The sequence below is a fragment of the Providencia sp. PROV004 genome, assembly GCF_011045615.1.
In the GTDB taxonomy this organism is placed as follows: Bacteria; Pseudomonadota; Gammaproteobacteria; order Enterobacterales; family Enterobacteriaceae; genus Providencia; species Providencia rettgeri.
In genome coordinates, this window is the sequence record NZ_CP042859.1 from 2,878,323 (window position 1) to 2,935,993 (window position 57,671).

Annotated in this window: 49 protein-coding genes and 4 tRNA genes (1 of these 53 only partly in view); 18 read left to right on the top strand and 35 right to left on the bottom strand. The window is 38.6% G+C overall.

The features are described 5' to 3' along the window. The first annotated feature begins 235 nt into the window (after positions 1–235). Both FVA69_RS13005 and FVA69_RS13010 read left to right on the top strand, forming a co-directional pair. Positions 236–661: a universal stress protein gene (locus FVA69_RS13005; protein ID WP_004910195.1), complete on the top strand. Its 426-nt coding sequence runs from the start codon at positions 236–238 to the stop codon at positions 659–661. Between the two features lie 132 nt (positions 662–793). Beyond that, complete coding sequence (locus FVA69_RS13010; protein ID WP_164528926.1) at positions 794–1,225, top strand: hypothetical protein; 432 nt, start codon at positions 794–796, stop codon at positions 1,223–1,225. Positions 1,226–1,230: 5 nt separating this feature from the next. On the opposite strand, the gene FVA69_RS13015 is transcribed toward FVA69_RS13010, so the two are convergent. From FVA69_RS13015 to FVA69_RS13030, 4 genes are all read right to left on the bottom strand, one after another. Further along, the gene (locus tag FVA69_RS13015) at positions 1,231–2,004 is read right to left on the bottom strand and encodes a nucleotidyltransferase domain-containing protein (protein WP_109911216.1); all 774 of its coding nucleotides are present in this window, start codon (positions 2,002–2,004) and stop codon (positions 1,231–1,233) included. Positions 2,005–2,010: 6 nt separating this feature from the next. Continuing rightward, on the bottom strand, positions 2,011–3,216 hold the full coding sequence (locus tag FVA69_RS13020; RefSeq protein ID WP_164528927.1) for a nicotinamide mononucleotide deamidase-related protein YfaY: 1,206 nt from the start codon (positions 3,214–3,216) through the stop codon (positions 2,011–2,013). 797 nt (positions 3,217–4,013) lie between these two features. Beyond that, positions 4,014–5,213: an enoyl-ACP reductase FabV gene (gene fabV, locus FVA69_RS13025; RefSeq protein WP_109911334.1), complete on the bottom strand. Its 1,200-nt coding sequence runs from the start codon at positions 5,211–5,213 to the stop codon at positions 4,014–4,016. Between the two features lie 125 nt (positions 5,214–5,338). Further along, positions 5,339–5,653 carry a DUF1090 family protein gene (locus FVA69_RS13030; protein WP_115167415.1) on the bottom strand — a complete coding sequence of 105 codons (315 nt, stop codon included), beginning with the start codon at positions 5,651–5,653 and terminating at the stop codon, positions 5,339–5,341. Between the two features lie 168 nt (positions 5,654–5,821). Here FVA69_RS13030 and FVA69_RS13035 point away from each other — a divergent pair, with 168 nt between their 5' ends. Next, complete coding sequence (locus tag FVA69_RS13035) at positions 5,822–6,382, top strand: SMI1/KNR4 family protein (RefSeq protein WP_109911213.1); 561 nt, start codon at positions 5,822–5,824, stop codon at positions 6,380–6,382. A gap of 26 nt (positions 6,383–6,408) precedes the next feature. Here FVA69_RS13035 and FVA69_RS13040 read toward each other — a convergent pair whose 3' ends face one another. The 16 genes from FVA69_RS13040 to FVA69_RS13115 form a co-directional block, all read right to left on the bottom strand. After that, positions 6,409–6,969, bottom strand: a complete 561-nt coding sequence (locus FVA69_RS13040; RefSeq protein WP_117162027.1) for a hypothetical protein — start codon at positions 6,967–6,969, stop codon at positions 6,409–6,411. 124 nt (positions 6,970–7,093) lie between these two features. Then, positions 7,094–7,246 carry a hypothetical protein gene (locus tag FVA69_RS13045; RefSeq protein ID WP_042851570.1) on the bottom strand — a complete coding sequence of 51 codons (153 nt, stop codon included), beginning with the start codon at positions 7,244–7,246 and terminating at the stop codon, positions 7,094–7,096. 272 nt (positions 7,247–7,518) lie between these two features. Continuing rightward, positions 7,519–7,605 (bottom strand) — tRNA-Leu (locus FVA69_RS13050). A 126-nt stretch (positions 7,606–7,731) separates the two neighbouring features. Then, positions 7,732–7,818 (bottom strand) — tRNA-Leu (locus tag FVA69_RS13055). A gap of 7 nt (positions 7,819–7,825) precedes the next feature. Continuing rightward, positions 7,826–7,899: transfer RNA gene (locus tag FVA69_RS13060), tRNA-Cys, on the bottom strand. A 23-nt stretch (positions 7,900–7,922) separates the two neighbouring features. Further along, positions 7,923–7,998: transfer RNA gene (locus FVA69_RS13065), tRNA-Gly, on the bottom strand. Between the two features lie 166 nt (positions 7,999–8,164). Beyond that, positions 8,165–8,713, bottom strand: coding sequence for a CDP-diacylglycerol--glycerol-3-phosphate 3-phosphatidyltransferase (gene pgsA, locus FVA69_RS13070; protein ID WP_004263394.1), 549 nt, complete (start codon positions 8,711–8,713; stop codon positions 8,165–8,167). Between the two features lie 57 nt (positions 8,714–8,770). Continuing rightward, a complete protein-coding gene (gene uvrC, locus FVA69_RS13075; RefSeq protein ID WP_164528928.1) occupies positions 8,771–10,603 on the bottom strand; it encodes an excinuclease ABC subunit UvrC in 1,833 nt (610 codons plus the stop codon). Then, positions 10,570–11,256 (bottom strand): LuxR C-terminal-related transcriptional regulator, encoded by a 687-nt coding sequence (locus FVA69_RS13080; RefSeq protein ID WP_004910157.1) that lies wholly within the window; start codon positions 11,254–11,256, stop codon positions 10,570–10,572. Before FVA69_RS13080 ends, uvrC begins: the two co-directional genes overlap by 34 nt. Before the next feature lie 196 nt (positions 11,257–11,452). Further along, positions 11,453–12,685, bottom strand: coding sequence for a peptidase T (pepT, locus tag FVA69_RS13085; RefSeq protein WP_164528929.1), 1,233 nt, complete (start codon positions 12,683–12,685; stop codon positions 11,453–11,455). Positions 12,686–12,752: 67 nt separating this feature from the next. Beyond that, positions 12,753–14,306, bottom strand: a complete 1,554-nt coding sequence (locus tag FVA69_RS13090; protein WP_109911208.1) for an AbgT family transporter — start codon at positions 14,304–14,306, stop codon at positions 12,753–12,755. Between the two features lie 295 nt (positions 14,307–14,601). Then, the gene (gene psiE, locus FVA69_RS13095; RefSeq protein WP_371021253.1) at positions 14,602–15,009 is read right to left on the bottom strand and encodes a phosphate-starvation-inducible protein PsiE; all 408 of its coding nucleotides are present in this window, start codon (positions 15,007–15,009) and stop codon (positions 14,602–14,604) included. 183 nt (positions 15,010–15,192) lie between these two features. After that, complete coding sequence (locus FVA69_RS13100) at positions 15,193–15,606, bottom strand: GFA family protein (protein WP_109911206.1); 414 nt, start codon at positions 15,604–15,606, stop codon at positions 15,193–15,195. Positions 15,607–15,679: 73 nt separating this feature from the next. Further along, the gene (locus FVA69_RS13105; protein WP_109911205.1) at positions 15,680–15,949 is read right to left on the bottom strand and encodes a hypothetical protein; all 270 of its coding nucleotides are present in this window, start codon (positions 15,947–15,949) and stop codon (positions 15,680–15,682) included. A gap of 165 nt (positions 15,950–16,114) precedes the next feature. Continuing rightward, positions 16,115–17,602 carry a DUF3999 family protein gene (locus FVA69_RS13110; protein ID WP_123382047.1) on the bottom strand — a complete coding sequence of 496 codons (1,488 nt, stop codon included), beginning with the start codon at positions 17,600–17,602 and terminating at the stop codon, positions 16,115–16,117. Beyond that, complete coding sequence (locus tag FVA69_RS13115) at positions 17,599–20,463, bottom strand: DUF2339 domain-containing protein (protein WP_164528930.1); 2,865 nt, start codon at positions 20,461–20,463, stop codon at positions 17,599–17,601. The genes FVA69_RS13110 and FVA69_RS13115 overlap by 4 nt, the downstream gene beginning before the upstream one ends. Positions 20,464–21,054: 591 nt before the next feature. Between FVA69_RS13115 and FVA69_RS13120 the strand changes: the two genes are divergently transcribed. Continuing rightward, the gene (locus FVA69_RS13120; protein ID WP_004910140.1) at positions 21,055–21,978 is read left to right on the top strand and encodes an AEC family transporter; all 924 of its coding nucleotides are present in this window, start codon (positions 21,055–21,057) and stop codon (positions 21,976–21,978) included. Positions 21,979–22,140: 162 nt separating this feature from the next. Next, positions 22,141–23,118, top strand: a complete 978-nt coding sequence (gene glpX / locus FVA69_RS13125) for a class II fructose-bisphosphatase (protein ID WP_196723497.1) — start codon at positions 22,141–22,143, stop codon at positions 23,116–23,118. A 74-nt stretch (positions 23,119–23,192) separates the two neighbouring features. Here glpX and dtpA read toward each other — a convergent pair whose 3' ends face one another. Continuing rightward, positions 23,193–24,659, bottom strand: coding sequence for a dipeptide/tripeptide permease DtpA (gene dtpA / locus FVA69_RS13130; protein WP_109911202.1), 1,467 nt, complete (start codon positions 24,657–24,659; stop codon positions 23,193–23,195). Positions 24,660–25,616: 957 nt separating this feature from the next. Here dtpA and FVA69_RS13135 point away from each other — a divergent pair. Beyond that, positions 25,617–26,645, top strand: a complete 1,029-nt coding sequence (locus FVA69_RS13135; protein WP_117162033.1) for an SEL1-like repeat protein — start codon at positions 25,617–25,619, stop codon at positions 26,643–26,645. Between the two features lie 114 nt (positions 26,646–26,759). Here FVA69_RS13135 and dpiA read toward each other — a convergent pair whose 3' ends face one another. Next, the gene (gene dpiA / locus FVA69_RS13140) at positions 26,760–27,440 is read right to left on the bottom strand and encodes a two-component response regulator DpiA (protein ID WP_164528932.1); all 681 of its coding nucleotides are present in this window, start codon (positions 27,438–27,440) and stop codon (positions 26,760–26,762) included. A gap of 1 nt (position 27,441) precedes the next feature. Beyond that, positions 27,442–29,070: a sensor histidine kinase DpiB gene (gene dpiB, locus FVA69_RS13145; RefSeq protein WP_164528933.1), complete on the bottom strand. Its 1,629-nt coding sequence runs from the start codon at positions 29,068–29,070 to the stop codon at positions 27,442–27,444. A gap of 367 nt (positions 29,071–29,437) precedes the next feature. Here dpiB and citC point away from each other — a divergent pair, with 367 nt between their 5' ends. The 9 genes from citC to FVA69_RS13190 all read left to right on the top strand — a co-directional run bounded on the left by citC (position 29,438) and on the right by FVA69_RS13190 (position 37,733). Next, positions 29,438–30,514, top strand: a complete 1,077-nt coding sequence (citC, locus tag FVA69_RS13150) for a [citrate (pro-3S)-lyase] ligase (RefSeq protein ID WP_238789237.1) — start codon at positions 29,438–29,440, stop codon at positions 30,512–30,514. Then, the gene (gene citD, locus FVA69_RS13155; protein ID WP_004910070.1) at positions 30,511–30,807 is read left to right on the top strand and encodes a citrate lyase acyl carrier protein; all 297 of its coding nucleotides are present in this window, start codon (positions 30,511–30,513) and stop codon (positions 30,805–30,807) included. Before citC ends, citD begins: the two co-directional genes overlap by 4 nt. Then, positions 30,807–31,703 carry a citrate (pro-3S)-lyase subunit beta gene (citE, locus tag FVA69_RS13160; RefSeq protein ID WP_004910068.1) on the top strand — a complete coding sequence of 299 codons (897 nt, stop codon included), beginning with the start codon at positions 30,807–30,809 and terminating at the stop codon, positions 31,701–31,703. The genes citD and citE overlap by 1 nt, the downstream gene beginning before the upstream one ends. A gap of 10 nt (positions 31,704–31,713) precedes the next feature. Next, on the top strand, positions 31,714–33,240 hold the full coding sequence (gene citF / locus FVA69_RS13165) for a citrate lyase subunit alpha (protein ID WP_004910067.1): 1,527 nt from the start codon (positions 31,714–31,716) through the stop codon (positions 33,238–33,240). A 2-nt stretch (positions 33,241–33,242) separates the two neighbouring features. Then, entirely contained in the window at positions 33,243–33,782 is a 540-nt protein-coding gene (gene citX, locus FVA69_RS13170) for a citrate lyase holo-[acyl-carrier protein] synthase (RefSeq protein ID WP_117162035.1), read from the top strand. Continuing rightward, on the top strand, positions 33,769–34,650 hold the full coding sequence (gene citG, locus FVA69_RS13175) for a triphosphoribosyl-dephospho-CoA synthase CitG (protein ID WP_164528935.1): 882 nt from the start codon (positions 33,769–33,771) through the stop codon (positions 34,648–34,650). Before citX ends, citG begins: the two co-directional genes overlap by 14 nt. A 254-nt stretch (positions 34,651–34,904) precedes the next feature. Beyond that, the gene (locus FVA69_RS13180) at positions 34,905–36,338 is read left to right on the top strand and encodes an anion permease (protein ID WP_109911196.1); all 1,434 of its coding nucleotides are present in this window, start codon (positions 34,905–34,907) and stop codon (positions 36,336–36,338) included. Positions 36,339–36,496: 158 nt separating this feature from the next. After that, positions 36,497–36,676: a hypothetical protein gene (locus FVA69_RS13185; protein WP_162598824.1), complete on the top strand. Its 180-nt coding sequence runs from the start codon at positions 36,497–36,499 to the stop codon at positions 36,674–36,676. Positions 36,677–36,680: 4 nt separating this feature from the next. Continuing rightward, positions 36,681–37,733 (top strand): 4-oxalomesaconate tautomerase, encoded by a 1,053-nt coding sequence (locus tag FVA69_RS13190; RefSeq protein WP_109911195.1) that lies wholly within the window; start codon positions 36,681–36,683, stop codon positions 37,731–37,733. A 46-nt stretch (positions 37,734–37,779) separates the two neighbouring features. On the opposite strand, the gene FVA69_RS13195 is transcribed toward FVA69_RS13190, so the two are convergent. The 4 genes from FVA69_RS13195 to FVA69_RS13210 all read right to left on the bottom strand — a co-directional run bounded on the left by FVA69_RS13195 (position 37,780) and on the right by FVA69_RS13210 (position 42,304). Next, a complete protein-coding gene (locus tag FVA69_RS13195; protein WP_164528936.1) occupies positions 37,780–38,919 on the bottom strand; it encodes an AAA family ATPase in 1,140 nt (379 codons plus the stop codon). Then, positions 38,916–39,626: an RNA ligase family protein gene (locus tag FVA69_RS13200; protein WP_123382178.1), complete on the bottom strand. Its 711-nt coding sequence runs from the start codon at positions 39,624–39,626 to the stop codon at positions 38,916–38,918. The genes FVA69_RS13195 and FVA69_RS13200 overlap by 4 nt, the downstream gene beginning before the upstream one ends. A 227-nt stretch (positions 39,627–39,853) precedes the next feature. After that, complete coding sequence (locus tag FVA69_RS13205; RefSeq protein ID WP_164528937.1) at positions 39,854–40,672, bottom strand: VanW family protein; 819 nt, start codon at positions 40,670–40,672, stop codon at positions 39,854–39,856. Between the two features lie 315 nt (positions 40,673–40,987). Then, a complete protein-coding gene (locus tag FVA69_RS13210; RefSeq protein WP_109911191.1) occupies positions 40,988–42,304 on the bottom strand; it encodes a CitMHS family transporter in 1,317 nt (438 codons plus the stop codon). 540 nt (positions 42,305–42,844) lie between these two features. On the opposite strand from FVA69_RS13210, the gene FVA69_RS13215 reads away from it, so the two are divergent. Further along, complete coding sequence (locus tag FVA69_RS13215) at positions 42,845–43,936, top strand: NADH:flavin oxidoreductase/NADH oxidase (protein WP_123382052.1); 1,092 nt, start codon at positions 42,845–42,847, stop codon at positions 43,934–43,936. A 58-nt stretch (positions 43,937–43,994) separates the two neighbouring features. Here FVA69_RS13215 and FVA69_RS13220 read toward each other — a convergent pair whose 3' ends face one another. The 3 genes from FVA69_RS13220 to FVA69_RS13230 all read right to left on the bottom strand — a co-directional run bounded on the left by FVA69_RS13220 (position 43,995) and on the right by FVA69_RS13230 (position 47,531). Further along, complete coding sequence (locus FVA69_RS13220; protein WP_004910043.1) at positions 43,995–44,315, bottom strand: hypothetical protein; 321 nt, start codon at positions 44,313–44,315, stop codon at positions 43,995–43,997. A gap of 230 nt (positions 44,316–44,545) precedes the next feature. Next, complete coding sequence (locus tag FVA69_RS13225) at positions 44,546–45,418, bottom strand: DMT family transporter (RefSeq protein WP_164528938.1); 873 nt, start codon at positions 45,416–45,418, stop codon at positions 44,546–44,548. Positions 45,419–46,058: 640 nt separating this feature from the next. Then, on the bottom strand, positions 46,059–47,531 hold the full coding sequence (locus tag FVA69_RS13230) for an anion permease (RefSeq protein WP_004910038.1): 1,473 nt from the start codon (positions 47,529–47,531) through the stop codon (positions 46,059–46,061). Between the two features lie 638 nt (positions 47,532–48,169). Here FVA69_RS13230 and cutA point away from each other — a divergent pair. Continuing rightward, positions 48,170–48,517: a divalent-cation tolerance protein CutA gene (gene cutA / locus FVA69_RS13235; protein WP_004910033.1), complete on the top strand. Its 348-nt coding sequence runs from the start codon at positions 48,170–48,172 to the stop codon at positions 48,515–48,517. A 352-nt stretch (positions 48,518–48,869) separates the two neighbouring features. On the opposite strand, the gene FVA69_RS13240 is transcribed toward cutA, so the two are convergent. The 4 genes from FVA69_RS13240 to betI form a co-directional block, all read right to left on the bottom strand. Next, positions 48,870–51,125 (bottom strand): TonB-dependent receptor domain-containing protein, encoded by a 2,256-nt coding sequence (locus FVA69_RS13240; protein WP_164528939.1) that lies wholly within the window; start codon positions 51,123–51,125, stop codon positions 48,870–48,872. A 368-nt stretch (positions 51,126–51,493) separates the two neighbouring features. After that, positions 51,494–53,173 (bottom strand): choline dehydrogenase, encoded by a 1,680-nt coding sequence (gene betA, locus FVA69_RS13245; RefSeq protein ID WP_123382056.1) that lies wholly within the window; start codon positions 53,171–53,173, stop codon positions 51,494–51,496. A 39-nt stretch (positions 53,174–53,212) separates the two neighbouring features. Beyond that, a complete protein-coding gene (gene betB, locus FVA69_RS13250) occupies positions 53,213–54,691 on the bottom strand; it encodes a betaine-aldehyde dehydrogenase (protein WP_117162041.1) in 1,479 nt (492 codons plus the stop codon). A gap of 22 nt (positions 54,692–54,713) precedes the next feature. Beyond that, positions 54,714–55,316 (bottom strand): transcriptional regulator BetI, encoded by a 603-nt coding sequence (betI, locus tag FVA69_RS13255; protein ID WP_164528940.1) that lies wholly within the window; start codon positions 55,314–55,316, stop codon positions 54,714–54,716. A 209-nt stretch (positions 55,317–55,525) separates the two neighbouring features. On the opposite strand from betI, the gene FVA69_RS13260 reads away from it, so the two are divergent. Next, positions 55,526–57,568: a choline transporter gene (locus FVA69_RS13260; RefSeq protein WP_109911184.1), complete on the top strand. Its 2,043-nt coding sequence runs from the start codon at positions 55,526–55,528 to the stop codon at positions 57,566–57,568. A gap of 52 nt (positions 57,569–57,620) precedes the next feature. Here FVA69_RS13260 and FVA69_RS13265 read toward each other — a convergent pair whose 3' ends face one another. Next, positions 57,621–57,671 carry the final stretch of a hypothetical protein gene (locus tag FVA69_RS13265; protein ID WP_004910017.1) on the bottom strand. 309 nt of this gene lie beyond the right edge of the window, so only the last 51 of its 360 coding nucleotides appear in the window; its start codon lies off the right edge, out of view — the gene reads right to left on this strand; the stop codon is at positions 57,621–57,623.

Here is a 57,671-nt window from a genome sequence, read left to right on the forward strand (position 1 = left end):
CAAAGCGCATGAAAAACAGCCTATAAATATCACCATTAAGTTTCTTAAGTTAAATCCGCCATCAAAGTATTTATTTTGTTGATCCGCTATGATGGAGCCCGAGGTATGTAATTCCTATGTGTAAATTAACATTATTTTGATTGACTCGGCCATTTACTAATTTAACAGCTCTACTCTTTATAAACTAACGACCCGATTACTGCATGAACTCAATAAATAAAAGCTGGAGAAAAATATGTATAATAAGATTTTGGTTCCGATTGATATAACAGAAAAAAGCTTAGCACATTTAGTTATGGCACATATTCAATACCTTGCTGAATATGAAAAAGCACACATTCATTTTTTAGCGATTATTCCTACTATCCCTTTCTATACCACGATGGGATTTGGTTTTGCTGAAAAAGCGGATAGTGAACAAGATAATGTAACAAGACAACTCACTGAGATTATTAAAGAATTTAATCTTTCAAGTGATAAGTACAGCGCGCAAGTTTTAATGGGAACACCAAGAGATGAGATTTTACGCGTTGCTGAAGAAATTTCTGCTGATTTAATTGTAATTGGCTCAAAGCGTCCCGGTATGTCCACATATTTTTTAGGTTCGACAGCATCAATGGTTATTCAAAATTCAAAAATTTCTGTTTTAACGGTTCGATAACCACTATCAATTATAATAACCTAGGTAACCTATTATTGGGTTACCTTGTTTTTTCGTGTTAAGCTTACATATCGACATTATTCACTCTACTAGGCTATATATTACAGGTTTATTTTTCACTCAAGGAATGTAATGAAAAGATACTTTCTCTGGATCAGTATAAGCATCAACATTATTCTTGCTATCGCCTTAATTACATCTATTACCTTGTTTTTTAACATGAAAAATCAGGTAATGACTATCGTTGAGCAAGTAAAAACAGGAAAGTATATCGAGCAGGTACAACAGCAAACCAAGCAACTGATTCCAAATACGCTAAATGAATTAAAAACCTTAGAAATTGATGGTGACTCCTGTGGCCAATTTTATCAAAAAGTTCATGAAGTTATTGAATACTTAAATAATAATCCAGAGATTATTGGGGCACAAACCTACACAGATCAACTGTCTTCAGTAAAAATGGCTATTGATAAAACTCCGACTATATTAAAAGACAAGGCCTGCAAAAAGGGTGTTTCAAGTATTAATTATATCGTTAATGCACTGCAGCCTGATGAGCTATAACGGGTTTATTTATTAATACTATTAGAGCGCTCACAATCTAACCAATTGATAAACTGGATTAATTTCCCCACGAATTGCTCATCAGCAAACGGAACAGTTCCTTGATATAAAAAATAATTTATCTCAAATTGCCGTTCAGGATAACGTTGGACTAATTTCTGTGTATATTCAGATAATGTTTCTGGCCAGTCATTATCTTTTTTCCAACGTAAAATGTTGGTCGAACGAATGAGTTTTCTCGATGCCGCTCGATATAATAACTTTAGTTCAGCGTCATCATTACAATGATTAATTTGGTCAATATAATCATTGAGTACATTAACAAAATCACCATTAACTGCTTCTGCTATTTCCCGCGAAGGGATAAGTTGGCTAAAATATGTAGCTAAATCATGCCCATAAATGCAACGGCAATGATGCTTAATCCAATATCCCCAACTATATAAATTAGCCTCACTCATCACATCCGTAAGTATACCAATATCAAAATCAATTTTGCTTATCTCGGTGTGACTAATCGTTAGTTGTAGTTGTATTTCATTAAGTCTGGTTGTCTCAAATTGGGTAAGATCGTCACGTAATATGATGCACAGATCTAAATCTGATTGTTGAGGTTTTGCACAGCCCTTTGCAACACTGCCATAAACATATAGGCTATGGAGCTTTTCTTTTAGTATGTGACTCAGCCAGTAAATAGATTCTGTTATTACTAACTGAAATTCCGATTGAAAAGGCCTTTCCTCAAGAACAGGGATATACGCATAATCTTTTAATTTCATAACCCACTAACTCTCTAAGATAAGTGTTTCTGTTTGTACTAACCATTCATAATAGCCAATAACCTCACGACCATTTAACCAGCGAGACAGCATATCTAGTACTAACATTACACTGACTTCTTGCTTTTCTTTCTGCGAATGATTATTTGGTAAATAGTGAATTCTTTGCACATAACACTTATCTGGGGTTGATAATGCAACGTTTAGATACTGCTCCTGATATTCACCAATCACTAAACCAATAGATAAGGGGTGGTTAATCGTTATATTCTGAGCTCTTTGCGCTAGAGTTTCTAATGTTTGCTCCACATCAAGTGGTAAAAATTGACTGTCAGAAATAACGATTCCTGCTGAATCCAATGTCCAATTTAATAACCCAGCACTATATTGTTCACTAGCTATTACGTTTAATTTCTTTTCTTTTAATAAGTTACCAATTTTTTGTGCTAAACCTTCAGTACCTTCAAATATCAGATTATCCCCTACTCCTTGCTTCACGAGTTGCCAATCTCTCTCCATCAATTCTTTTTGTGATGCAGGCCCCGTCAGTTTTAATTCAATAATAGGCATTGAGGAGCGGTAGCCTAAAACACAATTTTCAGGTAAAGGTAAGCTATCAAATTGCTTCGCAAGACTACTTTCACTACGACCAAAACTGGTTAGACGTAAACAAATTGGTGGCTCTGGCAATGTAAACCGTTCACGTAACCTCGGCAAAATTTGCTCATTCACCATAACTTTAAACTCTGAAGGAACCCCCGGTGTAAAAAAAATTAGACAATCATTCAAAACTAATGAAAAGCCACAAGCTGTTCCGACTGGGTTATCAATTAATTCCGCATTGGCAGGAAGTAGCGCTTGCTTACGATTTGTCTCAGGCATAACTCGCCCTCTGGCAATAAAATAGCGCTCCATAACCTCAATCCACTGTGAATGCTCAACTAATGGAACTCCCGCAGCTTTAGCCGCTGCCAAAGCACTTAAGTCATCACTTGTTGGCCCAAGCCCACCATTAACAATCAGAACATCTGCAGATAAACTACGTTCAAGGAAAGTAGCGACTAAACTATCTAAATCATCACCAACAGTTGTTCGGCTACTCAAAGGGAGACCTTGTTGAAAAAAACAGTCTGCTAACCAAGCGGCATTTGTATCAATTATTTGTCCGTGTAAAACCTCATCGCCAGTACTCAACATTTCAACAACTAACATCCATAACTCCCTTATTATGCAAATTACATTAACTTGCTAAATTACCTTATTATTAAGCTGACTAACATTAATATTTATTCAGCAAAACTGCTCTTCAAAAGTCACCTATAATCTATTAGAAACAAATAGTTTAGGATAACTATCACAATATGTGAGTCATAAAAAGGCTATAGTTTTATATGCAATTGAATCCATTATTTTTTATCGTAATAATAGAGGCTACATTTTCAAGCTAAAACTAATTAAGTCTATCGCACTACTTTCTTTATTTTTATTTCCGGATGTCAACTTGGGGGCTCTACAAATTCCAATTCAAACTCAGATTCAAAATTTGGGGAATTAAATGAGTTAAAAACGATAGAGTTTCCTTCCACAGAAACACCTAAAGATCTTGCTGAAGGCGCATTTGAAACTGAGTACGATAATGGCCAGCCAAAATTCAAAACTTGGGTATCTAAAGGATGTCTGGATAAATACATCAAAACCTACTATGAGAATGGCCGTATCGATATCGAATTAACCGCGCTATAAGGCACCATTTAAAATCTACCATAACACTCCAAGTAAAAACCAAGCATTACTGGTACTTTTAAAAATGGAGAACTTGTTGGCACAGTAACTGAATTTGATGAAAATGGAGCGATTATTTCTAAAACACTGATCCGTGATGGTGAGGCCATCGTAGTAGAATAATTTAATGAACAAAATAAAGCAGAAGCATATGATTTACAAGATAGCTAAAAAAGAAACCCGCAATTAGCGGGTTTCTAAGATATTAACAATCAAGGACAAAGCGACTAAATCAGCTCTTTTACTTCAAAATTCACTTCACCGCTAAGGTCAGCATCATAATCAACACCGTTTAGACCGAAGCCAAACAAACGGAGAAACTCAGCTTTATAACCTTGGTAATCTGTTAGCTCATTGATGTTATTATCATTCAACTGCTGCCAAATTTCACGACATGTATTTTGAACATCATCACGCAATTCCCAATCATCTAAACGTAGACGATGCTTTTCATCGGTATCTGGCACTGCGTCATTGAATAATTTAGTGGCAAATAAGCGTTGAATTTGTTCAATACAACCTTCATGGATCCCTTTCTCTTTCATGATTTTAAAGACAATAGAGATATATAAAGGCATTACAGGAATTGCAGAAGAGGCTTGTGTTACGACAGATTTTAATACAGCAACATACGCTGCCCCACCCTTAGCTTGCAATTTTTGGTTAATTGCATGAGCCGCACGGTCTAAATCTTCTTTTGCTTTACCTAATGTACCATGCCAATAAATTGGCCATGTTAAATCTGTACCAATATAAGAATAAGCCACAGATTGTGCATTATCAGCTAAAACACCTGCTTCATCTAATGCATTCATCCACAGTTCCCAATCTTGGCCGCCCATGACTTTTACTGTATCTGCAATTTCTTGTTCATTTGCGGGCTCAACAACGGCTTCAATTAGCACATCTTTGTTGGTATCCAGAGCAACAGATTTGTACGGTTCGCCAATAGGTTTCAAGGCCGAACGTACGATTTCACCTGTTTCAGGCATTTTACGCACAGGTGAGGCCAGTGAATAAACTACTAAATCAATTTGGCCTAAATCTTGTTTAATTAAATCAATAACGGTTTGACGGCATTCATCAGAAAAAGCATCACCATTAATGCTTTTCGCATACAAGCCTTCTTCTTTCGCTGCTTTGTCAAAACCTGCAGAATTGTACCAGCCCGCAGAGCCTGTTTTACCTTCACTGCCTGGCTTTTCAAAAAATACACCGATGGTAGCCGCACCGCTGCCAAATGCAGCATTGATACGAGAGGCCAGGCCATAACCGGTAGATGCACCAATAACTAAAACTTTCTTAGGGCCATTTTTCAGTTCACCACGTGATTTCACGTAGGCAATTTGCTCACGCACATTGGCTTCACAGCCTGCCGGATGAGCTGTAGTGCAGATAAAACCACGAATTTTAGGTTTGATAATCATAGTCATTTTTTCTTGGTAGCTAACAATCAGGGTCTAATATACCTGATATTATCCATTTACTTAAGACAGAGTGAAAATAAATAGGGAGAACAGACCAGTTTATGGCTTATTTTCTCATTAATTATCTATTTTAAATCGTTAAGCGCTTCAATAACACGACGTAATGAATCTAATTCCCGCTCAAGGCTAGTTTCTTTTCCTCTAGAATAATGGTCATATATTCTAGTAGCGCCAGAGTGGCTATCATAACACTTATTACTAATTTTATGGATTTTCTTCCTGATTTTGGACACTTTGTTTTTATTACCATGGTATGAAGCGTGACGCAGTTGCTGCTCTAAACTCATGAGCGTTTTTCCGCAATCATAGTATTTTGAGCCTGCTTGCGAAGAAAATGGGATAAATAGCGCCAAGAGAGCGACTAATAACGTTTTTCTCATGATAATTTCCTGATATAACTCATAAAATAATTTCTACTAGTCCAACATTTATGAGTATTTTCATCTACGAGATTTATCTTAGTTAAATAATCATCGCACTTATGTATAAAATATTGAAAGATAGGTGTTCTTGAAACATACACTGTTGAGATGAAGGAATTTATAATCATGTCCCCAGATCAATTCCATGACCGCATGTGGGAAATACTGCAAGATATTAACAAAAATGAATTTCATGCTGTTGCAGCTAAACCTCCTACGGATAAAGCAATTGCCAATTTAGCTACATCCACAGGAATAGCATTACCCAAAGATTTTTTAGCCTTTTCGCAAAAAACTAATGCACTTTGCATCATGGCCCGAGAAGAATTATGGCCTGAAGCTAAATTATTCGATGTTGGCCCAGCGTGGACATTTCATCGAGGTTTAGTCATTTTAGGAATCGAAGCAGAAGATCTTCCTGAATGGGCTAATATACAAAATGCCTATGAAAGTTTAGTTGAACTTTATGAGCTAACCGATGTTTTGCCACTATTAAAAATCATGGGTGACGGTAACCATTATTGGGGCGTAAAACAGGATGGAACTTTTGTTGAAGTTTTCGATGGTGAAGCCACCACTCTCGAATGCAGCTTTATCGACACTTATGCGACAGAAATTAAAGAACTCATCCAGCGGCAAAAAGATATGTGCGAGCTGATAACTAAACGAAATAAAAAACAACATTAGCGTGTGTCAAATAACTTGATAACCGCTTATTGCGGTTTAGTTGGTATTAAATTATGGATAACCATAACTGAGTAAACAATATCTTTTTTATCGTGAATTTTGCGAAAATGGGCATTACTAACAATACCAACCATAATCTGCATGCCATTTTTTTCATAAACTCGCTTAAATGGCGTTGTTTCGTCATCAGATATTTTATCTAAGAAATAAATATCCCGTTTATAACGCTCGATTGTTTGCTTTGGCAAACCATATGCTTCAAACATTTTCTGGTTAATCGCATCATACTCGGCCAAAATGACTGATTGGTCGCGGCTATCTTTTCCTTGAGAAGAAACTAACATTAATGTATTTTTTTCCCGAGAAAACATCAATAAAAACAGTTTATTTGCTATTTGAGGAGAGTTTTCTGATGAACATAAAGCACCTCCCTCTTCAAATTCAGTGCATTGTAATCCTTTTAAATTCAATTTTTTTATATCAACGGGGGTTTGCCCCCATTTGAACCCATAGGGGGCATCCAATTTTTTCGTTGTACAACCAGAAGCAAACACCAGTATTAACGTAAACAAAATCCCTTTATTCATCACTTCTCAAATTCCAATTAAGTCATCTAATTTGATACTACCAAAAACGAATAATTAATCAAAAATTAACTTTTCTATCATTACATTAAATGACTCAATTGATTTCTGCGTAGTTAAGGCCATCTTATTCTTCTTTACTCTCCTGCTGTTTAGCCTTTGCCATAGCAATTTCTTTCAGCCAATCCGCTAATAAAGGTTTTGTTTTTACTGTGTCTAGTAGTGCTCGTTCGTGTTTCGTTAATCGTACAACAACAACTTCAGTTTTCATGTTAGACATAGCTCGATCCTCTTCAAGAATCAAAATAGTGCCACAAAACATCAACAGAACGGTCTGACTTACGGTTTTTTACACGAATTACGCGTTAGCTGACACAACAAAGCAACTTTTGCGCTCTTATAAAAATAATTCATTGAATATAAAGAAGAAATATAACTAACAAACCGATATTAGTTGAGTAGATACAACGAATTTAAAGAGGATTAGATACAAAAAAACCACCTATAGGTGGTTAATTGTTAATTTCAAATCATCACTGATTGAAATTGAGATGGTGCCCAGGGCGGGACTTGAACCCGCACAGCCTAAAGGCCGAGGGATTTTAAATCCCTTGTGTCTACCGATTTCACCACCTGGGCCAAATTGTCTTTCTCACAAACTTGGATAAATTATTAATTTACCCAACTAACCATATATTCAATAACGATGCATAGTGGTTAGCTAACTTAAAATAAAACACTTAATGGTGTTTAATTACTTTAAGATGGTGCCCAGGGCGGGACTTGAACCCGCACAGCCTAAAGGCCGAGGGATTTTAAATCCCTTGTGTCTACCGATTTCACCACCTGGGCTAAATTTTGGAGGCGCGTCCCGGAGTCGAACCGAGCTACACGGATTTGCAATCCGGTGCATAACCGCTTTGCTAACGCGCCTTATCCGAATTTCTTTCGAAATTTGGAGCGGGAAACGAGACTCGAACTCGCGACCCCGACCTTGGCAAGGTCGTGCTCTACCAACTGAGCTATTCCCGCGTAAAGCTTCACTTTTCAGCTTATGCTTTTCAAACTGGCTGATTTACTTATTTATTTTCGTAAACCATGTTGCCGTTCGATGCGTTGCATTCTACTGATTTCACCTATCGAGTCAATACAATTATTGAAATAATTGGATCGTTCGCTGTTTTTTCAATCATTTCGATCACGCTTCGCTCAAATCGCCCCATGCAGCCTTTAAATATTGGAACATTGACCAAAATGTTAAGATAGCAGCCACATACATAAGTGCAATTGAAAGGTTTTCAATTAATGGTGTTGGGCGCCACAATAAACCGACTAATGACATCATTTGAGCTGTTGTTTTAAATTTCCCGATCCAAGAAACAGCCACACTACTACGTTTACCTATCTCTGCCATCCATTCACGTAAAGATGAAATAATGATTTCACGTGCAATCATAGTTGCCGCAGGTAAAGTCACATACCAAACATCATAACTTTCTGTGACTAACACTAACGCCGTTGCAACCATGACTTTATCAGCAACTGGATCTAAAAAAGCACCAAACTTTGTGGTTTGCTTCCACAATCTGGCTAAAAAACCATCAAACCAATCAGTTACCGCTGCGATAACAAAAATAAGCGCACATGCAAACGGCCCCCAAGTAACAGGGAGATAAAAGGCTAATACAAAAAACGGTATTAGGATGACGCGAAATAATGTCAACCACGTTGGTATGTTTAATTTCATCACGCTCACTAACTTTTTGACCAAGTTGGATATTATGAATATGTTGCCCTAAGACACTCACTGTTTCAATGCATTATAAATCTTTTCTGCAAGGGCGTATGAGATCGAGGGCACTTTTGCGATTTCTTCTATACTTGCATTACGTAAAGGCTGTAACCCACCCATATATTTTAGCAACATTTGCCGACGTTTTGGCCCAACCCCTTCAATAGATTCTAATGCGCTAGTACTTTTGACCTTTGCTCGTCGTTGTCGATGCCCTGTAATCGCATGATTATGCGACTCATCTCGGATATGCTGGATCACATGCAACGCCGGAGAATCTGGTGGTAATGAAAAACCTTCACCTTCAGGTTTTAAAAATAACGTTTCAAGCCCCGCTTTACGGTCGCTTCCCTTAGCTACACCAATTAGCAATGGGTGTTTTTTATCCCAATCGACCTCAAGTGAATTAAATACATCCCTTGCCTGCCCTAGTTGGCCTTTACCACCATCAATAAAGATGATGTCAGGCACTTTGCTTTCATCAATATGTTTACCATAACGACGCGTTAAGACTTGATGCATCGCCGCATAATCATCCCCCGGAGTGATCCCTGTAATATTATAGCGCCGATACTCTGATTTAACTGGCCCTGATTTATCAAATACAACGCAAGAGGCGACGGTTTGCTCCCCCATCGTATGTGAAATATCAAAGCACTCCATGCGGTTAATATTTTCTAAATTAACGACTTTTGCTAGTGCTGCCATGCGTTGTTGTACCGTCGAGTGTTGCGCTAATTTTGTAGAAAGCGCAATTGATGCATTCGTTCTCGCTAATTTTAAGTAACGAGCCCTCACACCACGCGGCTGGCTTTGAATATTAATTTTACGTCCGGCTATCTCAGAAAGAGACTCCGCTAATAATTCTTTTTCTGTTAATGCAAAATCTAATAATATTTCACCCGGTAGCGTTCTATTTTCGCTGCCTTGTAAATAAAACTGACCTAAGAAGGTTTGCACCACTTCCTCAAGCTGAGTATCTGCTGGAATTTTAGGAAAATAGCTACGGCTGCCAAGGACTTTCCCTTGACGAATAAAAAGTACATGCACGCAAGCAAGGCCAGACTCAAAAGAAACGCCAATAACGTCTAGGTCATCGCTGTCCCCAGATACATACTGCTCTTCCGTAACAGCCCTTACCGCTTGAATTTGATCTCTAAAACGTGCGGCATCTTCAAAGCGTAGTTCTAAACTTGCCTTTTCCATACGCTCAACGAGACCCGCCAAAACTTGTTTATCTTTTCCGGTTAAAAATAAACGGACATATTCAACTTGTTGATTATAGTCTTCATCGGAAACCAAGCCTTTAACACAAGGACCTAAGCAACGGCCAATTTGATATTGCAGACAAGGCCTTGAGCGATTTCGATACATGCTATCTTCACATTGACGTATCGGAAATAACTTCTGCATTAACGCCAGTGTTTCTCTCACCGCATAAGAACTGGGAAAAGGGCCAAAGTACTCACCTTTCGCATGTTTCGCCCCTCGATGCATCGAAATTCTAGGATGTTTTTCACTGCTCAAAAATAGGTAAGGATAAGATTTATCATCACGCAGCAATACGTTATAACGTGGTTGATACAACTTAATATAGTTGTGTTCAAGTAATAGTGCTTCTGTTTCAGTATGAGTCACCGTCACATCAATAGAGGCGATTTGCTTAACCAACTGCTCTGTTTTACGACTTCCCACATTTTCACGAAAATAACTGGATAAGCGTTTTTTAAGATCCTTTGCTTTCCCTACATATATGACCGTTTCCCCAGCGTCATACATACGGTATACACCAGGTTGATTAGTGACTGTTTTTAAGAAAGCTTTCGGCTCGAACTGTTCTGACACTCGGATAAACCCTGTTTTGCTGTAATTAAACCATAACTGATGGCTATATGAGTTAATTCTACATCACTACAGATATTAAGTTTACTAAACATTCGATATCGATAGGTATTTACTGTTTTAGGGCTTAAGGAAAGCGACTCTGCCACCCGTTTGATAGGTATCCCTTGAGTAATCATTAGCATGATTTCCAATTCACGCCCTGATAATAAATCATATATATCTTGTTGATTGCTATAGATTAACCGCTGGAGAGCAAGATCTTGCGCGATATCCGGAGAGATAATTCGCCGTTTAACACTCACAATCTGGATAGCTTCAATGAGCTCTTCTTCTGTCACATTGATACTTAATAAACCAAAAATACCGATATCTAGTGCTTTTAAAAAAAATGACGGATTATTTCTGACATTGTAAATAATGATCCCAACATCCGGTTGAGTTCTGCGCAGTGTCTGGACTGTTTTTAGTGAATCATAACGGAAGCTATCACTACTGATTAAAATCATATTTGCTTTCTGGCATCTATTCCATGTAATCGCATGTTCCACAGTTGGAAAAGAAGCAACAACCTTATAGCGTATATGACGTGAAAAAACTGCCTCAAAACCACGAATTGCAATATTATTATCGTCAATTATTATAATATTAATCAATTAATTCCCCTATTGGATTTTAAAATTAATTGTGAAAATAATAAATGAATAAATAAAAAAGTCATATACACTTTTTAATTTATCTTTGTTTTATTAAAAATAATATTAAATTATAATTTAGGTGAATGACTCATGGAAATTAATAATTAAAGACCACCTTATTAAGTGGTCTTATTATTAAGAGTTAACTGATGCGTTATTTTTTTCCAACTAAACGACAAATAGTTTCTGATACTAGGTAGCTTTTCTCAAAAGAACTGATTGGTAAAAATTCAAAGCATGAGTGGAAATTAAGTGCGCCAGTAAAATAATTTGGGGTTAAGACGCCTCTTGCTGATAAAGCTGAACCATCCGTACCACCACGCATCGGGATCACTTTAGGCTCAACCTTTTGAATTTTCAATGCATCGAAAATTAAATCAATCGCTGTACGATCATCACCTAACGAGTCACTAATATTGCTATACACATCTACAATGCTGCATTCAATTTTTGCTCTTGGATGACGTGCTTTTATTAATTCAATAGCTTGTTCTATAAAACGTTTTCGAGCTGCAAAACTATGGCGGTCAAAATCACGGATCGCCATTTTAATTTTAGCATTATCAGGGTTTGCGATTAAATCTGTGACATAAAAATAGCCTTCGCGATGTTCTGTGTGCTCTGGGGTATCAAAACGGTCAAAACAGCCAATAAAATCATGCGCAACCCGAATAGGGTTCAATAATACATTCTTAGCTGACATGGGATGTGCGGTAATACCTTTAATTGAAACTTCGATAGAAGCTGCATTAAACGTTTCATACACAACCTCACCAAGCGCACAGCAGTCAATAGTATAAGCAAAATCAACATTAAAGCGGGTTAAATCCATAATTTTAGAACCGCGTAGACCAATTTCTTCATCAGGTACAAACGCAACGTAGATATCCCCACAATCAAAATCGGCATATTGCAGTTTATGCATTAATTCCATAACAACCGTTACAGCGGCTTTATTATCAGCACCCAGTACGCTGGTTCCATCACTAAAAATAATATCTTCACCAATATAAGGTGCAGCTTCAGGGTGCTCGGCAGTCTTAAACCAAATGTTTTCTTTTTCATTTAAACATAAATCCTGGCCTTCATACCTCAAAGTTTGAGGCTTAATGATGGGAGATAACCCAACATCGACAGTATCTAAATGAGTCACAAAACCTATTTTTGGCGCTGAAGGCCTATTTCCTGGACGCATTGCATATAAGATGGCATGGTCATCAATATAAACATTTTTCAGACCATAATTTTCAAGCTCTTGAGCTAATAATTTTGCTAGTTCACGTTGCCCTTCTGTACTTGGAACAACTATGCTTGCTGCGTCACTTTGGCTTTCAATAGCGAGATAGCGGTAAAAACGCTGCTCTAATTGTTTACCTAATTCGTTCATTTCATATTCCTTGCATTGACTATATTTACCCTATCTACTTACTTAATAGATAAGGTATTGGCCCTACTTACTGTGCAGGATGCCATGTGTAACCGCTGTCGAAACCAATTGGGATATCAAAAGCCCAGAACAAATATAATGTTGAAGTCAAAATAATTAATAACCCAACAGTAAACGGGATCATCATTGAGCACAATGTTCCTATTCCTGCATTTTTATAGTATTTTTGACAATACATCAGGATTAACGGATAAAACGGAAACATCGGTGTGCTCACGTTCATTGCTGAGTCACTGACACGAAATGCCGCTTGTGTTAACTCAGGTGAAATTCCCACTGCCATTAGCATCGGTACCAATACTGGCGCCATGATTGCCCATTTTGATGTCGCTGAAGTAATCATGATATTTAAAATAGCGGTTAATAGAATGACGCCAAAAACAGTCATTCCAGATGGCATATCAAGTGTACGTAATAACTCAGCTCCTGAAAGTGCTAATAATGTGCCTAAATTAGAATGTTGAAATGAATATAAAAATTGGGCAGCAAAAAAAGCAAAAACAATAAATGGGATAAGTGACTTAGTAATATTTTCCATTGCCTTAACAACATCTTTTGTTGACGTAAAAGATTTCGTCATATAACCATAAACAATGCCTGGCAAAGCAAAGAAAATAAACAGTAAAGGCACAACGATTTGCATAATAGGTGCTTTAGGGCTAGTTAAGCTGCCATCAGGCCCGCGTAATGGAGAATTCTCTGGCCATAACAATGCAAATAATCCGATACCTAACGCAATTAGCACTAAACCTGAAATACGAAAAGCACGATTCTCAGTGGCCGTAATTTTACCTAAATCTTTTTCAGAATCAGTATCCACTTCGTTTGAATTGATCGGACAATTTTTATTTAACCATGGTTCAACAATCTTTTCAGTGATAAACCAACACGTGAAAATAACCCCAAATGTACCACCCAAACTAAAAAAATAGTTACATAAAACATTTACGCTATAACCTGGCGCTAGCATTTGTGCGGCATCTTGCGTAAAACTTTGCATTATTGGGTCAATAATTGACGGCGTATAACTTGCAGTAAATCCCCCCGCTAAACCTGCAAATGCAGCAGCAATCCCAGCTAATGGATGACGACCGCTCGCATAAAACATCATCGCTGCCACTGGCATTAAAATCACATAGGCAGAGTCTGAAGCAATATGAGAAACAATCCCGACAAACACCACGGTAGGCGTTAACATTCTAGGAGAAATAAACGACAACATTTTTTTCAATGCAGTATTAATAAAACCACTGCTTTCAGCAATACCAATACCTAACGTTGCCACTATCGTTATACCGAGAGGAGGGAAATTAATGAAGTTTTTAACTGCCGCAGTAATAAATAATATTATTTCCTCATACTGAAACATATTAACTATAGCAATTTTTTCTTTTGAAATAGGATGGTAATAACTAAAATCTACGAAAGAAAGTAGATAAGATAAAAACCAACATATAATCAGGGCATAAACAAACAGCATAGTCACATCAGGCATAACATTACCAATGCGCTCAACACGGTTTAAGAACCCTTTTTTCTTGGGAAGTGTTTTAGTTGTCATATTTACAAGCTACTTATGTTATTAGAATAGAAACTTTATAACAGTAAATAACCTATATATAAAAGTAAAATACTTTTGTGATTAGTTTTAACAGGATAAACCAGTTGCAAATTAAAACATTAGAATTATTTATATTAATTTTATATTTCAAATATGCTATATCTTAAATTTTATAAACTTATAGGTTTAGATGTAGAATATATCACTTAAGTGTTTGGCTTCGTGGTTACGCATACAAAAAAAGGAATAATAATTACACCTTTTTTTGTATGCAAGTAAATTACACTAATGTATGTTATTCACGCTTTAATTTTTCAGTATTTGCAATATAAAGTGCTACAACAAGAACCAAAATCGCCCCTGCATGTAACAGAGTTGTCATTGGGTCACTATGGTCAACAATAATTAAGCGAATAATTGCGGTAATACCTATATATATAAAATACCTTAGTGGAAAGTGATAGCCCGACATAAAATACTTTATTATCAAAGCAATAAACTCAAAATACAGAAAATAAATGACAATACCTTCTAGTAACTCATAAGCCGTTGCTCCTTTTGAGCTACCAAACATTAATGAAGCCATTGTCACTGTTTCTTTAGCTAAGAAGAATACAAGTACAGCAGCGAGTGCTATCAAGCCTATATTTAATATCCATTGCAGTACCCACGCGATATTACTCGCATGACGCATTCCTTTCATACTGTTCATTTTTTATCCCTCTGAACAACTTCTAAGTCTATTTATTACCTTAATTGTAAAACAAATTTAAGTCGTTCGCATGACAAATAAGAACTTAATTTAACCAATAAAATCAAAAAATACAGTCTGAATAGCTACTGCCGAATTGCCTATTTCTTGCTATTAATACTATAACTAGAAACTTTAGTCAGATGATGGGGACATCATTTCCATAATATCCTTCTCTGTCAACATAGGTGTTTTTTCTACAAAGTTATAATACTTAGGCTTGCTATCGATGTAAATTTGCATACTCATTTGCGCATCTTGGCTCTCTTTAAATAAAGCGGCTGATGCATAATATGTTGAAGGTGAAAGTAAATGATAAAAAAGGTGTGAACCACAATTTTTACAAAATGCACGTTCTCCCCATTGAGATGACGCAAAAATTGTCACAGCTTCTTGCCCCTCAATTATTAAATCGTTACCACAATCAACACTAAAACCTGGGCCGCCATTCCATTTTTGGCACATTCCGCAATGGCATACACTGACATGACTAATATCTTTTGTAGTTGTGATTTTTACAGAACCACACAAACATTGGCCTTGATGCATAGAATCCCCTTTATTTTTATCGTAGATTTATAATCTCAATATGAACATGTCCGCAGAAAAGTTAAGTGATGATTTACCTTTCATCTATTCTGAATTGTCGCCCGCTAAAACGTTTATCGTTAACAATACTGCGCAGCTGTGAACTATCAAATTCTTTCGTTTCCCGTTCAAATTCAATATCTGCATCATTTCCATCTGTGTTTTGTAGTACATATTCATACGTCACTTTATTATGCATTGCAATTTCTGTTAATACCGTATTACTCGTAGCTTGGGCAGCTATTGAAAAACCAGTCAAAATAACAACCATAATAAATATACGAGCCAGTAATGTTTTTTTCATCATCATCTCCTATTCTGTTAGAACTGTTTTAGCGCAAATCCCCGTCAGAAAAAACAGACTACAAGTAAGAGTTATCATGATTAAGTAAAGAGATGTCAAAACTGTCAACGACGTAAATTAATACCAAATAGGGAACCATTCCCTATTTGGTTAATAAAAATCTAGTTATAGCTCTTCATTATTTGTTTTATCTGAAGAGTTAACTTCTCTTAATAAATACCAGCAAAAATACCCTAATACTAATATTCCAATAAATAACAATACCCATAAGGTAATTGTCAGCCAGTTAAAATTATCATCAACTGCGTCTGTTGCAGTTAACCTATCTACACCACCCAATTCAATGACTGTATTATCAAGAAAGAGCTGAGGGTAATTCGTCATTAGTTCATCAATGCTATCTGGTTTCCCTATCAGCTGGCTTGTGGTCAATTTATCAAAGCTTGCTTGTTTATTCCCCCAAACAAGCAAATACGGAGCGGGACCTTGTAAATTAAAAATAAGGTTATAAGCATCTCGTTTCCCCGTTAGCCTCGGTGGTTGGTCCTCCCAACTGCCTTTGAGTGCAGAAATTCTTACTTTACCTACCATTTCGCCATAAAGTGTAGTGCTCGGATTACTAACTAATTCACCATCTATTATTTGATTATATGCAACAACATTAGTGAGTAATTTCCAACTTTCACCTCTATCAGATGAATACTCAATTTTTAGTGGGATCACGCGATTTGATTGCTGCAATTGTATTTGTAATTCACTTAATGGCTGAGCTCTTGGCAATTGATATATAACATGGTCTTTTGAAACTCCATCATTGGTCATTTCAAAATGGAATAATTCCTGGCGATAAGTTGAATTAAGTATACTAGAAGTAGCATTTACTTTTAATAAGTCAGGGATAACAATATCAGGGCCACTGACAATCACAGCCATAAGATAAGGTGCATTCAATGCCTTTGAATTACCATTTAATAATTCAATATTATTACTTGCAATAGTTTCAGAATTTAACTTCAAATTCATAATTGGCTGGTTTGTTGCTATATTTAGCCAGTTTTCTTTGTCATCACTGGAAAAAACAAATACCTTTGCCTGCCATTCATTCTCACTTTTAGCCCAGTCTAATGTCAGGTTTTTAATTGGCGTATCTTTGGTTTGACTTTGATTTCTCGTTAATAAATAAGCCTGATAAGCAACATTGTCTTTTACCTGCATACTAGGCAACTCAATTCTATCTACCTTGCCTGGAATAGATTCAACTAATAGATGTTGCCTTTCTCTACGCACATCATCATGAGAATTAACGCTATCAACCTGCGTCACTAAACGTTGTGGCGTAAAAGTCACCTTCTCATTAGAAATGGACTTTTCCGTATCAGAAAATAAGACTGAAGGAATTTCATTACCCGTACCGTTAAAGACGCGAACATCTTGCAAGGTCTTGGGGTACGCTGAATTAATGTATGCATTTACAGGGAGCTCTAACCAATAAAAAGGAGTCGATGTATCGAGTACATTTATTTCTGAGCCTTGATAAAAGCTATAAGGTGTAGCCTCTTCTACTGTCTGCGCATTTAAGTAACTTGAAAACAATAATGACAAAGAGAAGACTGCAAAAAACCTTCTTAGCCCGGTATTTTTTATTAAACTCATGATTGTTTCTCCTGTTCGACTTTCCCTTTTGTTTCTTTTGGTGGTAATGGTGAAAAATACCCAACAATTAAAATTAATAATGCAACGCCAATAAATGAAATTGCGCGAGAAATACCACCCTGCCCATAAATATCAATTAAGAATAACTTGGCAATAACACAAGCAAAAATACCGGCTCCCATAAACCACCAAATACGATTTTTCTTAATAGCGGCAATAGTGATACAGGCTAGTGCAGCCAATGCCCAACTGATAGAAAGCACAGTTTGCAATAAGCGCGAATCATAAAGAGTATCATAGTTCCAATTTAGCTCAGCGAAATCTGCTATTGCACGAATTAAGATACCGTTAAACCAATAAGCAGAAAGTGCAATTATAGCCACTAATAAACTACGTAGAATCCAAAAATTAGCCACTGTCATGTTGCGTATTTTTTGAGTGAAACCTTTACGTATTAAAATTAGAGTCGCAATACTAAATAACCCAGCTTCATCTAATGGGTTGATTAACGGCACATAACTCCAAAAGGTCAATTTGCCATCTTCTAAATTCGCATAGCAAGATAATACAATTAACCCCACTGTCACAGGGAGCATTGCATACCAGTAAATTAACCCATTACGTTTCATTGGTGGCATTCTATTTTGTTGTAGCCAATAAAGAACAATCACGGTTAGCGTTATCGCCATGACATAAATAAAATACCCCACTTCGTGCATTCCCCATGGCAAAATGGAGACAAACCAATTCACCTGAGTACCAATAAATGCAAGAATTAGCCATAAATTAGCGCTATGAAGTACTCTTTGCATCCAGCGATCACGAAGTTTATACGCATGAATAACAAATAAAACAGAACTACCCAATACAACTGGCCATATAAGAGAACCTTCGCCACGCCCCATCGGGTTTTGGTCGTTTAAGAAATCTAAACCAAGATAATAATATCCCGCAATCCATAGGATGGATTGGCAAAGTAGCAATGGCACCCAATTTATATGGATAGCATATAAACGCCAGAACCAAACAGAAATAACGACCAAAACTAAAATAATAAAGCCTTCAGATTCACGGCTCCATGATAAAATATCCGTAAATAAGGGGAGCCAGCAAAACCAAGTCACCAAGCCAATAATTAAGAAACCGTAGCTAAATAAAGTAAAGTTGCTGTCTTCATGACGACGAGTATGGAAAAGCCCTCCGGCCATAAAACATGCGATTAATAGCACTGGCACCATATAAGTACTACTGCGACTCCAATATAAATAAGGATAATCACTTAATAAGGTTATTGCGCTAATAACAATCAATAAAGAGCCAATAGCCGCCATTTTTTTATGGTTTTGCTGTAAACCGAACCAAAGAATTAACAGCCCTTCTAATGACCAAATAATGGAAGTCCACTCAAATGTTAACGCTAGTGGAATAGCTAAAGTAATAAAACCAGCACCAATAATAATATTCGCTAATGCCATATTTTTGCCAGCAGATTTATAGCGCTTATGTACTTGTGATCCAGTAATCAGATATAACAAACCAACCATCAGTGAAATAAAGGCTGGCAATAGACCTTCCCCTTGTGAAATAAAGAATTGAAGGGCAATACTAATAAAAGGTGGAACAAACAGAAGTGTATTATCAACAATCAGTTGCTTGCTATGTTCAAAACGCAGTGAAAACAATTGAGTTAAGGCATTAAATACAACTAAATTAGCGATGATAAAGAGTTGGCAAGATAAATAATAGCCTGGTTGGTAATTTTCTAATCCCCATAAAATGGCAACACTATAAGTCATCACCATACCAACTAAATTTAAAGGGCGCCAAGCTTGCCACACACTAATAACCAAAATACCAATGGACAGCATCAGGTAATAAGAGAACAAGACAACATGACTTCCACCGCCAGTAGAAAGCAATACCGGTGCTAAATACCCACCTATTGATGCTAAAACGGCTAAACTAATAGTTCGCTGCAATAATGCCAAAGCAATACTTGCTGCACAAATAAGTAACATAAACGCGAATGCCATTCCATATGGCACCATCGTATATAATTTAAAGGCAGCAAAAATAGTGATATACAAGCAGCCTATCGCCCCTCCTTGTAAAATCAACCCAAATAATGCCTTTTTGTTTCGTAACCACCAGCCAACCCCTAGTAAAGCTAAGCACCCTACTGCACTGAAAATTAACCGCATTTGCGGTGAAATAATTTCATTTTGCACGCTGTAATTCAGTAAATATGCCACACCTAGGAATAACAGTAGGATACCTATTTTCGCAACCGGGTTTCCTTTAAATAGCCAACTAAAGAAATGGCTGAATATTGATTTATCGTGACTAACCGAATGCTGATTGCTTTGATTTGTATTAGGCTTATTACGATTAAATCGATTTGGGTCAATTTGCTGTACTAGCGTGTTATCAAACCTATTTGGATTGGTATTTTCATGAGTAGATTGCTCCCTCATCGGAGCTGAATTCACATTATCAGATAAACCATGTTCTTTTTCAGCTTGCTGGTAAGCAACATGGCTCATCGAGGCAAGCTCTTGAGTTGCTCCCTGTTCGTTGTCTAATTTAACGTCCGCACTAGAAGAGAATTCATTTCCCTCTTGCTCTACAGGCGCATCCTGTATTTCATTTAAAACTGGTTGAGGAGATGCCACACCATAAACGGATATACTCTGCGTATATTTTGCTTTTGAAAGCAAAGTCTCTAATGAGGAAACCTTCTGATTTAACAGCGAAATTTGGTACTGCAACCGACCTGTTCGATTGATGGCAATGATAGCAAGAATCGGAGCTAGCACTAGCAGAAAAACTAATACGAGTCCTACTAGTATCCAAGTATCCACAAATAGGTTTCCTCATAATAAAATTCACAATTGAGAATCTGGACAATAATGACCACGATTACTGCTAGTGTAAATAGCATTGATCCCCTTGCCAACTAAATGTAATAAACTGTTACAAAATAATTCGTTACATGCTGCTTTTAGGTATACCTTAGACAAAAAAGAAGCGATACTTCCCTTCTTTTATGTATGACTTATTAATACTCCCATTAGTTATTTTAGTAACTAAGAAAACCCTTAATCATCATTTAATGATAAGTTCATTCATAAAGAATAGGTAACTGATATAACTATCTATTCTTAATATTCCTTTTTAGATGCTCAAAAAATTAGTCATTAAAATTTTATTAGTACAATTTTTTTTATTATGTTATCTATATAATAGCTTTATCTGCAAACATTACTCTAATACTTATTATCCTTAAATGACTAAAGTCATTTATAATTATGTTAATTAGTTTCTTAATTAAGCACTGATAAAAACATAAATGTTTTAATTTAAATAAAGTTAACACACGGGAAAATGTTAACTGTCATTCCACAGATTTTTTATTCGACAAAGCCTATCGCATAATATCGGGAGAATTTTTAATGTTAACTCACATTATACTTGCTGCTTTAGGGCCCATTGTTCTTGGATTAGCCGTCGGTTGGCTATCGGGTAAATATGGGTTTATCAAAAGAGAGTATTCCCAAGCCTTTGCTGACTTTGTAGTTAAAATAGCATTACCATTTGCATTATTTCTAGCTGCTGCACAGGCTCCACCCTCGGTATTGCTCAATATTGACTACTTATTAGCATTAGCCGTAGGACTAATTGCAACATACGTGATTGGTTTTATTTTTGGTAAGTTTATTTTTCGTCACAATAAGAAAGATGCTGCAATGCAAGCATTGTCGGTGTCTTTTCCTGATATGGCCTACTGTGGGCCACCTGTCTTGCTCGCAACTGTCGGGTCATCAGGCTTAATCGCTATGGTATTAGGCAACCTTATTTATACTGTCATTATTATCCCATTTACTCTCTTAATGATCAGTGGCTCACAGCAAGGGCATAGTGTCTTTAAATCTGTTGGGAAAGCCATTGCCCAGCCCTTAGTTTTTCTTCCTATTCTAGGGGCATTATTGGCTATTTTTGGTGTTAAATTACCTGAAATATTACAAAACTCAGTTAATGAATTAGGTAAAACAGCAGGCGGAGTCGCTTTATTCTTCCTTGGATTGCTCCTTTCAGGAATCAAACTGACAATAAGTAAGGAAATTATATTTAACGTCTTTATAAAAAACTTTGTTCAAGCCGCTCTTATTTTAGGGACTGGGCTCGCTTTAGGATTACAAGATGATTTACTTAAAGCCGCGTTTATCATTGGTGTATTACCCACCGCGACCGCTGTTCCTGCATTAGCAATTAGTAATCAGGCCTATACGGAAACCTCTGCTGGAACCGTGTTATTAAGTACACTTGCTGCCTTAATTTCGATTATTGGCGGTATCACTATCGTCGAAATGCTTTAGCTTTCAAATTAATGGTAGCCTAAACATAGGCTGCCATTTCATTGCGGCACTAAATTCTCTGTTGCTTTTATCACCTATAATTTGCCAGACAGATCACAAAAAACGTATCATAGAGATAAGTACTTTTCTTTTATACACCTAGGATACGAACAAAAAATGAAAATTAGTGATGAGTTAGCTTCCGCTATCGCTTCCGTTACTGAAGTCGCTGCTGTAGCTGCCTTCGATTGGATAGGTAAACAAGATAAAAATGCCGCAGATAAAGCCGCTGTTGAAGCAATGAGAAATCGCCTAAATGAAATTGATTTTCATGGCAAAATTGTCATTGGTGAAGGTGAAATCGACGATGCTCCCATGCTATATATTGGCGAGCAAGTTGGCAAACAATCCGGGTCTGTTGGGTTAGATATCGCAGTAGATCCTATTGATGGAACACGTATGGTGGCTTGTAATGAAAAAAATGCCATTGCCGTACTTGCTGCCGCGCCAACGGGAACACTGCTTCAAGCACCTGATATGTATATGGAAAAACTTGTTGTTGGTGCCGCAGCGAAAGGAGCTGTTCACCTAGCAAATCCCCTAGAAAAAAATTTAGAATTTCTTTCCTCCGCACTGAATAAACCCATTTCAAATCTTTCAATCGCAGTGCTTGATAAACCTCGCCATCAACATATTATTAAAACTATCCGTAATTTTGGTGCGAATGTGATTACCATCCCTGATGGTGATGTACTCGCCTCATTACTTACCATTCTTCCGGAGCATCCCATTGATATGATGTATGGGACTGGTGGTGCTCCTGAAGGCATTATCAGTGCAGCCATCGCACGCGCTTTAGGCGGTGATATGCAAGCAAGGCTAATTTCTCGAGATAAAGCCAAAGGTGATAGCGAAGAAAACAAACAGCTCGCGGCACAAGAAATTTTGCGCTGTCAGCAAATGGGGTTAGAAATTGGTGAGGTGTTATCTTTAGACCAGATGGTGAGTACTTCTGATGTCATATTTGCCGCCACAGCTATCACACCAACAATCTTGATGGATGGTGTATCAATAGATGCTTACAGCCGTATTTCAAATACCATTTTGGTTAATGGCCGTGACCGTTCGCTAAAACTGATTAATAATCGCTATTTTAATTAATGCAACAATACAGTATGTCATATATATCAAAAGGGCTTTTCAACCCTTTTGATTACAACTATTTAAGATGAAAATTAACGCTCAAGAGTCATACGATTTAACATCGGAGCAGTTAAAACCATCAAAATTGCCATCACACCAGTCACTAAACCAATCTTCAGGAATACGTCACTGTACACAGCTAAAGATTCAACTTTACTAGTAAGTTCACCTTCTGGTGCCGCTGCCATTGAGGCAACATACCCTGCGATAAATGCTGCTGCTGAGTTAGTCAGGAACCACGCGCCCATAATAAAGCCCATTAAACGCTGTGGAACTAACTGAGCTACCATCGCAAGGCCAAGACCTGAGATCATCAGCTCACCAATACTTTGGAAGCCATAGCAGATAACTAGCCATTGAACAGAAACAATCCCAGCTTCATTTGCAAATTTCGCACCTAATGGCAAAACTAAGAATGCCGCGGAACATAGCAACATACCAATAGCAAATTTATGTGGCATCGGTAAGTTGTCGCCCATTTTATTATAAATTGCAGCTAAAATTGGGCTTCCAATCATGATCCATAATGGATTCAGAGCTTGGTATTGTGCAGGCTCAATAGAAAAACCAAAAACTTCATGCTCTACGTTATGTAATGCAAAGAAGTTTAGCGATGTAGGCATTTGGCTATAAAGAACAAAGAATACAATCGCTTCAAGCATTAGAATCAATGCAACAATCATGCGGCGACGCGCCGTACCTTTCAGTGCTAATGTTTCTTTGATAAAGATAACTAAAATACCCAAAGAAATAATCGCTAATGCTGTACGAGCAATACCGAGGTTATGCAATAGCCATGTTGAAATCGCAATGAGTGCAACAACACCAGCGACAGTTGCGACCAACCTTGAGATCACGACAGGAGCGAAGTCAGGCTTTGAGCCATGTTGAGAAACCCATTTTTTACACATATAGAAGTTAATCAATGTGATAATCAGGCCTACAACACTAAGAGAGAACGCAACATCCCAGCCATAATGTTTTGCTAACCATGGTGTTGCAATCATTGAGAAGAATGAGCCGATATTCACGGACATATAGTACATGGTGAATGCACCGTCCAAACGAGGGTCGTCTTTTTCATAGCAGGTTGATAACAGTGATGATGGGTTTGCTTTAAACAAACCATTACCAACTGCAATAGTCGCTAAGCCAACATACACCATCGACACGTCATGCCCTGAGAAAGCAACAAATGCGTACCCCGCAATCAGTGTTATCGTTCCAAGAACAATAACACGTTTTGTTCCGAGAACTTTATCCCCTAACCAACCACCTACCGCAACAAAACCATAAACTAATGCTGCAAACGCCGAGAAAAGTGTAATTGATTCTGTTTCTGACATACCCAGCACTTGGCTTAGGTATATTGGAAGGATCCCTTGAAGACCGTAGTAACCAAAACGTTCCCAGAGTTCGATAGAAAAAATAAGATAGAATGAGCGAGGTTGCTTAAACGCGTTAAGACTGACTTCCTCTTTGTTATTTGTTGTGGACACAAGTTACCTCTAGTACAACCTGTACATATGCAAAAAAACCACGGAACGCTCTATGCGCTCTCGCATTGTTATGATCTCAAGAATTCAAAGTTGAAAAGATTCACTTTTGGTAGGAGGAGTATCATTCCCTGACCTCAAAACAAACAAAACTGTGTGTAGACTTGTTTATGGATCTCAAACATAAATTCAATGAGTTAAAGCACATTTGATTATTTATTCAACATTAATTGGCAGATAACCCGCCCAGAACCCAATAATCAATTAAGCCATATACGTTATTTATGCACCAAAATTAAAGAATTAGCTAGTATTAATTACTGCTTGAATTGAATTTAATCGTGATTTACTTCAATTTTTTACAAAATCACCAAATTATTATCGATTACTAATTAGTCATTTGTTTATTAAATGTTAAGAACATTATTCTATAGTGAAACTATAACACCCTGTTTATAACTCTATGATTTATTGCTTTAAACGTTATGGGAAACTAAAAATATCCATAACAAATGAACACTTTTTTCTTTTATGATCTTTTATGATAAGAAAGGATTTAGAGAGTCGCAGCTAAAGAGACATTCAAACTGGAATTTTGGATAAAAAAAAGCCCAGTTAAAAACTGGGCATAATGCATTCTACTCAAGGATCTTTTTGCTAAATTCAAACTATCACTACGTAGGTGCATTATTACATTACTTCGTGTAAAGAAATGAATGATGAGGGTAAATATATGAATGTTTACGCAAGCAAACAGTATATAGATACTACTAAGACACAGTATCACTGAAAAAAGTTCATCTTTTTTTAAATTATTTATGTATTTTTTGCTCTATGCGCTAATAGCAACAATTAACCATCTGATTTAGTAGAATTAATATAAAATGGCCTTCATATCATTGCAGGAACTTATCTAACAAGATAACGTAGCCGTTAAGAGCTTAGTCCAAAGGATGTCATGTGAAAAAAGTATTTTTACTGTTTTTTATCTTTATTAACGTATTTTTCTCTCCTGCCTTTGCAGAAGAAGCGACGCCACTAATTAATGAAAAAACGCTGATTGCACTTGCGGAACAGGGCCAAGCCGAAGCTCAGTTTAATTTAGGTATGTTTTATCAGTCTCACCATCAGTTTGACCAAGCTTTACATTGGTATCTTCTCTCTGCTAATCAAGGCTTTACAAAAGCACAAATTAACCTTGGTTTGATGTACCAACAAGGTGCCGGGGTTAAGTTAGATGAGAAACAAATGCTGCACTGGATGAGCAGAGCAGCCGAAAATGGTGATCCTATTGGCCAAATGAATATGGCCGAATATACCTTATACGGCCTTGATAATTTATTAGAGAAAAACCCAGAAAAAGCAGAACAGTGGCTAGAAAAAGCGGCCGAACAACATTTCCAACCTGCTATGCTCACCCTCGCCTATTGGTATGAAGAGGGAAAAGCTGTTACAAAAGACCCGCAAAAAGCCCAAAAAATATATCTTGCTCTTGCTGAAAAAAACCATCCTCAAGCACTCTATTTATTGGGTTATCAGGCTGCTGTAGGCATGTATGATAAGGTGAACTACCCTCTTGCCTTTCAATATTTTACCCGTGCCGCAGAATTGGGCTTTTCCCCCGCCCAAAATAGCTTAGGTATGCTGTACCTAACCGGGCAAGGCACCCCAAAAAATACCCAATCAGCCATAAAATGGCTAACCCAAGCCGCTGAACAAGGTGAAGTTTCGGCTCAATTTAATGTTGCGCTTATCTATGCACGCGGTGATGGTATCAAGGCTAACCAAGCAAAAGCGTGTCACTGGTTTATAAAAGCCGCTCAGCAAAATAGTGTCGATGCGCAATATGCAGCAGGAGCTTGCTACCAATATGGTATGGGTGTTGAAGCCGATGATAAAAAAGCCCTACGCTGGTATCAACTCGCAGCCGCCAAAGGCCATGAGCGGGCTGAAAAGAAAGTGTTAATTTTAGAAAACCAGCAACAATAAACTCTATTTTTCCAACTTACTGTTGTACCACTAATATAAGTAAGATAAAGAAAATCTGCATTGTTTATAGCCAATGCAGAGCTTCTATAGGCATATACTTATTAGTTCAGACACTCACAATTTAGCGCGATAAATTCGCTGCGGTCGGCCAACTTTGCCATACTCAATTTCGGCTTCAATTTTATCCTTCGCTAAACAATACTCCAAATAACGCCTTGCAGTGGTCCGACTGAGTTTGATGGCTTCAGCAATACTTTCTGCCGTATATTGCACATCAGGTTCAGTGAACAAAGCGAGTATTTTTTCAAGTGTAATAATATCAATGCCTGTTGGAAGTTCTTCCTTTGATTCCCCTCGCGCATAGGTATTGAACATATCATCAATTTTACTTTGGTTGGTTTTGCTATTGTCCTGTACAACAGATTTACGTTGAATATACCTATCCAATGTTTGGCCTAAACGCTCATAGGCAATTGGCTTCACTAAATAGTCAAAAACGCCTAAACGAATAGCTTCAGAAACCGTATCCATATCACTTGCAGCCGTAGTGAATACAATATCTGCATTATTCCTTTCTTGTATTAACTCATGGACCAGATCAATCCCTTTACCATCTGGTAAATAGTTGTCTAATAAAATCAGGTCTGGTTTCATGTATTCAATCATTTTTCTCGCTTCAGCAAGGTTACCTGCAAGCCACACTTTCTCACATGCGGGATAGGCTTTTATATACTCACTGTGCATTTCAGCAAGTAGTAACTCATCTTCCACAATGAGGATTTTTATCTTAATCATTTTATATCTTCACTTTCGGAATAAAAATTGAAAATACTGTACCATGCGGTTGATTTTCTTCAATAATAACCGCACCATTACAGCGTTTAACATAAGACGCAACAAGATATAACCCGATACCATGGCCATCTGTCACATCGGTTTTCGTTGTCACACCGCGCTCGAACCATTTATCTTGCATTTCTGATGGGAAACCACACCCCTGATCCGCGACTTCAATGACAATCTCCTTCCCTTCATCAGAAAGGTATAATTCCACTTGTTTATTACCCTGATTATTTTTCAAACTTGCTTCAAATGCATTATCAAGTAAATTTCCCAATATGGCACAAAATTCCGTACTATTTAACGAATCAGGTAATTCATGCAACTGACTACCGGCAGTAAATTTTAATTGTAGCCCTAATTCTTTGGCTCGATGGTGCTTACCAAATAGTAAACCTGCAACCTGCTTATCAAAAAACTGACCACAGAGTGTATCAATTAATTGCTGCTGAGATTCTGATTCCCCTTTAATCAAAGCCAACGCTTGGTCATATTCTTTCATTTGCAATAACCCACTTAATGTTGACATCCAATTAAGATGTTCGTGCCGTAAAGTGCGTAAATTTTCAATATATTGACGAACTTGAGTCAACTGAGAGTTTAACGATTCAATATCGTTTTGACTACGAAAGCTAATAACCGCCCCCACCAGATGCTCACCATCACGAATCGCAACCCGGTTTGCAATCACATTTAAACCATTAAACTCGCCAATCACATCATGCTTAGTTGTTTCAAGGTCGGTAATAAAAAAATCAGCTGGCGATATATGCTCTGACACAAATGTTCCTGTTAACTGGCCCAATGGCTTACTTAGGGATAACATTTTTCTCGCATTTGAGTTGATATTGATAATTTGCCCTTGTGTATTTACCGCAATCACACCTTCAAAAACGGCTTCAAATATTCCTTTTTGTACTAACACCAGTTGAGTAATTTCTTCAGGTTCCATTCCCAACATTTGTTTTTGAATTAAACGTGAAAACCCCCAAGATAAAAACAGCAAAATAATCAATATTCCTAAAAAGGTAGCACCTGTTTGCACAAACAATTCACTGCGTGACGTATCAATTTTGTTGGATAAGTAACCAATAGAAACAACGCCAATCACTTTACCTTGTTCATCAAAAATAGGGGTCTTGGCTCTAACAGCATTTCCCATCGAGCCTTCGCCATTAATGAAATAGCTTTCCCCTTTCTCTAAGGCGCCTGATTTGTTCCACTGCATTTCAAAACCAATTTTTTGGCTATTTGGGTGATATAACCGAATTGATTTTTCATCACCGATAACTACATAATCATAGTTGGAATCTTGGTTTAGTTTGTCAGCAATAACCTTCAGTCTCGGAATATCTCTATTCTTTACTGATTGCACCACACCATCAATAGAAGCAATCAGCTTTGCTTGGCTCATCGCTAACGATTGAATGTTTGCAATCAATCGATTTTCAGCCGTATCCGTGAAATATTTGCCCAACCCGAACGTTAAAAAAACAGAAACAATCAATAACAGAAAAAAAACTCGTACTGAAAATGAAACTGAATTTACTTTTTTCAATGAAGAGAATGCATATTCTTTTTTCATGTTATATCTCGTTACTGGCTGAAAAGTAAAAAATTTGTTAATTCAAAAAAGGTAGGATAACCGATAAATCGGATTCAAGCCAAAGGTATAATACACATATTAATAATTAAACACATTAAAACCAAGCAATAAAAAACATATCCAATAATTAAAAACTTTAAAACCATTAAACAAATACAATCTCATTTAAGAAACATGAAATAGGTCAAATATATTAAATACAGTATCTTTAATATAAATATCAGAGAGGATAATTAAATAAGAATTTATATTTACTTTTATAAGAATAACCAAAAATATTTATTTAATTAACTTTAACATTAGCAACATTTTAAAAACATCTCTAAATGAGATGCAGGATACTATTATGTTCGAAAACATAACGTTTAACCAAGTAAAACGTCATGAGAACAGGAAACTTGCTGAAATAACTCAGTTTTTAAAGGAAAACGATTTAGAGCTTGATTCAAGCATTGACGTTTTTATTACAATCTCACGCAATGAAAAATTAATTGCGTGCGGAGGCTTAGCAAAAAATGTTATTAAATGCGTTGCTATTAGTGATGATGCTCGAGGTGAAGGCCTTGCATTAAAATTAGCAACAGAACTGGTTAATCTTGCTTACGAAAATAATACAACGCATTTATTTATTTATACTAAATTTCAAAATGAAAGCTTATTCCAACAATGTGGCTTCCATACTATTGCCACCGTTCCTGATATTATGGTGTTGATGGAAAACAGTTGCTGTTATCTAAAACGTTATATCGAAAGTTTAAAAGCACAACGTAAGGAAGGAAAAAAAATTGGCGCAATCGTCATGAATGCCAATCCCTTCACCCTTGGCCATAGCTATTTAATAGAACAAGCCGCGAAGGCCTGTGACTGGCTACACCTATTTGTTGTCAAAGAAGATACTTCTCGTTTCCCTTATAAAATTAGATTAAATTTAATCGAAGCTGGGACTAAAGGAATAGAAAATCTCACTATCCACAAAGGCTCCGAGTATATTATTTCTCGCGCGACTTTTCCTTGTTACTTTATTAAAGACAAAACGGTTGCCAATAACTGTTATACCGAAATAGACATTAAGATATTTCGTCAATATATCGCCCCTGCTCTGGGGATAACCCATCGATTCGTAGGCTCGGAACCATTTTGCCAAGTCACCAACCAATATAACCAAGACATGTGCTTTTGGTTAAAAACCGATGCTATGAATTTTCCACCTATAGAACTCGTTGAATTTCCGCGAACAATCATCAATGGAACGGCAGTTTCTGCCTCACAAGTTAGACGATTGCTCGCTAAAAAAGATCTTGCGGCGATTAAGCCGATTGTACCTGAGGCAACCTATCAATATTTACAAGAGATGGTCGCCAATCAAGTCGCATCCGCTCAAAGCCACACCGAAAGTTCTGAATTAGCCATAGGTGAAATATGAAGATAAAACACGCAGCAGTAGCTGGCACACTTGAATCAAGTGATGTCATGGTTCGTATCGAACCGCTAGAAGACACTCAAGAGGTCTCAATACAAATTACCAGTAGTGTTGAAAAGCAGTTTGGGGATGCTATCGCAAAAATCGTACAAGAAATGATTCAGCAGCATGATATTCAAGGAGCACAAATCATTGTAGATGATAAAGGTGCACTGGAATGCGTACTTAAAGCGCGTTTAGAAGCCTTATTGGCTCGCGCCTGTGATATCGACTATCTGCCTTGGGAGGATAAATAATGACTCCAGAACAAAAATCACGTACACGCAGAAGTATGTTATTTGTGCCCGGTTCCAATGCAGCCATGTTAAGCAATTCCTTTATTTATAAAGCGGATGCTTTAATGTTCGACCTTGAGGACTCTGTAACTTTACGCGAAAAAGACACGGCTCGTCGCTTGGTTTACCATGCATTACAGCACCCGCTTTATCAAGATATTGAAACCATTGTGCGGGTCAATGCATTAGATTCCGCCTTTGGTGTTGCTGACCTTGAGGCCGTTGTTCGTGGTGGTGCAAATATTGTCCGCCTTCCTAAAACAGATACTGCGCAAGATGTTATTGATATTGAAAGTGAAATCTTACGTATAGAAAAAAGTTGTGGCCGCGAAGAAGGTAGCACGGGTTTGCTCGCCGCTATCGAATCTCCAATGGGCATCACTCAAGCAGTCAATATTGCTCATTCATCACCAAGACTTATAGGCATCGCATTAGGTGCCGAGGACTATGTCCGCAATTTGCGCACCGAGCGGTCTCCAGACGGCGTAGAACTCCTCTATGCTCGGTGCGCCATTTTACAAGCCGCTCGTTCAGCCGGTATTCAAGCGTTTGATACCGTATATTCTGATGCGAATAATGAAGAAGGTTTCCTACGCGAAGCCGCTCACATTAAACAGCTCGGCTTTGATGGCAAATCATTAATTAACCCAAGACAAATTGAGTTACTTCATAATTTATATGCACCAACTCAAAAAGAAGTCGACCATGCACAGCGTGTTGTTGAAGCCGCTGATGCCGCAGCCCTTGAAGGTAAAGGTGTGGTTTCATTGAACGGAAAAATGGTCGATGGCCCAGTTATTGACAGAGCTCGCCTCGTGTTATCACGAGCAGCATTATCAGGAATTCGGGAAGAGTGAGGCAATAAAAATGACAAATAATACTCAGCGCCAGGCTCGCGTATCAGCCTACTTACAACCAAATACTGACGATGTACTACGTGAATTTAAAGATATCGGCAAAGTACAACAACAGGTACAAAAGCCGAGAAATCGCAAATTATGTGATGACTTACAAGTCGCGATCCGTCGTTCTGGTCTTAAAGACGGTATGACTATTTCTTTCCATCACGCCTTTCGCGGTGGAGATCTTACGGTCAATATGGTGATGCAAGTCATTGCTGAAATGGGTTTTCGCAACTTAACACTTGCATCAAGCTCATTAAGTGCTTGCCATTCACCACTTGTTGAACATATTCGTCATGGTGTTATCCGCAAAATTTATACCTCTGGTATCCGAGGCCCACTCGCTGAAGCTATTTCACGTGGTGAATTAGAAGAACCTGTACAAATTCATTCGCATGGTGGAAGAGCCAATCTAATTCATAGCGGTGAGCTAGTTATTGATGTGGCGTTTATTGGGGTTCCTTCTTGTGATGAATACGGCAATGCCAATGGCTACACTGGCAGTGCGAGTTGCGGTTCTTTAGGTTATGCCAAAATTGATGCTGAGACCGCGAAAAAAGTGGTGATGCTCACTGAAGAGATATTAGATTACCCCCATAACCCATCCAGTATTAAGCAAGATGAAGTCGATTACATCGTCAAAGTTAAACGGGTGGGTGATGCCGATAAAATTGGGGCTGATGCGACACGTATGACGTCAAACCCTCGTGAACTTCTGATTGCTCGTACTGCAGCTGATGTTATCGAAAAATCGGGTTACTTTAAAGATGGTTTTTCATTACAAACCGGTACGGGCGGTGCTTCTCTTGCCGTCACTCGCTTCCTTGAAGACAAAATGAGACGCCATAATATTCAGGCTGGCTTCGCACTTGGCGGCATTACCTCAACTATCGTTGATTTACATGAAAAAGGATTAATTCGTAAATTATTGGATGTCCAAAGTTTTGATAAAGCGGCAGCAGAATCACTTGCTCGCAACCCGAATCATATTGAAATCAGTGCTAACCAATATGCGTGCTTTGATTCAAAAGGTGCTTCCGTTGATATGCTTGATGTGGTTGTGCTCAGCGCGTTAGAAATCGATACTCGCTTTAATGTCAATGTGTTAACGGGTTCTGATGGCATTATCCGTGGTGCATCTGGTGGCCATAGCGACACAGCCGTTGCATCAAAATTATCTATCATTGTTGCACCACTGGTACGTGGCCGTATTCCAACATTAGTGGATGAAGTGCTCACGTGTGTTACACCTGGTTCCAGTGTCGATATTCTTGTCACTGACCATGGAATTACAGTTAACCCTGCTCGTCCTGAATTAAAACAGCAACTTGAAAGCCAAGGTATTAAAACCGTTTCAATGAACTGGTTACGAGAACGAGCACAATTATTAACTGGTACTCCTAACCCAATTGAATTTACAGATAAAGCTGTTGCGGTTGTTCGTTATCGTGATGGCTCAGTCATTGATGTTGTTCATCAAGTGAAGGAGTAAATATGTTTTACCCACTGCCTGATACTCAAGAGCAATTTGATATTTCTTTACCTGAACTGTTGGATAGCCGAGATGCCCGTCAGGCTCGCCAACAAGCGTGGATTGGTCTCCATCAGGTAACCTTGATTTCATTTACTGTCGTTTTTCCTGGAGCTGTCAAAGACAACTCTCTTGTTAGACATGTGTTTAATCAGGGCCTAAATGCGCTTAAACAAATTGCTTCATGCGGGCAGTGGGTGTTTTTATCACAACAATCTTGGGCATTAAAAACGGGGCCGGAATGCTTGGTTGCCGTTGACGGAGATGCTATCGAGATTAAAAAAGCGTTAATTCGCATGGAAGAATCGTCTGCTGTTGGTCGGTTATGGGATTTTGATGTGTTTGATGCCAAGGGGCAGCAATATTCACGTAGTCAATTAAATCTGCCACCAAGACAATGCCTAATTTGTGAAAATGAAGCGAAAATTTGTGCTCGTCAGCGGACACATTCATTGGTTGAGATACTTAATCGTATCGAGGAGTTAGCGTATGCAACCCATTAAACAACTCAGCCATATAAATGATAAATTAACCCACTATTACAGCCAATTAGCATGGCAGGCGATGTTAGCTGAAGTAAACTTAACCCCTAAACCTGGGTTAGTGGATAAACATAATACCGGTGCCCATAAAGATATGGCACTGACAGATTTTCATTTAAGTGCCAATGCCATCGCGACACATTTTCCTCAATTTTTGCAAGCAGGCGCTCAATACAAAAATTGTCCTATAGAGCAACTATTACCCCATATTCGCCCTATCGGAATGGATTGTGAAAAGTCGATGTTCCGTGCAACAAAAGGGGTTAATACCCATAAAGGCAGTATTTTTTCCTTGGGTTTAGTCTTAACCGCAATAGGCCGTTTGATTGCACAACAACAATGTGTCTCACCTGAAAATGTCAGCTTATTGGTTGCTAGTATGTGTAAGGGAATTACCAATGAACTTAAACAAAAAACCGAAAACCCTACCGCTGGCCATCGCTTATATCAGAGACATGGGTTAACAGGTGCAAGAGGTGAAGCTGAAGGCGGTTATTCGTTAGTAATCAAACATTCACTTCCTTATTATTTGCAGCAACTTGCTAAAGGCAAACTCGCCGATATCGCTCTACTTGATACTTTAATTTTACTCATGAGCCTGAATGATGATACGAATATTGTCAATCGTGGTGGTATCAAGAGTTTAACGTGGATCAAGCAACGTGCAAAACAGCTATTAACTGCTGGTATAAATACCCATGATGACTTAGTTAAGGTTAAACATTTCGATAATGAATGTATTCAGCTAAATGTGAGTCCTGGGGGAAGTGCGGATTTACTAATTCTAACTTGGTTTTTTGCTCGATTACCCAACCAATCCTTTATTTAACATTACGTAATTTTTTAACATTAATAAAACAGGAATAATTTAAAAATAAAACAATTTAACCAAATAAAAACCAATTAATTATTTAACTAAATTATACACCTTAGAGTGAATTATTAATGAAAATTAAAATCATTATATTTCATTCAAGATACAGCCATATTAAAAATTATCATTTTAACAAATTCCTAATATTAAAGTTCATTCAATTTAATATTAAATAAATTTAATATTGATTTAATCAAGGAAATTGGCTTATGCAAAAAGAAAAAATATGGAAGCTATTCGTGTTAATAGCCATTCCAATTATTATTGCTTTAATACCTACACCAGCGGGGCTACCACATATTGCGTGGTTGTTATTCGGTCTTTATCTTGCCGCTATTGTCGGTTTGGTACTTAAACCATATTCAGAGCCTGTTATTTTATTAGCCACTATTGCTGCAAGTGCAGTAATTATTGGAGTAACAGGTACTAAAGATGTCAAAGCAAGTGAAGTTTTAAGTGGATATGCATCCGGTACGACATGGCTTGTATTTGCTGCATTTACTCTGAGCGCTGCCTTTGTTATTACTGGTTTAGGTAAACGTCTTTCTTATATCTTGATTGGTAAGTTAGGTGGTACAACGTTAGGACTCGGTTATGTAACCGCAATCCTTGATTTAATTATCGCACCAGCGACGCCTTCTAATACCGCACGTGCAGGAGGGATTGTTTTCCCAATCATCAATAGTGTCGCCGTTGCTTTAGGGTCTGATCCAGAAAAAAGTCCACGTAAAGCAGGCCATTATCTCCTCGTCAACGTTTATATGGTGACTAAAACCACCAGCTATATGTTCTTGACCGCAATGGCGCCAAATGCACTCGCCCTTGCCATGATGAGTGACATTATGGGCATCCATTTAAGTTGGGGTGGATGGGCACTTGCAGCCTCTGTACCGGGTTTAATCATGCTGATTTTGACACCGTTAATGATCTACAAACTGTATCCACCTGAGTTGAAAAAGGTGAATAACAAAGAGATCGCGGCCAAAGGCCTGGAAGACTTAGGCCCAATGACTATGCGTGAAAAATTGCTGGGAATTGTCTTCATTATCGCGCTGTGTGGCTGGATTTTCTCTGACCTTATCGGTGTCAGCGCTTCTAGCGTCGCGATTGCGGTCATGGCATTAACCCTGATCCTAGGTGTTGTAACTTGGGATGACGTACTGAAGAATAAAGGCGGCTGGAATACCCTGATTTGGTACGGTGGTATCATCAGTATGTCTGGTGTTCTCACAAAAGCAGGCTTCTTCAAGTGGCTCGCCGATACCATGAGTCAATATCTCTCCTTCGGTGACCAAGCGATGCTAGCTTTCTTTGTCATCATGTTCATCAGTGTTGCCATTCGCTACTTATTTGCCTCTGGTGGTGCGTATGTTGCAGCCATGGTTCCGGTATTTGCCACTGTCGGTATGGTTGCAGGGGCTCCTCCGATGTTACTCGCTCTAGGTTTGCTGTTCTCGAATGCTTACGGCGGAAGCGTAACTCACTATGGCGGCGCCGCAGCACCTATCGTATTCGGTGCGGGTTATAACGATATCCGTTCTTGGTGGATCATTGGCGGGTTAGTGGCCTTCATTAGCTTATTCGTTCACATGACTATCGGTTTAGGTTGGTGGGAGATCTTGATTAGCATGGGGCTGATTTAATGCGCTCTATTCTAATCTCTCATTAAATTATTCCATGGGGCGCAATGCAAATTGTGCCCTAAACCCAAATATAACGGTAATTCACGCTAATCCTCTAAATAGTTCGGGTTGTAACAAGGCGGCAAAACAAAGGCATCCCATGGAGCATACAAAAGTATGTGACTTGGGTAACTGAGCGTAGCCAACACCGCCACTGCGGGAAGCTGAACGGGTTTACCCTAAATAGTTCACGTTGTGGCAAGGCGGCAAGTGAAGGCATCCCATGGAGCATACAAAAGTATGTGACTTGGGTGACTGAGCGTAGCCAACACAGGCACAGCGTGAAATATAACGGGTAAACAGATGAAAAAAATTCCTTGTACCTTAATGCGTGGCGGCACCTCGAAAGGCGTATTCCTTTTAGCAGACTCCCTTCCTAAAGACATAAAACAACGGGATGAGCTGATCCTAGCGATTATGGGGTCTGGTCATGCTTTGCAAATTGATGGCATTGGTGGTGGCAGCCCACAAACCAGTAAAGTCGCTATTATTAGCCCTTCAACTCACAGTGATGCTGATATTGATTATTTATTTGCTCAGGTTTCTATTACTGAGCGCATTGTTGATACGGCACCAAATTGTGGCAATATTCTTTGTGCCGTAGGTTCTTTTGCTATTGAAAAAGGCTTGGTGCCCATCACAGGAGAAACAACGACTGTGAGGATCCGTAATGTCAATACAAACACCTTCGTCAACTCTACTGTACAAACGCCTGATGGCCATGTCGATTATGATGGTGACACCGAAATTGCGAGTGTACCCGGTCATGCCGCGCCTGTTGCACTGACATTTTTAAATGCTTGTGGAACTAAAACAGGAAAATTGCTCCCGACTGGCCATGCAATTGACACCATTGAAGGTATTGATGTTAGTTGTATTGATATGGCGATGCCTGTGGTGTTAATTGATGCCCCTCAGCTTAACAAAACTGGTTATGAAACCGCGGAACAGCTTGAAGCCGATGCCGAATTTATGCAAAAGCTCGAAGCTATTCGTATACAAGCAGGCGCAGTGATGGGACTTGGTGATGTTAGCAAAAAAGTTATTCCTAAACCTATATTGATTTCACCTGCCATTCACGGTGGAACAATTAATGTCCGTTATTTTATGCCACATAAATGCCATGGCGCACTTGCCGTGACTGGTGCTATCGCCATTGCGACAAGTACTATTGTTCCTAATAGTATTACTCAGCAATATATTCACTCTGTTGATATGAATAATATTTCCATTGAACATTTAAGTGGAAAATTTGACGTATCGTTAAACCAGCAAGGCAATTCACCGGAAGGGATTCAGGCATCAATTATTCGTACAGCGAGAAAACTCTTCGAGGGCGATGTGTACGTTCCTTAAAACTAATATCACGTCCTGCCTCTAGCTAAGAGGCAGGCGATTAATTTTACTTTTCTGCAAGTAACGGTTCAAAATTACCGTCAATATAATAGGAAACCTGATGGGCTTCATCTGGCGTTGGTAATTCTAACTTCCCTGCCATTTTTTCCATAACCAGCTCTGGAACCGCATATTTACGCTGTTGATTTTGTTGTCGCCACTGTTTAAATGACACTTCCAAATAAACTAAATGAACTTTGGCTTGGTAGCGTTCAAATAAACTGATCATACTGGCACGTAGCGAAGCACTTAATGAGGTCGCATTCCATATAAAATCCGTTTTCGTTCGCAAAAAAACCTTAGCCTGTTCTTTCGCTTGCTGCGCCACCCAGCCTTGGGCATTTTTATCTGCTGGGTTAATTTTATGTTCTCGGCGAATATCATCTAAACATACCACCGGAGTTCGTGGGTAAAACTGTTTGATAAAATGGTCTTTTCCCATCCCCGGCAAACCACATAGCATAACGACTTCGCTCCCAGTTTCTTCAAAAGGTTGATAATCTGTAGTACCTTTTTGGTGATGAAAATAATGGAAACGCCCAGCTTGCGAAGCAAATGATTTAGGTTGGTCCCAACAACCCTGCTCACGACAGAACAACTCAAATAGTTCGATTCTGACCAACAATTCCGCTTTATCTTCACACGTACGCCCTATCGCATCGGCTTTCGCTAGCATACACAATAAAGACATTTCAACGCGCAACGAGGCGGCAAATAACGTGCGTTCAGGATCTGGCTTTTCCATTAACCAAAGCGGTAAACCATGAAATCGAACTAAAGTTGCAATTTGTTCACGAATAGCAAAAGGAGTTTCTATTTGTCGAAATAATATATTGCGTACCGATAACTCGCCTTTTTTGGCATGTCCAGGCGAATGAATTCGCCCTTCTTCATCTTCTTTTGTTGTACTGCGTTTTTCGACGTCATGTAGCAACGCTGCCGCCCAAACGATTTGTTGTTTAAGTTCTGGAAGCTGTTGATATTCAGGTAACCCCTCCAAAGCCGCTAACACCATTTGAGTGTGAATAGCCACATTGCCTTCCGCATGGTGCAAACGGTCTTGCTGCACATATTGCATATCACGCACAAAATCGAACTCTCTTTCAAGCTGTGCCCAATCACGATATTGGGTTAATTGCCAACTCATGGTTGTTCTCCTTGTAATTCAAAGGCCAGCTTGGCTCGCTGCCAATGCCGCTTCCAGTGGATATCCGTTTTGACATGGTTTTTACGCACATATTTAAAAACATGTGCCATAAAATCATCCACATGAAACCCTTGGCTATCACGGCTCACAATCCCTTCCATGCTACAGGCTTTCCCTGTGTGAGTATCACGCGCAATAAATTGGCTATCTAATGATGCAGCAGTAATTAATGAACTTGCATATTCTTGCTTGTCCATATGTTTACTGAGTGATAAATCTAATTGGGGGACAGTTGGAAAATCAAATAAAGCCGCATAAAATTGCACCTCTTCCCAACTAAGCCAATACTCCCCTTGCCTAACAGCAAACACATAGAAATAATCTTCAATATGTTGATATTCAATGGAATGTATTGCGTAAAGGTTTTCACCGAATAGTTCAATATCCCCTAAATCGTCTTTAATCAACTGCCAACGTTGGCGAATTTGCTGGCTCCATGCCGATTGAGTTGGAGCCCCATGAGAGCGCGCAAAAACCCCATAACGGTTTAAGCAATTATTTTCACCGTCCAGTTTTTCTGTGTGAACCAGTTTGTCTATATTTTGGATGTGCGACCACCAATCGCGATTAATGCGATCATCACTAGTCGTACCAGGGGAGAACGGATAGTGATACGTTCTACCATACTTTCTTGATTGCATATTCATCATGCTTTCTCTAAAGAAATAGAAATAACCACAAATCTTTTTGCTAGATTTGCGTCTTTAATTGTTGAGAAATCAAGTGTAGGTATTACATATCTATTCCGAGTAACGGCCTCATTTTTACTTAGCTAAGGGTCAAAATTAGCGAAATTGAAGGAAAACAGTTGAATTTTAGTCTAATTGTCAAGAAAAAGGCTATCAATTTATTCCTAATCTCATTGCTAGCGATATTATTCAACCGCTATCTGGCTTTCATCTAAGGAATATTTCACTATCACCTTATTACGATACAAACAATTATCCTGCAAAGTACTAGGTTCTTGTCCTTTAGTTGTCACTTTTTGCCAAATTTCGTTATGCCGGTATATAACTCCATTTTCTCGGGTAAACTTATGGTTTTTCTCATAAATATGGTATTTATGTTCACGTGAGGTACAACTCAATAATTCCCCTTCGAGTTGATGCTCAGCGATATTAAATACCAATTGAAAAGCACTTTGTGTCGGATTATAGAAAACCAAATCGATATAATTATAAAAGATTGCCGCCCCTGAACCAAAAGGCAATACACAACCTTCATCTGGAAATGGGTCAAAACTATGATTAGCGCGCTCAACCACTTGCAATGGAGAATGCAATACCATCCAATGAATTAAATTACTTAGTTGGCAAATTCCCCCGCCAATCCCTGAACGAGCTTCACCAAATGAAAGTTCCATACCTTCAAGAAAACCTCTGCGCGAAGTCGGTTTTCCTACGAGCCGATAAAATGAAAAATATTCTCCTGGGTAAATAATAACCCCATTCATCGCTTCGGCAGCAATACGCAAGTTCGTTACTTTGTTGTATTGCAAACGTAGGTCTGATTCACCTAATTTACGGATCAGCTTAGATGTATGCTTGTTGTAGCGATACTCAAGGCGTTCACTGGATTTTGACTTCGCATAATGCTTGGCAGAACATACCCAATGCAATCTTCGAACTAAGCGCTTTTGAGTCACGCGCAGCCAATAGAGAATAGGATGATAGGAAGAAAGTGGCCTACGCATAACAAACCTTATTGATATAATTAACCAATAAATCATGTCATAGCCATTCGTATTACGACATAGTAACTATCTGATAGTTAATACGTGATAGTTGAATAGCTAAAAAATAATCAAACCCTAGTTACCTATCACTAGAATTTACTTTTGAAGCCAAAAACGCGGTGGCAAGCAAGATGAAGATGGTTTGATATAAGGATTTAAGAAGAGATAATTTGCTCTAAGGATTTCATGTCACAGCTAGGCCGCAAAAAAGTAAATCCCTAGGAGCATACACAAGTATGTGACTAGGGTTTACTTTTGAAGCCAACGAGCAAATTAATACAAGCCGAGTAGCGCCCCAACTGCTAACAAAAAGAAACTAAACAACCAAATCCAACCAAATGAATAGCGTAAGTGACGGCCCATATCAATTCCAGCCAAACCCATTGCTAACCAAGCTGCTGGTGAAAATGGGCTCACGAAGGTTCCCGCGTTGTTACCTATCGCCATGGCGTAAACAACGGAAGATGGGTCAACACCAACTGTGGCTGCAATTTGTTGAATTATTGGTAATAAAGCAAAATAGTAAGCATCTGTACTCGTAAAAATATCCATCGGTACACCTAAAATACCGACAAAAATATGGACTTTAGAAACCCATTCTGTTGGTAAAATAGCCGTTAAGTCTGTTGCAATTGACTCAAGCATCCCACCTTCAGATAAAATACCTAAGAATGCTCCCGCTGCTAATATTATGGCCACCATTCCCAACGCTTGCGGTGCATGGGCTGCCAAAATTTTCATTTGGTCCCTAGGGTTAGGGAAGTTAACCATTAAAGCAATGGAAAGTGCGATCATAAAAACATAAGGCGCTGATAATAATCCGAATGCTAAACAGATAACAGATGCGATGATTAACCCACCATTGATAAGTGGTTTTTTGGGTTTCTGAACTGTATCGCTTATATCTGCAGTGTCATCACTAACAGGTAGTAAAGAATCCATTTCATATGGCGTAGTGCCTTTCAAACTTGCCGCTGCAATACGTCTTTTCTCACGTAATCCCATCAGAATAGCAAATACCACTGCGCCAGCCATGCCAATTAATTGTACAGGGATCAAATGTTGCCATAGAGTCGAGGCGTCAATTCCAGTGACTGCCGAAGCTCGACCTAATGGGCCACCCCAAGGTACCATATTCATGACCCCCATACTGGCGCACATCAGCAATAACATTAAATAAGGGCTCATCCCTAGTTGGCGGTATAAAGGTAATAAGGCAGGAATAATAATTAAGAATGTCGCAGCGCCTGACCCATCTAAATGGACAACCCCCGCAATTAACGTTGTCATAATACAAACAATAATAATATTTCCACGCGTCATTTTAACCATAAAACGAATCAACGGATCAAAAATGTGCAGATCTTTCATTAAGCTAAAAAATAAAATCGCAAATAAAAACATCGCAGCGACTTTTGACACTTTATTAATACCACTTTCAAAGAATACTGAAATTTCAGCAACAGAGTAACCAGCAAATAAAGCACCAATAAAGGGGATACAAGACATTGCGATAATTGGGCTAACTTTCCCCATCATCAATAATGTTACTATCGATAAAATGATTAAAATACCAATAATTGTCAGCACATCTACTTCCTTCTTAGAATTATATTTTTCAGGTGAACACAAAATTTAGCTTGGCTCGCATTAGCTTAACAAGCTTGTTTCTTATATAAACCATTGAATATAACCGCAAGGAATATTTTATATTTTTGCTTCACAAACAATGCATTAATTCTTATTTAAATTATCATTTAAAATAAAAAAATAGCTTTATTCTCTATTAGAACCATTAAAACCATAAGCATAAATTAACGCCACTCTAAGTTGGTGGTAATTAATTTTATTTATAAGTTACAGAATTATAACAATCAAAAAATAATAGTTATTATTATATTTTATTTTTTATCTCATTTTTTTATATTTTTTCCCTCTTTTTTCATTATGTTGCTAGGGAAATATACTTTTTATGGTTTTGATCAAATATGCAAAATTTTACTTGATTTTCTATCAACGATCCGTCTAAAAATAAAATTTCCCCGTAAAACCACACCATCTCACAAAAAAAACTTGGCTAACCGAGTATAATATTAAAATAATTTAAGTTTGCTAATAAGGAATGTTTCAATGAGCCGCCTTTTTTCACCTGTATCAATAGGCCAAGTTTCTCTGAAAAATCGAATTATTGTTCCCCCTATGTGCCAATACTCCGCAGAAAATGGCATGCCAACAGCATGGCATAAAGCCCACTATATGAACCTTGCTTTATCTGGTGCCTCTTTAGTTATTGTAGAAGCTAGCGCTGTTGTTCCTGAAGGGCGTATTACCTACAAAGATCTTGGTTTATGGAATGATGAACAAATGACTGCAATGCAACAAATGCTCAACGATATCAGGCAGTTTTCAGATGCACGCTTAGGGGTACAAATCGCTCATGCAGGCAGGAAAGCATCAACTGATTTACCTTGGTTGGGAGGTAAAAGTATCCAGCCCACACAACCTAATGGTTGGCAAACTGTTGCACCATCTGCGCTCGCTTTTGGTGATAATGCGGTACCACATGCATTAACCATTGAAGAAATTTTACAGCTAAAACAACAGTTTATTGATGCAGCTATTCGTGCTGAAAAAGCAGGTTTTGACGTTATTGAGATCCATGCCGCTCATGGATATTTACTGCATGAGTTCTTATCACCAGTATCAAACTTACGACAAGATGAATATGGTGGATGCTTTAAGGGGCGTACTCGATTACTTATCAATATTTTCCATGAAATGAGAAAAGCGATTAACCCTAATATTGCAATTGGCGTGCGGATCTCTGCAACAGACTGGCTTGAATCGGGTTGGAATACACCTGAATCTATTGAGCTTACTGAATTACTAGAGGATTTGGGTTGCGACTACATTCACGTTTCGTCAGGTGGGCTATCACCAGAGCAACAAATACCATTGAGCCCAAATTACCAAGTCCCTTTAGCCCAAGCTATTCATGAAAATACCATGATGCCTGTCATTGCTGTAGGTCTTATCACTGAACCTTTACAAGCTGAAGCCATTATTGCAACCCACCAAGCAGATTTGGTGGCTATTGGCAGAGGGATCCTATTTGAGCCACGTTGGCCTTGGCGAGCAGCGAGCGAATTGAATGAACAGATAGATGTTGCGCCACAATACTTGCGCAGTGCTCCACATCAATTTAAACATTTATTTAAATAAAAATAATAAACTCGCAGCTATTGTTGATTGATAATAAATAGCTGCGAGTAATAAACAATTAACGCGCGTTAGTCGAACACTGTTGAACAAATTCAATCATGGTTTTTTGGAATTCAGGTTCTGCAGTACCTGATTTTTCTAATTCCGCATCCATACGTTTAAACTCAGCTAAACCATATTTTTCAATTGTTTTATCGTAGGCACAACCACAAATTGCACTGACCGCATTTGCCGTTTCACCTTGCGGGTTTCCTGATGCAACAACACAGGTATTCACAAAATTCTCTTTGTACTCCGCAATTTCTGATTTTTCATCAGAACATGCAGACAACACAACCATCGCTCCCGCCATACCTAATATTAATGCTAATTTTTTCATTTTATGCCCATTTCCTATTCAGCTTTAACTAAGGTGATAATAATAAACCGCTATTATTCCTAGTTCACGCTATTTTGGATATATCGTTTATATTTTCAATACCATTAATCTTAATACGCAAAATAAGACGCTCTTATTAAGATTAATATCCCTATCACTGACTATTCATAACAATCATAGCTGTTTTCTGGTAAAAAAGCTGTATTAACCCATTTTTTATTATGTATATTCTACCTTGGCAATGAATTAGAACAGCGCCATCGATAGTAGAATAATGATGATAAAATTAGCACACAACCCACAATTTGGATAAAAGGCATTCTTTCATGGTACCAAATCGCCGCGACAAAAACGGTCATCACGGGTTCAAGGATCATAATAATTGCCGCATTTCCTGCTGTGGTATTTTTTTGACCAATAAGCTGTAACACAAAGCGCAAACTCGTTGCTATCACCACACTAGCAATAAACCACATCATGGTAGGCGTTGTCATGCTGCTCGGCCATTCTTCTAAAAAGAATGACAAGACTAGCCCTGTCATTCCTGTACAAGCAAGTTGAATGGCCGTTAACGGTAAAAGAGGAATTGTTCGGGTATATAAACTGGTATAACAAAAATAGATAGCTTGGACAATTGCCGCGCCAAGAAACCACAGTTGACTTGCTTTAAATTCAAGCTGAGCCTTAAATAGGGTTAAGCATGCCAGCCCTAATACCGCAACAGGGAGTGCTTCCCAGAAATAACGGACAGGTTTATTTTTTAAAATGCCCCATGCAACTAACGGAACAAATAACATAGCGAGGCTCATAATAAAAGCCCCTTCGCCAATTGAGTCTGTTATTGCCACCGCGTGGATCCAGAGCGCCATATTTAATGACATCCAACCGCCTGTCATTAATATTTTTGGTAATTGCTTCAGCGTTATTCTATTTTTTTTCCCTCGGCAAAAAGGGGCTAAAATGATAGCAGCGAGTAAAAAACGGCTACCAAGAAAGGCAAATATTGGCATTCCCTGCACAGCTTCTCGGGAAAATACCCATCCCCAAGCTGCAATTATCGTGGTAAGCACCAAGAAAAATTCTGCCTTCCTTTGTGAATACATGTGTTCCTCTGAATGAATTAACTGACTCGCAGCTACATCATACTGGCTTTTGCATGTAAACCAATCACATTTATGGCCTTTATCTCCGACTTCTCTAAATAAAAAATATCTCGCCCAAAAATAATAAATGTAACCTTAAATCAAGAGCCATTTCCTCTTAATAAAGAGGATTTTTCTCTTAAGCTACCTTTTTCCTTATTAAATAGATTAAATCTCATTTCAAATAGGATAAAAGAGGAAGTTTGCATAAAATCTCATCAATTTTTCTTCTTGTATGACCTGAGATAATTAAGACAGGCGAACAGTGTCAATCTTACCGATTGAAGTTTCATCTTCAACTTAATGGAAGGTCATAGCATGGTTATTCAAAAAACATTACCGATAGATAACGATACAATCAAAAAGGTAAAGGCGGCGATCAATAAAAGAAAGTATGCACATGCCAACGAAATAAGTCTGTTATGGCAACACGCATTAAAATCATCATCAGTCTGTAGTTGGGGGAAAGTGATGTTGATTTCTATAATAGGTGGCCTTGTTGTCACAATAGCCACTTCTTTGTAGCAAGGGATATTAAAAAGAAGAAATCGAGCCGATAGCCCGATTTCTATTGGTTGTTTTTAATAACTAATTCAGCTAATTACCAATAACCTAAGAATTTCCACCAAACGCTACCAATGAAGAACCAAATGGCTAAGTTAACCACACTCATGACAAAACCAGTTTTCCACCATTCAGCAAGAGTGGCATAACCTGACCCAAAGATAATCGGGGCTGTTCCTGTACCATAATGTGTTAATGACATCATTAGTGATGATGAGAATGCTAACGTTAAGGCCAATAACATTGGTGGAGCACCAAGCGCTAAACCCGCGGAGAAAAATGCCGCATACATTGCCGTAATATGCGCCGTTGTACTCGCGAAGAAATAATGGGAATACACATAAATTAAAACAAGAATTAACATTCCCCATACCCAGCTAATGCCCATTCCATCAATGGTTGCACCAACTGTTAATGACATCCATTTAATGAGACCGAGTTTTCCTAAGAAACTCGCCATCATCACTAAAGCGGAGAACCAGACAACCGTATCCCAAGCCCCTTTGTTTTTTAGCACGTCATCCCAATTAATGACCCCTGTCGCTAATAGAATACTCAACCCAATAAAGGCAGCAGTGGTAGCATTAACACTATATGCAGGCCCAAAAATCATTGCAGGTACACCGGCCCACATCAAAAGTAATAACCCAAAAACACCAAGCGTTATTTTTTCAGGCAATGAAACTGGGCCTAATTGCTGCAAACGTTCTTTGGCGAAATTTGGTGCATCCGGTGTTGAGGTAATTTCTGGTTTATACATAAAATAGATAACCAAGGGCATTAATATTAATGACACGATGGCTGGAACAAATGCGGCAATAGCCCACATCCCCCAAGTTAATTCATTTTCTTGGCTAGTCTCGCTAATTATCAAGCTAACAATTAATGGATTGGGGGCTGTCGCCGTAATAAACATTGCGGAAGTAATCGGGTTAATATTGTAGTTAACGAGTGATAAGTAGCGCCCTATTTTACCTGCGGTTCCATCTTCGGCCTTTGACCCAAAACTATCTGAAATCGAGCGCATAATTGGGTGAATAATTCCCCCACCTCGCGCAGTATTACTTGGTGTGACAGGAGCCAAAATTGTTTCTGCTATTGCCAATGAATAAGCAATACCCAATGTTTTTTTACCAAATAAAGAAATGACATAATAACCTATCCTCGCCCCTAAACCTGTTTTATTCAAGCTCATGGAAACCATGATAGAAATACCAATTAACCAGATTAGGTCATTGGAAAAACCACTTAAGGCATCCGCAATTGCCCCTTTGGTTGATTCAGGATTAGTGACTCCTGTAGCTGCAACTAATGAAATTGCGACAATAGAAACACCCCCTATCGGTAAAGCTTTACCAATAATGGCAGCGATTGTGCCGACAAATAATGCCAAAAGGTGCCACGCATTTGGATTAACACCTTCAGGAACAGGAATTAAAAACCAAATAATTAATGTTATTGCGACTGCGATTAGAGTTGGAACAGGTTTTAAAGGTGTCAGTTTATTCATAAGGTTATCCATACACGTTTAAAGATGGAAATACAGAGTAATTTCAGTTATATATTCTAATTTTATCTTTAGATTAACAATATATAGCTCAAAAACCTTGATATTTATCAGTACGTAGATTTTTTTATGATAAAAACTCAAACTAATTTGTAACAATACGTAATATATTATTTCAGCAATTAATCTTCTGATATATCTTGCACACAAAAACAAGCTTATTCTTACATTAATAAGAGTAAGAATAAAACTGGGCTTATTATTTGCTTTTTTACTAGGCTAACAGCACATAAACTCGCATTTTTCTTCTAATCAATTTTTTTCTTAATATACTAAAATTTCAATTATTTTTATAGAGCGTCATCAATTTATGATTGCTGAATCGAATTAATAAAATAAAATCAAGAAATATTCTAAATTGTGTTGAATATATAAAAAATTATAATAATGATAACAACTGATTAAAAAACGCACACTTTACTATTGAACCCATACTCTCTGCTTAATTTATATTAGTTATTATCTAATCTGATAATGCTAAAAAACACTTATAGTGATTATCCTTTGTTCTCATACTCTTTTTATCACTAATCTAATATGAGTAACAAAGCCCATCTAAATATGACTAATAAGGAAATAAAATGTCTACTGATAACATTTACACCACAAATGCTCAACGCCCATGTATTGTGTTATGTACGACCAATAGCCATGAAAGTGCAATTAAAATAACTCAACATTTGTTAGCTAATCGTTTAGCTGCATGTATTTCTCTACTCCCAGAAATAACATCAGTTTATCTATGGCATGGTAATATCACACAAGATAAGGAGATCTTACTATTGATCAAAACGACTCAAGGAAATCAACTCAATTTATTTAATGAGATAAAAAAAATACACCCATATGAAACCCCAGAACTCATTCGCTTAGACCCAAGCCAAATTGAAGATAATTATCTACAATGGCTGATTAACTCTGTTAAATAATAGATGTTCATCTAAATTGAATAACTAAAACGCTATAAATTGTGAGCTAATGTCGTTTTTGTATAAATTAATTCAACTGGTCGGCTATGGTTTACCGTAAATTAATGTTATATAAATAGGCTCGCTTTATATTTATTTTCCCTCCTTAAATATTTGGAGGTTTTTTTTGTCTAAAATTGACTAGTGCATATTCCTTAAACCCGAAGAAAAAAGTCATAAAAAGCGCAACTAATAAACAACACCGCACACTATTTTATTTAAATTATCATAAAAATTAATCTATTAAAGCCATATAATGAATTCTATATTACCTTAGGCTAATATAAACCTAAGGTAATAATCACGAAATTAACTAAAATGTTGCTTCGACGCCAAGTCTAAACGTTCTTCCTGGGATAGGCATATAAATCACAGTTCCTGGGTCAAATGCATAGCGATTAGTGAGGTTATCAATGTTAAAATTCACATGAATATTTTTCGAAACATGATATTTGCCTAACAAATCGAATGTAGTGGTTGAATATAGCTTAGTTACTGGGGCCGCAGCGGTTCCCACTAGCCACTCATGAGGGTAGTCTTTGCCTGAGTTATAACGAACTCGCAAACCTGTTTGTAGTTTTTGATCAAACATTTTCACCCCAACAATACCGGTCACAACCTTTTTCGGTGGAATACGTGAAGGCGATAACCCCCAAGCAAACCCAACTGAATTACATGCCGTTGGAAGGCGACCTAACTCCATTTCGTCTCGTGAACATAACTCAGAATTGTTATAAAATGTCGCATCGAAGGAACCAAATGCATAATTAGAATCGTATTTCAGTTCGATTTCATAACCTGCGAGCTTGAAACTATCGTAGTTTTTCATCACGATATAAGGGTGATATACGCCCGTTGGGTTCACTCCTTGAGAGAGATAGCCCTTTATATCATTATTAAAATAAGCCACACGTAATTTAGCATTATCTTCATCAAATATAAGATTTTCTTTTTCTAAATTCATTCCAACTTCAAATGATTTAGCATGTTCTGGTTTTAATGGAACATCAGGAGAATAAGAGTAGGTTTGCCCTGATGCTGTGGTCTCGAATAAACTCGGTTCTCTATAGCTATCAGAATATTTGGTATAAATATCAAATTCGTCAGTCACATGAAAACGTAGCTCACCCATTAAATCATTTTTCGGACCGTAGCTAATACTTTTACCTAAAACATGGTCATCAACATCAAAAGCGTGAATACGCCACCCGACTAAAGTACTCACCCATTCCCCTTTGTATGCCATATTGGTAAAGGCTGATTTATTCGTTCCTTTAGCATTACGCGTTACAGGATCTAACTCCTCACCGGGTATGGTTCCTTCTGGCGTCCAAATCGGTTGATAGGTTTTAGTCAATGGCTTTGATTTTTGTTGCATATATTCCACACCATAAGTGATATCGATAGGATAATCTGCAAACTCAGACGTATTTTCTAAGTTAAAGCCCATTCGTTCATCGGTATAGCGATGCTGATATTGATTACCGTAGTGCGCGGTAACATCATCCGTTGTGCCATTACGTTGTTTAAATTTACCTTTTGTCCACCAAAGGCCTAAATTCATGTCTACCCATAATGAATCGGGTTTATAAGAATAGTTTAAAGAGGCAGTATCAATATCTGCGCTACCTAATGACCACTGCGGCATTTTCCCATCGAATTGGTACCAATACGCCGCTAAAACCTCGCCTGCTTTTTGTTCATGATGTCGGTAATTTAATTCAATACTTGAGTATGGGTTAAGATAAATATTAGTTTTTAATAATGTTGACTGACTTTCATAGCTGGTATTAACGACTTCTTGCCCAGGTTTAATAGGAGCATCTGTATTTGCGTATTTATGATAACCATTTTTACCGGCAAAGAAGTTCCCTTGTTTTCTATCACTATGAGCCAACAAAATGTCAAATTTATCATTTCGATATGCAACCCCAGTCGTGATAGAGCCATTATTAAAATGTGAATTCTTAACACCGTTTGAAACACGATACCCAGACTCGCCTTTTTCATCTGAAGCGATAGTCGGGCGTCGGTTATTATTGTAAATATTCCCCTTAAATAAGAAACCAAATTGGTCACCTTGAGGAATAATACTATTTGCTGATAATGTTTTTAATTTAACCGTACCTCCGATGGCTCCTCCTGAGAATTTACTCATCGAAGCCCCTTTTTCGATCTCAATTGTATCGATTAAATCCATATCCACATAAGTTCTATCTGTACTTCCTTGGTAACCACGCCAAGTGTTGGTTGATTGCAAACTGCCATCAATGATAATGGGAACTCGACCATTACCTTGTAAGCCTCGAATACCGATATCCAGTGCACCCGCTTCATTTCGTGCATTATTAACTTGCAATGAAGTTTCATTGGCAAATATATCTGAATTGGTCGTTCCTCTTACGGTAGAAATATCATTGGCGTCTATTTGCTTGCTATTTGACTTTATTTTGCTGGCTGTGACGAGAAGTTTATCTTTTTGAGTTGTGGTATTGGTTTGATTCGCTAATGCTGTGCTTGAAGAACATATAATAATTAAGCTAATTATGTTTTTATTTTGAAATATCATTTAAGTAATGCCTTCATTAATTAATGATGATTAGATAGACGTGAAGAAATAGCGTATAAAAGATGTGAGGATACATTTTTTATACTTTTCCATTTATGCATTTAAAGTAAATTTAAGTGCTATGCCATAGATGTAACTAGTTCGAAAAACCTTATTTATTGAATGGTTACGTACTCATTTCCCTTGTGAATATTATTAAGCCTTGGAATATACACCAATGATAATAATGATCAAGATCATAATGAATATCATTTGCATTATCATTAATATTATTGGTGTTAATTGACTTACCTTTATTCTTTAATCACATAAAAAAAGCGACTGATATGAATATCAATCGCTTTGTATTTAAAAATTGCGTGAATAAACTAATCTCGTAATGGCTGTTTTCTCACTGGCCTATCACCTGCAACATAATAATCTGCATCACTTGTGGGTAATGGAGGACGGTTTCGAATTTTATCGGCAATTTTCTCCGCGATCATGATGGTCGTTGCATTTAAATTCCCCGTAATAATCAACGGCATAATCGATGCATCGATAACCCGTAAATTTTCAATACCGTGAACTCGCCCTGCACCATCAACTACCGCCATATCATCATGACCCATTTTACAGGTTCCGCATGGGTGAAAAGCGGTTTCTGCTCTCTCGCGGACAAATGCGTCTAGCTCTTCATCCGTACTAATCTGTTTTCCAGGGCTTATTTCCTCTCCGCGATATGGGTCAAGTGCAGGTTGAGCCATAATTTCACGGGTAATACGAATAGCAGCACGGAACTCTTCCCAATCCTGTTCCGATGACATGTAATTAAACAAAATGCTCGGATGTTGCCTTGGGTCTAAAGATTTTAAGCGAACACGACCTCGACTAGGCGAGCGCATTGAGCCCACATGAGCTTGAAAACCATGCTGATTGACTGCATTACTACCATTGTAGTTAATCGCCACAGGCAAAAAGTGGAATTGAATATTTGGCCATGCAAATTTTTCACTGGTACGAATAAATCCACCGGCTTCAAATTGGTTACTTGCTCCAATTCCAGTACCTTTAAATAGCCATTCGGCACCGATTTTGGGCTGATTAATCCATTTTAATGCAGGATATAATGAAACAGGCTGTTTGCATTCATACTGCAAATACATTTCAAGGTGATCTTGCAGGTTTTGCCCAACACCGGGTAAGACATGGACAGGCGAAATATTAAATTCAGCTAAAACATCTTCAGGCCCCACGCCAGAGCGCTGCAAGATTTGCGGTGACGCAATCGCCCCCGCGCACAATAATACTTCTTTACGGGCTTTCACCACCGTAGGTGCCGTGCTCTGGCCTTGGTAATACTTCACACCAACCGCTTTTTTCCCTTCAAACTCAATGGTATCTGTTGTCGCATGTGTCACAATGGTGATATTTCTTCGCCCTTTCGCTTGGTCCAAATACCCTCTTGCGGTGCTAGCACGTCGCCCTTGTGGTGTGACTGTGCGATCCATCGGACCAAAACCTTCCTGTTGAACCCCATTTAAATCATCTGTTTTTGGATAGCCCGCTTGTACACCAGCTTCCACCATCGCATGGAATAACACATTATTGCCATTCTTCGGTGTGGTCACACTAACGGGACCATCTCCACCGTGGTAATCATTAGGGCCAATATCACGCGTTTCCGCTTTCCTAAAATAAGGTAAACAATCGAGGTAACGCCAGTCTTCTAACCCTGGTGCCTCTGCCCAACCGTCAAAGTCTAGAGCATTCCCTCGGATGTAACACATCCCATTAATCAATGATGAGCCACCAAGCCCCTTTCCACGTCCACACTCCATGCGGCGGTTATTCATATGCGGTTCAGGGTCAGTTTCATAAGCCCAATTATAACGTCGCCCTTGTAATGGGTACGCTAATGCCGCTGGCATTTGTGTGCGAAAGTCGAACCGATAATCCGGTCCACCTGCTTCAAGGAGCAGCACAGTAACATCAGGATCTTCTGTCAGGCGGGTAGCAAGAACGTTACCGGCTGAACCAGCACCGATAATAATATAGTCATAGACCATTGTTATCTCCTCTGTTTCAGTCAAATTAAAATGATGTGATTAAAATACGGATGAAAACTCCCCGAGTTCTACTTGGATAGATTTGATTTGCGTGTAATTTTGTAGCGTCATAATGCCATTTTCACGACCAACGCCGGAATGCTTATATCCGCCCACAGGCATTTGAGCAGGTGATTCACCCCATGTATTAATCCAGCAAATTCCTGCTTCTAATTGATGGATAACCCGATGTGCACGCGTTAAATCTTGTGTCACGACCCCAGCTGCAAGCCCATATACGCTATTGTTTGCACGAGCAATCACTTCATCTTCTGATTGATAACTCAAAATACTCATGACAGGACCAAAAATTTCTTCCTGCGTGATCTGCATTTCATCATGGCAATCGGTGAATACCGTTGGTGCAACATACGCACCTTGCGCAAAATCACCTTCCATTAAGCGTTCACCACCACACAATAGTTTCGCGCCTTGCTGTTTACCTAACGCAATATAACGCAATACATTTTCCATATGAGCAAAGCTGACTAATGGCCCAAAGTTAGTATTTTCGTCAACAGGTGAACCTATGTTAATCCGAGCTACACGCTCAATGATCTTGTCTTCAAACTGCGATTTAAGCGATTCAGGAACAAAAACCCTTGTTCCATTGGTACACACTTGGCCTGAACTATAAAAATTCGCCATCATGGCAATATCCGCGGCTTTATCTAAGTCTGCATCATCAAAAATAATGAGAGGTGATTTACCACCTAGTTCCATCGTCACCTCTTTTAATGAAGAGGCTGACGCATTCGCCATCACTTTTTTACCCGTTGCGATCCCCCCTGTGAATGAAACTTTGGCAATATCAGGGTGCTCTGTTAACCATTGGCCCACTTCACCGCCTTGCCCGGTCACCACGTTAAATACTCCTGCAGGCACGCCCGCTTCCGTATAGATTTCAGCTAACTTTAAGGCCGTTAACGAAGTGATTTCACTAGGTTTGAATACCATAGCATTACCAGCTGCCAGAGCAGGTGCAGATTTCCATAACGCGATTTGGATGGGGTAATTCCATGCGCCAATCCCTGCCACCACTCCTAGCGGTTCACGACGGGTATAGGCAAACGCGCTATCACGTAGAGGGATCTGCTGCCCTTCTAACATAGGGATTAACCCTGCATAATATTCAAGGACATCCGCTCCTGTAACGATATCTACATAACGAGTTTCAGAAAGTGGTTTCCCCGTATCAAGCGTTTCGAGGTAAGCCAGTTCGTCGTTACGTTCCCGTAAAATATCCACCGCACGGCGTAAAATACGTGAACGTTCTATTGCGGTCATTGCCGCCCATACTTTCTGGCCTTGTTTGGCGCTTTCTACCGCCCATTGGATATCTTCAAGCGTTGCAGACTGCAAATGCGCGATAGTTTCACCATTTGCAGGGTTGACTGCAGGAAATTGCCCGCATTCAGGTTGTGAACTGTCGACATAGCCACCATGAATATAAAGCTTATGTATCGGTGGATGTTGCATATTATCTCCTCTGAATTGGTCATTAGGTTCCGATAACCTCTGCACGTTTCAGTTGCATATCGATATACTCGTTGGTGATCTTGAGTGCATCCTTGACAGGAAATTGCTCATTACTCAAAGCACTCCGTAACCATAAGCCATCAATTAAAGCAGCTAGTCCCTTCGCAGCCATCCGCGCATCCACTTTGCTTAACACTCGCCCAAACTCATAACTTAAATTTGAATACAAACGCCGGTCATTGACCTGCTGTAAACGGTTTAAATTTGGTTGATGCATACTGCTAGCCCAGAAGGCTAACCATGTTTTCATCGCCGCCTCACTGGTTTGCGTTGGGTCGAAGTTACCTTCAACAATCGCTTGAATGCGTAATTTTGGCTCCGCCCCAGCTAACATGCGTAGGCGTATTGCTACCGCAAACCCCAATTGATATTGAATATGGCGCATAGTGGCTTCAAGTAAGCCATTTTTATCACGAAAATAATGACTAATAATTCCTGTAGAAACCCCGGCTTTACGGGCAATTAACACAAAACTGGCTTCCTGCATTCCAACTTCATTAATCACTGCCAACGTGGCTTGGATTAACTGCTGTTTACGTATCGACTGCATTCCTATCTTCGGCATGGTATTTGAACCTAAAAAATACATTGATCCCTTGTATTAAACGTTTTTTTAATTGAATGTTCAATCAATATTAACTATTGTTTACAACAATTCGTTCACAATTAGCATAAAGGAGAGGATAACGAAAATCAAATCTTAGCTGATAAATCAATTAATTAGCTTAGAAAGTAATTTTAACCTGTTAAATAAATAAAAATGTGGAACTACCAATGACAACTCAAAATAGTCCAAAAAATAAGCAGAAGGATAAATTGAATTCTGTGGTTTTTTTTACTTCCGCCGGCCTTATTCTGGCGTTTTCTTTTTTCACCATCTTGATGACCGAAACAGCAAATCAGTGGATCGTTGCTGCCCTTGGGTGGGTATCCAAAACCTTTGGTTGGTATTACTTGTTAGCAGCGACGCTGTATATTGTTTTCGTCATTTTCGTTGCCACTTCGCGCTTTGGTAATATCAAGCTCGGCCCCGAGCAATCTAAACCTGAATTTAGCGTACTAAGTTGGTCTGCGATGCTATTCGCCGCAGGAATTGGTATCGATTTAATGTTTTTCTCTGTCGCTGAGCCGGTCACTCAATACATGCTGCCGCCAACGGGTGAAGGCGAAACCTTAGAAGCAGCTCGTCAGGCGATGGTGTGGACCCTGTTCCACTATGGCCTAACGGGCTGGTCTATGTATGCCTTAATGGGGATTGCACTGGGTTATTTCAGTTATCGTTATAACTTGCCGTTAACCATTCGCTCCGCACTTTATCCTATTTTTGGCAAACGGATTGACGGCCCGATTGGCCATACCGTGGATATTGCTGCAGTACTAGGGACGATTTTCGGTATCGCAACAACTCTGGGGATCGGTGTTGTTCAGTTAAATTATGGACTCAAAGTATTATTCGATTTACCCCAAGGGCTTCCCGTGCAAAGTGGATTGATTCTGCTGTCGGTGATTATGGCAGTGATCTCCGCTACATCAGGGGTAAATAAAGGTATTCGCGTGTTATCAGAGCTCAATGTGCTTTTGGCACTTGGCTTGATTTTATTTATCTTATTTGTCGGAGATACCGAGTTCTTACTTAATGCCTTAGTACTGAATGTGGGGGACTATGTCAATCGTTTTATGGGGATGACTCTCAACAGCTTTGCCTTTGATCGCCCAACCGATTGGATGAATAGCTGGACGCTGTTTTTCTGGGCTTGGTGGGTCGCATGGTCGCCATTTGTTGGCTTATTCCTCGCGCGTATATCTCGCGGTCGAACGATTAGACAATTTGTGATTGGCACTTTAATTATTCCGTTTGTTTTCACACTATTGTGGTTATCTATTTTTGGTAATAGTGCATTGTATGAAATCATTCACGGTAATAGCGAACTTGCTAAAACCGTGCTCGACGCACCCGAAAAAGGCTTCTATTCACTACTTGAGCTTTACCCCGGCTTTGGCCTAACCGCTTCCGTCGCCACAATTACTGGGTTGTTGTTCTATGTCACCTCAGCGGACTCCGGTTCTTTGGTGTTAGGCAATTTCACCTCAAAACTCAGTGATATTAACAACGATGCGCCCAATTGGTTGCGGATTTTTTGGTCTGTCGCGATTGGTTTACTCACCTTAGGGATGTTAATGACAGATGGCGTCGCTGCGTTACAAAATACGACAGTGATCATGGGCTTACCATTCAGTTTTGTTATCTTCTTTATTATGGCTGGGCTATATAAGTCATTAAAAGTTGAGGACTTTAGACGAGTTAGTTCGTTAAATACCAATGCGCCAGCACCACTGTATGGCAATGGAACACTCAATTGGAAACAGCGTTTGGGACGAGTGATGAATTTCCCTGGAACAACGTATACCCAGCGAATGCTTGATTTAGTCTGTATTCCAGCCATGCAAGAAGTGGCAAAAGAGCTCAGTTTAAGGGGAGCAAAAGTGGAATTTAACACCTTACCACCGATTGCTGATGAGCGATTAGACCATTTAGAGTTAACGGTCGACCTTGGCGAAGAACAAAGCTTTATTTACCAAGTATGGCCTCAGCGCTATTCGGTTCCTGGTTTTACCTATCGCGCACGTTCAGGAAAATCCCATTATTACCGCTTAGAAACTTTCTTATGGGAAGGCTCGCAAGGGAATGATTTAATGGATTACACTAAAGAACAAGTGATCAGTGATATTCTCGACCAATATGAAAAACATATGAATTTCATACATTTAAGCCGTGAAGCTCCCGGTGCAACCTTAACATTCCCTGAATCTGTATAATATGAACTCTAAGGGGGCTATGCTCCCTTAGAGCCAACACATAAACCAATAATTAATAAGGACGACCTGCTTGCTCCAGCATTTTTTTCATTTGCTCGCGGTC

Bases quoted from the DNA above. Each gene is read 5' to 3' on its own strand.
- FVA69_RS13225 (WP_164528938.1), bottom strand. From the start codon at position 45,418: ATGTATTCACAAAGGAAGGCAGAATTTTTCTTGGTGCTTACCACGATA.
- FVA69_RS13035 (WP_109911213.1), top strand. From the start codon at position 5,822: ATGTCCCCAGATCAATTCCATGACCGCATGTGGGAAATACTGCAAGAT.
- betI (WP_164528940.1), bottom strand. From the start codon at position 55,316: ATGCCGAAGATAGGAATGCAGTCGATACGTAAACAGCAGTTAATCCAA.
- FVA69_RS13010 (WP_164528926.1), top strand. From the start codon at position 794: ATGAAAAGATACTTTCTCTGGATCAGTATAAGCATCAACATTATTCTT.
- citD (WP_004910070.1), top strand. From the start codon at position 30,511: ATGAAGATAAAACACGCAGCAGTAGCTGGCACACTTGAATCAAGTGAT.
- FVA69_RS13030 (WP_115167415.1), bottom strand. From the start codon at position 5,653: ATGAGAAAAACGTTATTAGTCGCTCTCTTGGCGCTATTTATCCCATTT.
- citC (WP_238789237.1), top strand. From the start codon at position 29,438: ATGTTCGAAAACATAACGTTTAACCAAGTAAAACGTCATGAGAACAGG.
- FVA69_RS13045 (WP_042851570.1), bottom strand. From the start codon at position 7,246: ATGTCTAACATGAAAACTGAAGTTGTTGTTGTACGATTAACGAAACAC.
- citF (WP_004910067.1), top strand. From the start codon at position 31,714: ATGACAAATAATACTCAGCGCCAGGCTCGCGTATCAGCCTACTTACAA.
- FVA69_RS13090 (WP_109911208.1), bottom strand. From the start codon at position 14,306: ATGACAACTAAAACACTTCCCAAGAAAAAAGGGTTCTTAAACCGTGTT.
- pgsA (WP_004263394.1), bottom strand. From the start codon at position 8,713: ATGAAATTAAACATACCAACGTGGTTGACATTATTTCGCGTCATCCTA.
- FVA69_RS13215 (WP_123382052.1), top strand. From the start codon at position 42,845: ATGAGCCGCCTTTTTTCACCTGTATCAATAGGCCAAGTTTCTCTGAAA.
- FVA69_RS13020 (WP_164528927.1), bottom strand. From the start codon at position 3,216: ATGTTAGTTGTTGAAATGTTGAGTACTGGCGATGAGGTTTTACACGGA.
- fabV (WP_109911334.1), bottom strand. From the start codon at position 5,213: ATGATTATCAAACCTAAAATTCGTGGTTTTATCTGCACTACAGCTCAT.
- betB (WP_117162041.1), bottom strand. From the start codon at position 54,691: ATGCAACATCCACCGATACATAAGCTTTATATTCATGGTGGCTATGTC.
- psiE (WP_371021253.1), bottom strand. From the start codon at position 15,009: ATGAAAGGAATGCGTCATGCGAGTAATATCGCGTGGGTACTGCAATGG.
- citE (WP_004910068.1), top strand. From the start codon at position 30,807: ATGACTCCAGAACAAAAATCACGTACACGCAGAAGTATGTTATTTGTG.
- FVA69_RS13260 (WP_109911184.1), top strand. From the start codon at position 55,526: ATGACAACTCAAAATAGTCCAAAAAATAAGCAGAAGGATAAATTGAAT.
- FVA69_RS13220 (WP_004910043.1), bottom strand. From the start codon at position 44,315: ATGAAAAAATTAGCATTAATATTAGGTATGGCGGGAGCGATGGTTGTG.
- FVA69_RS13180 (WP_109911196.1), top strand. From the start codon at position 34,905: ATGCAAAAAGAAAAAATATGGAAGCTATTCGTGTTAATAGCCATTCCA.
- dpiB (WP_164528933.1), bottom strand. From the start codon at position 29,070: ATGAAAAAAGAATATGCATTCTCTTCATTGAAAAAAGTAAATTCAGTT.
- FVA69_RS13240 (WP_164528939.1), bottom strand. From the start codon at position 51,125: ATGATATTTCAAAATAAAAACATAATTAGCTTAATTATTATATGTTCT.
- FVA69_RS13200 (WP_123382178.1), bottom strand. From the start codon at position 39,626: ATGAATATGCAATCAAGAAAGTATGGTAGAACGTATCACTATCCGTTC.
- FVA69_RS13005 (WP_004910195.1), top strand. From the start codon at position 236: ATGTATAATAAGATTTTGGTTCCGATTGATATAACAGAAAAAAGCTTA.
- FVA69_RS13100 (WP_109911206.1), bottom strand. From the start codon at position 15,606: ATGCATCAAGGCCAATGTTTGTGTGGTTCTGTAAAAATCACAACTACA.
- FVA69_RS13120 (WP_004910140.1), top strand. From the start codon at position 21,055: ATGTTAACTCACATTATACTTGCTGCTTTAGGGCCCATTGTTCTTGGA.
- FVA69_RS13205 (WP_164528937.1), bottom strand. From the start codon at position 40,672: ATGCGTAGGCCACTTTCTTCCTATCATCCTATTCTCTATTGGCTGCGC.
- dpiA (WP_164528932.1), bottom strand. From the start codon at position 27,440: ATGATTAAGATAAAAATCCTCATTGTGGAAGATGAGTTACTACTTGCT.
- FVA69_RS13230 (WP_004910038.1), bottom strand. From the start codon at position 47,531: ATGAATAAACTGACACCTTTAAAACCTGTTCCAACTCTAATCGCAGTC.
- FVA69_RS13195 (WP_164528936.1), bottom strand. From the start codon at position 38,919: ATGAGTTGGCAATTAACCCAATATCGTGATTGGGCACAGCTTGAAAGA.
- cutA (WP_004910033.1), top strand. From the start codon at position 48,170: ATGTCTACTGATAACATTTACACCACAAATGCTCAACGCCCATGTATT.
- FVA69_RS13105 (WP_109911205.1), bottom strand. From the start codon at position 15,949: ATGAAAAAAACATTACTGGCTCGTATATTTATTATGGTTGTTATTTTG.
- FVA69_RS13015 (WP_109911216.1), bottom strand. From the start codon at position 2,004: ATGAAATTAAAAGATTATGCGTATATCCCTGTTCTTGAGGAAAGGCCT.
- pepT (WP_164528929.1), bottom strand. From the start codon at position 12,685: ATGAACGAATTAGGTAAACAATTAGAGCAGCGTTTTTACCGCTATCTC.
- citX (WP_117162035.1), top strand. From the start codon at position 33,243: ATGTTTTACCCACTGCCTGATACTCAAGAGCAATTTGATATTTCTTTA.
- FVA69_RS13040 (WP_117162027.1), bottom strand. From the start codon at position 6,969: ATGAATAAAGGGATTTTGTTTACGTTAATACTGGTGTTTGCTTCTGGT.
- FVA69_RS13190 (WP_109911195.1), top strand. From the start codon at position 36,681: ATGAAAAAAATTCCTTGTACCTTAATGCGTGGCGGCACCTCGAAAGGC.
- betA (WP_123382056.1), bottom strand. From the start codon at position 53,173: ATGGTCTATGACTATATTATTATCGGTGCTGGTTCAGCCGGTAACGTT.
- FVA69_RS13110 (WP_123382047.1), bottom strand. From the start codon at position 17,602: ATGAGTTTAATAAAAAATACCGGGCTAAGAAGGTTTTTTGCAGTCTTC.
- citG (WP_164528935.1), top strand. From the start codon at position 33,769: ATGCAACCCATTAAACAACTCAGCCATATAAATGATAAATTAACCCAC.